The organism is Lewinella sp. W8 (assembly GCF_004375085.3).
Classification (GTDB): domain Bacteria; phylum Bacteroidota; class Bacteroidia; order Chitinophagales; family Saprospiraceae; genus Neolewinella.
Genome location: NZ_SNAQ03000006.1, coordinates 57,672 through 115,342 on the forward strand (window position 1 = coordinate 57,672; position 57,671 = coordinate 115,342).

Here is a 57,671-nt window from a genome sequence, read left to right on the forward strand (position 1 = left end):
CGGATGTTGTTGGCCATCACGGCCAGGATGCCGTGGGAAAGCAGCAGTCCGGCCAGGGCGCCGATGGCCGCGACGAAGAGCCCCTCCAGCACGATCAAACCGAATAGGCCACCCCGACCAGAGCCCATCACCCGGAGCATCGCCAGCTCGTAGCGACGGTCGCGGAGGGAGGAAAATAGGGAAATGAAAATGCTGAGGGCAGATACGATGATGATCGCAATGACCAGGATGCGCAGAATCCGCTGCCCGTTGTCGAATTGTCGCCGGACTTCATTAATCTGGTAGGGTGGCTCGGCGGCCAACAGATCGGTATTGTCGTTGATGTTGCGGGCAAAACTCATCGTACGGGCGTTGATGCCCTTGTATCGTACCAGTATACTCGTCAACTCTTTATCCTCGGCGGCTTCCAGTAATTGTTGAATGCCTCCCACGTGGTTATGGTCCGCATGATCTGCGTGCTCGTGGTCATCATGGTCGTGGTCTGCATGGTCATCTTCCTGATGATCTTCCGCACCACCGCCGTGATCGTGCGTATGCCAGTAGGTAGGATTGGTGGTTAGGATGACGTCGTCCAGCACCGTGCCGCTTTCGGCCAGGATGCCAACTACTTTAAATTCCCCTTCGTGCTCCATCGCGTCTTCGCCCTCGTCCACGATGCCGTGGGCGGAGCGGAAGGTGTCCCCCATTTTCAGCCCCGTATTCGCTACGACGTTGGGCCCGACAACCACCTCGAAATCGTGCTGCCAGACTTCTCCCCGCCCGATCTCCGCACCGTACCAGTCGAGGATGTCCGGCACCGTACCCACAATCCGGTAGCCCCGGTAGCCATCCCCGAGCGAAAGCGGCAGGGCCGCTTCGATTAGGGGGTGCCTGGGGTTCAGGAAAGCCCGGACTTCCCCCAGGGAAACGTTGCCGTTGGGGTATCCGAGGTGATACATGCTGTTCAGGACCAGGTTCAGCGGACTACCCTTCGCCCCCACCACCAGGTTCACCCCGGCCAGGTTGGCGTCAAATTGTTCGTCGGCCTGTTTTCTCAGGGAGAGCAACAGGGAGACCAGTCCCACACTCAGCGCAAAGAGCAAAATACCCAACAGGGCATTCAGTGGTTTATAGGTCAGGTTTTTCCAGGCGAGGCGTATTAGGTTCATAGCCGTATCTGTTGGTCGATGATCCGGGTCAGGCGGTTGTCGTGGGTTACAATGAGGAGAGTGGCGTTCACGGCGGCGGCCTGTTCGCGCAGCAGGTCAATCACCCGGTGGGTATTGGCGTCGTCCAGAGCGGAAGTAGGCTCATCGGCCAGAATAACCGAGGGCTGATTGATGATGGCCCGAGCGATGGCCGCCCGCTGCTGTTGGCCCACCGAAAGTGCAGCGGGTGCCGCATCCGCCTTGTTTCCGATGGAGAGCTGATCGAGTAACTGCTGGATCCGGTCATGATCCACGGCGTTACCCGCCAGGCGCTGGGCCAGGGCCAGGTTTTCGGCCACCGAAACGGAACGCACGAAGTGGGCCGTCTGAAAAATGATGCCCAGTTGCTTTCCCCGGAAACGATCCAGGTCGCTTCCGCTGAGCTGGCCAAGGACCTGATTGTCCACTACGACCTCGCCACTGCCGGGCGTTCGCAGTCCCGCCAGCAGTTGGAGCAGGGTGGTTTTTCCGCTTCCGGAATCGCCCAGTAACAACCACGTTTCTCCGCGGGCGCAGGAGATGTCGGGAAAGGTCAGTTGTTCCCCGCCGGGATACTGATACGTTAAAGCGCGGGTAGCTAACATGAATTGGGGTTCTTGGATTAATCGACGGCCGGTGCCCGGAAGACAAACATACTAAATAAGGTTTCGGCTCCGGGAATGATGGTTTAACGCACAAACCGGATTTTGGATGCACCCGGGGCGAGATCAGAGTAGCGGTGGACGTGAGGATTGCAATATTTTACTCCCCTTGCCCACTAAAATCGGCCCCCATCCGGTGCCATCAGCTTGCTCCTAGGTTGCGTCTGAATAATCCTAGTACTCATCGAAATAATGTGGTGGCGGAGCTCCAAAGGCACAATTTAGCGGCATGAACGGGGTTTAGAGCTTATCTGGATTTTACCCATCGGCCGCGATGCGACCATTTTCTGGCTCAGGCCCCCGTTACCTTTTTTCTACTGCGTCCAAGCTACTCCATTGTTCAACTTGCAAAATTTTACCCCATGCAAAACCTCAAAGACTTTTTTCTCTTCTGTTCCGGTGTGGATCGCAGTATTCTTGATCGGGTTCCCTCCGACGAAAACAAATACGTCGGCATCGGGGGTACCATCTTTTTTACCGGAGTGCTGGCCTTTTTCTCGGCTGCTTACGCCCTGTTTACCATTTTTGACAGCTACTTCATGGCCATCATTTTTGGGGTGATCTGGGGACTCATGATCTTCAACCTCGACCGATATATCGTGTCCAGCATGAAAAGCAAGGGGGGCTTTTTCGGCAATTTTGCTACGGCCCTGCCCCGGCTGGCGATGGCCGTTTTGCTGGCCCTCGTCATTTCCAAGCCGTTGGAGCTGAAGATTTTTGAGAAGGAGATCAACGCGGAGCTGATCGTCATGGAGCAGGAAACCTTCAAGGTCCAGGAAGACCGCATCAGTGCCCGCTTTAACGACCAAATCGCCGCGGCCGAAGCGGAGGCTAACCGCCTTCAGGGAGAAATTGACGCCAAAACGGCGGTACGGGACGAGAAAGTAGCCGCCGCCCTGGCCGAAGCCGACGGTAGCGGAGGCTCCGGCGTGCGCAACATGGGTCCCATCTACCGGGCCAAAAAACTGGAAGCTGATCAGGCCCAGGCGGAACTGGAGTCCCTCGTAGCCGTCAACCAACCCCAGATCATCGAAAACCGGCAGCAGGCCGCCGATCTACGCGGCCAGATCAAGGAGGAAATTTCCAGCCTGGAACGCAGTGCCTTCGGCGGCATGGCGGCACGCATCGAAGCGCTCGAAAGACTGGGCCACAAGAGCGACGCCATCTACTACGCCAGCATCTTCATCATGCTGCTCTTCATCGCCATCGAAACGGCGCCCATCTTCACCAAACTCATTTCTCCCCGGAGTCCGTACGATCATCTGCTCCACGAGCATGAGCACGTTTTCGAAATGGCCACCAAACAAAGCACCGGAGAGCGGGGCAACGACGTCAGGAACCGCCTGAGGGTGCACACCGAGGTGGGCGTACATCAGGCCACCGCCGAGATTGCCAGGAAGAAGGCCGAAATCGACGCCGAGCTGGACCGCACCTTCAAGGGCCTCCGCAACCGCGGTTACGAGATCGGATAAACAGCCGGGGCTTGTCGGGAGATTTAGGATAAGGCTGTTCCGTGAATTAATCAATGGGCAATCAAGGCCTTGAATTCCTCAATAGCGGCAGGTAATTACCTGCCGCTACCGTTTGTCCCACTGAACTGCCGCGATTCTACAGGAATCGCTGATGAGATCTCAGGGAACCGTCTAGATTTAAAACAATAAATCGACCGACAAGGCCCCTCCCTGCTTATCTTCGCCGCAGAACATCCATTCCGCAAGTGCGCCTGCCTACTATTTGCCTGATTCTCCTGTTGCCCCTATTCGCTTCCGCTCAGGAAGGCGTCTTTCCCACTACCGACATCCGCTCCCGCCTGATGGGCGGCACGGGACTTACGGCAACGGGGATCGACGGCATCTGGACCAACCCCGCCGGCCTGGCCGGCACCCCGGATCAGCTGCAGGCCTCCGCGACCGCCGAACAACGGTTCGGCATCAGCGAACTCAGCTTTGCCAACGTCGCGGCCGCCTACGGAACGAAGAACGGTGGCTTCGGCCTGCAACTGGCAAGCTTTGGCTTTGCCACCTACCGGGAGAACCGCATTGGGCTGGCCTACGGCCGGCAACTCACGGACAACTTCAGCATCGGCGGCGACCTGGCCGGCTTCAGCACCACCACTGACGGCTATGCCGCCACCTTCGACATCACCTTCGGATTGGGCATGCAACTGCAAATCCTCGAAGAACTGGCCATCGGCGCTCGGATCTTTTCTCCCGTCAGAACGGAAGTCCGGCCCGATGAATACCTCACCCAGATTATTGCCGTGGGGCTCAGCTACCGCCCCAGTGATAAAATCACCCTGAACGCCGAGCTGCATCAGGATGCGGATTTCCCCGCCCGCTTTCGGGCGGGTCTGGAGTACCTGCCCGCCGAAGAACTGAGCGTACGGCTCGGGGTGGCCACCGAAGTGGCGGAACTCTCCTTCGGCCTCGGCTACGAAGTCATTGAGCGGCTCGACATCAGCGCCGGTGCCGTGTGGCACGAGGTGCTCGGATTGTGGCCCTCGGTGGGTGTGCGGTGGCGGTAGAGATCCCCCACCCTTTTCGCAGCCTGGAGACTTGACTACCCAACGGTCCAGTAAGACACTGGTCGGAATCAGGGGCGTTGAGTTTTCAGCCAGGCACGAGGGGTCATGCCCTCCTGCTTCTTGAAGAAATTATTGAATACCGTCTTGGAGTTGAACCCACTTTCGTAAGCCAATCCAAGCAAGGTCAGATGGCTGTTTTCCGGCAACAATGCCTTTTCTTTAAAGGTCGCCAGGCGATAGGCGTTGATGTATTCATTGAAGTTTTTACCCACCGCCTGATTCAATAACCAGGAAAGCTTATTGGGATGCACCTCGAGGGCGGCAGCCAGCGTACGCAGGGAGAGTTCGGCGTTTAGGTAAGCCCGCTCCTCCTGCACGAGATGCGTTAGGGTACGCAAATAATGCTCCCGTTCTTCGGCGTTCAGTAGGGCCTTTTGTGGCTTGACTTTACCCAGATGCCATTCCGGGCTTGATGGAAAATCGTTTCGGTCAAGCCCAAAATTCATGCGTTGGTACAGGCGCTCAAAGCGGGGATGTTCCCGCAGGTCATCCCACACCCAATAATGCTTGAGACCTACCATCATGGTCGACCGTTGCGTGAAAGCCAGTTCCAGGCAGTCTATCGCTTCTTCCTGCATGCCCAGTAGGGCATACAACTCTGCGGGGTCACAGGCATCGAGGTATTCGGTTTCGGCCATCGCGGCCAGGACCGTTTCCCGCTCCCCCATCAGCGCACGCACCTGTAATAAATTGTAGGCTGCGGGGCCCTTCCCCTGGCTCAGCTGTAAAGCATGTTGTACGCTGGCGATGGCTTCGGCAAACTGTCCGGTTTGGGCCAGTGCCAGGCCCCGCCAGCGGTGGGCCTCGGCGAAATGCTCGTCCAGAAGGATGGCTCTTTCAAAGGTTTTTATCGCCGCGGTGAACTGAGCGGCAAAATAGTGGCAAAGGCCCAGTTGCCAGTGAGAAATACTGTGCAGGGGGTCCTGCTCCACGACCTGTTCGGCAATGGCCAGTGCACGCTCGTAGTCCTTTTCCAGGAAAACGTAGTAGTAGGTAATGAATTCATTTTCACCGGTCAGACCGGCCGCCACCGCGGCCTCGTAAGCTTTGCGGGCGGCATTCCAGTCCCAATCGTAAAAAAAATGGATGTAGGCCATGACTTTATGGGCCCGGGCCGTCTTCGGCTGGAGACGAATGGATTTCAATGCAGTATTTCGGGCCAGTTCGTGGGCCTCCCGGGATTCCATCAAGCCAAAACCGGCCAGGTGCAGGTAGGTTTCGGCCAGGTAGGCATAAGCCTCCGCGTACTGGTCGTCTGCCGCAATCGCCGCCTTGAAGTACCGTTCCGCCAGCTGGATGTCCGCAAAGTCTTTGCGCTTGAAGTGAAAACTTCCCTTCAGGTAGCGTTCGTAGGCATCAATCCGCCTGGTCGGCGGAGAGGAAGCCGGTTCGGGGATCTCAAAGTGCCCGAATTGCTGGCGAATTTGGTCCGCAATGAGCACACTCAACTCGTCCTGTAGTCTGAAGATATCCTCCAACTCACGGTCAAAATTTTTGGACCACAGCTGACTACCCGACTCGGTTTCGATCAGTTGAGCGGAAATACGCACCCGCCGGCCAGCTTTGCGTACGCTTCCTTCCAGGAGAGTACTGACGCCCAATCGGCGACCGACTTCCCGCGCATCAACCTGCTTATTCTTATAGGTAAAGACCGAAGAGCGCGCGATGACTTTGATGGCACCATCCTTCGCGAGTGCGTGAATGATTTCTTCCGTGATTCCATCACTGAAATACTCGTTGTCCGGGTCCGCACTACGATTAACGAAGGGAAGTACCGCGATGGAAAACTGGGGCTTCGGAGGGGTGGAACTCAAAATCATGAAAATCGGAGGGGGCTACTAAGTCCTAAAGATAAGGGCAATCGACCAGGGAATGCCCTCTATCGCGATCAAACCTCCCCCCGAAAACCCTTTATTCAGGTAGGTCCCCCCGCGAGGTAACGGGAACGTTAATTAACGATACCTCCGAAAGGTGTTCTGGATTTGATCGACCATTATCGAGTATGCGCTGCTTGACGGCAGATAACCGGACCTGGGAAGTGCTACGCTGAATTTCAGTGAGGGGATGTCCGGGAGGGAAGTACGGGAGAAGAAGGGATCTTCACTTCCGATGAACAGGTGAAGGGGAACGGATAATTCCTTCAGATCAGTCGATGCTATGGGGAGAGGGCACGCCAGATGGGGACGGTAACCGGGCAAGGTATTTTTCCAGAAACGGAGCAGCGCTTCGTCAGGAAGGTGCCAGGTATTGCGCGTCAGTTGGCCCAGCGTTTGCGCGTTGGGTGTTCGGTGGAATCGGGCAAGCGGCCTTTGCCGAAACCAGTAGTATTGCCACCGGCAGGCAGGGTGCAACCCGAGGGGCGTAGCCAGGTAAGCCGCCCCTACTCTCCGGGCATCAAAAGTGAGACTTTTCAGGGCTACGTAGGCCCCCAATTCTACCCCCACCAGGTTGGCATGCCAGATGCTCAGTTTGGAAAGCACTTCATGCATCCATTGTCCACAGGCGTCGGTTTCGAGTGGCCAGCGGACTTCAGCGCTCAGATTCGGGTGGCCCGGCAGGTCGATGGCATAAAGCCGCATAAATGGAAGTAAATCCAGAAAATGACGGAGGAACAGGGGGGCACAGGCATTACTCCCATGCAGGAGCACCAGGGCCGGGGCCCCGGGGGTGCCCATCGTCAATACATTGGTGGTGCCAAAACTGGTTTCAACGTTGAGGAATTCTACGCCGGGAGGTAGATTTTCCACTAAAGCATGATACTCCTCCTCCATACTTGCGCGCGCGGCGGGAGAAGTGAAGAAGGATGGTGGAGACAGGTGGGGCGCCATGGCTGAGGTTTATTCCGTACAAAGGTGACCACCGTCCGCAGGCGAATCGTCCGAAATTGTAATCGTGAACATTTTTCTTCCCGAATTACGCGGCACCTGCGGTCACGCCCCAAAAATTTGGCGCAAGCGCAGGTGCAAGGAAAATTGGTAAAAGCAAGAAGTCCGGGATTTCATTTTGGAACGACGGCCAAACCTCCACGGCGCACTTTTGTCGGGTCAATAAGACAAGACAAAAACCTTCCGCAACATGAAACTCACCCTCAGTACGCTAGACCAGACCATTACTACCTACATGGAGAGATGGGGCATTGTACTGGTCAGGCTCTCCTTTGCGATCATCTTCATTTGGTTTGGCGTCCTCAAGCCCCTGGGCTATTCCACGGCGATCCCGTTGGTGGAATCTACGGTGGCCTGGCTCCCGCTACTGGAACCAGCCACCTGGGTTAAAGTCATCGGCTGGTGGGAAGTAGCCATTGGCGTACTCTTCCTGTTCGGGAAGACAATCAGACTGGCCATCGCCCTCCTTTTCCTGCAAATGGTCGGCACTTTCATGCCACTCGTAGTTTTACCGGAAGTAGTTTACCAGGGCGGCCATATTTTTCTGCCCACCATGGAGGGGCAATACATAATCAAAAACATCATGATCATTTCTGCGGCGGTGGTTACCGGGGGTAGCATCCACCGCAAAAAATCCGATCTTTAGCTTTATCAGCAGCCACGCTACCCCCACCCCACCAACCCATCACCCATGTCAAAGACCAGGAAAGAGCGCCGCCTTGCCGCCATCATGTTTACGGACATTGTGGGCTACACGGCCCTGATGCAACGGGATGAACGGCAGGCCGCCGCACAGCGGGCAAAGCACCGGCAGGTGTTCACGGAGACCCACCAACGGCACGGCGGCACCATCCTTCAGTACTTTGGCGACGGTACCCTGAGCACCTTCCCCAGCGGGGTGGAGGCGGTGGCCTGCGCCGTCGCCATCCAGCAAGTCCTGAACGCCCCCGACGGTATTCCGCTGCGGATCGGCATCCACATTGGCGACATTGTGTTTGACGGTACGGAAGTGTACGGTGACGGCGTAAACGTGGCGGCCAGAATTGAGAGCATGGGGGTTCCCGGAGGGGTACTGATCTCCGGAAAGCTGAACGATGAGCTGACCAATCAACAACACCTGACCACTACTTCCCTCGGTCATTTTCAGCTAAAGAATATCACCCAACCACTTTCGGTGTTTGCGGTCGTCAGCTCCGGCCTGGTGGTTCCCCAACGAAACGACCTGAAGGGTAAGCGTTCGGTTGCCCGGCAAACCGTCGCCGTACTCCCCTTCAGCAACCGAAGCCGCCAGGAAGAGGATGAGTACCTCAGCGACGGGATGACCGAAGAGATCATCAACGCCCTGTCGAAGATCAAACCCCTGAAGGTCACCTCTCGCACCTCCTCCTTTTACTATAAAAACAAACAGGTCACCCTTCCCGAAATCGGTCGCCAGCTGGAGGTGGCCTATATTCTGGAAGGGAGCGTTCAGGTGGCGGGTAACAAGATGCGCATTGCCGTAACGCTGGTCGATGCCCAGGAGGACGTTCCGCTATGGTCCCATTCACTGGACCGCAGCCTCGACGACATTTTTGCCGTCCAGGATGAGGTCAGTTTGCTGGTCGCCGACCGCCTGCGGGAGCACATCGGCCACTTTGACATTGACGAGCAGCTGGTCCCCCAACTACCCGTCACGGTTGACAATTACAAGCGCTACCTCCGGGCCAGGTATCATTTGCTCAAAATGAGTGCTCCGGAAATCGAACGGGGCATGGAAATGCTGCGGGAAATCGTCGCCGACCAACCAGACTTCCCGTTAGCGCACCTCGGCCTCCACCTGGGGTATACTCTGATGGGTACCCTGGGCATCATGCCGGCCCCCGCCGCCTTTGCGGCGGGCGGGCCCTTTCTGGAACGGGCCATGACCCTGGACGATAGTCTTCCGGAAATACAACTTCACCGCTCCTACCAAAGCTTTCTTCAGGATTGGGATCTTCCCCAGGCCTACGAGCACCTTCAGCGCTCCTTCGAGCGCCGCCCGACGGTTGAATACTACCAATCGATGACTTCCTACCTGGTTGCGGAAGGCAAGCTGCGGGCCGCCCATCACTACATCGATACGGCCCTGCAAATTGATCCTTTTTCGGACATCAACCACCACCTCAAGGGTTTCCTCTTCTACGTCCAGGAGCAGTATCCCGCAGCCATCCAGTATTTCGAGAAAAGCCTGGCCCTGAAGCCAGACGCTCACGTATCCCTGCCCGAACTGGGGCGGTCCTTGCTCCTGGCCGGTCACACCCAACGCGCCCGGGAGTTTTTCCGGGAATTACCCCTACCTGACGATGACCTCCTGAAGGTCAGTGGTGAAACGATGTTTTACGCCCTGACCGCACCCGAGCAAGCGCTTGAGGGACTGGAAAAACTAACGGCGGCCCTCGACGGAGCACTCATCGATCAGGCGCTGAACTACCTCACCCTCTGCCACGCCCTGCTGGGCAATACGGAAAAAACCCTCCAGCTGCTGGAGCAAGGCATCAACGCCAGGCTACCGATGGTGGTGTACACTCAGATTGACCCCATCCTCAAACCCATTCGTGCCCTCCCCGAATTTCAGGGGTTAAGTGCGCGGATTTTCGGAAGTGATCCGGTACTGGACACCCCCCAAAACAAGTACAAAAAAAACCTCCTTTCCTCCGAAGAGATTGATCGTTACAAGCAGCAGTTGACCAAACTAATGGAGCGTGATGCCCCCTACCTGGATGCCGAACTGAGTTTGCGGAACCTGGCCGACCGGATGGAGCTCCCCCCGAATTATCTCTCCCAGTTACTCAACGCGGGCTTCGGGCAAAACTTTGCGGAATACGTAAATACCTACCGCCTCGAGTACTTCAAAAGTAGGTTAGGCGACCCCGCTTTTCAGCACCTGACCCTGCTTGGGCTGGCCTATGAGAGTGGCTTCAACTCCAAAACTTCCTTCAATACCTTCTTCAAAAAAGCGACCGGAACCACGCCGGCCGCCTACCGCAAGCAGCAACTGAACGAATAGGTTCGGGTTTCAAAACCCGGACGATGTGCGCACCCCGGCGGGCTTCCTTTGTGGCACACAAAAACCACAAATCATGTCCGCAACTACCATGCAAGCCGCCGTACTCACCCGCTACGGAGCTCCCCAAAACATCAAGATCGCCACCGTTTCCCGCCCCACCCCGAAGCCCAACGAAGTGCTGGTCAGGGTACACGCAACACCGGTTACGACCGCCGACACGATGATGCGGCGCGCACAACCGGCCATCTCGCGCCTCTTCCTGGGTTTCAGCCGCCCGCGCAATAACATTATGGGAACGGGATTCGCCGGTAAAGTCGTTGCGGTGGGTGCGGAAGTCGAGGATTTTGCCGTCGGTGACCGCGTCTACGGTGAAAGTGGCCTCGGTTTTTCCGCAAACGCGGAATACGTCAGCGTAGCCGCCAACGGCGTAATCGACTGGATTCCGATGACCCTATCCTACGTGGAAGCGGCCACCCTCTGTGACGGACCGCTCACCTCCTACCACTTCCTCAAAACCCTGGCGGAATTGCGGGCGGGCCAGTCGGTGCTCATCATCGGTGCTTCCGGAAGTCTGGGTACCGCGGCGGTCCAACTGGCCCGCGCCGTTGGCGCAGAAGTCACCGGGGTATGCAGCACCCGTAATGTGGAACTGGTGACCTCCCTCGGGGCCAACAAGGTGATCGATTACAAAAAGGACGATTTCCTGAACGCGACCGACCGCTACGACGTGATCTTCGATACGATCGGAAACACCTCTTTTCGCAAGAGCAAGCATCTGCTGAAGCCAGCGGGCACCTACCTCTCTCCGGTCTTGGGTTTTTCGCTCTTGCTGGAAGTGCTTTACACCCGTGTCTTTGGAGATCAAAAGGCCAAATTTGACGCCGCCGGCATGCTACCGCCCGCCACCCTACGCGGCTACCTGCAGGAATTGACCCGGTTGATGAGCGAAGGAAAATTTCGGGTGGTCATTGACCAGCGCTATGGCCTGGAAGAAGCGGTAAGCGCTCATCAGTACGTGGATAGTGGACGCAAACGGGGCAATGTCGTTTTGGAGGTAGTATAAAGTTGGCGACACTACGTGATGCGGAACGACGGAAGCTCGGCAAACTTTCGCCAATCCGGGGTAGCTTCTTTCCTGATGAATTCCCCCTAACTTGGGCAGCCTAACCACCCTCCGTTTCCGATCTCTTTCCCCAATGAGCCAAGACAAAGGAGCCCCCTTCTCCGGCTACCAAAAAATTGTTGTCGCCGCCCTGGCGGGCATATTGTTCACCGTCGTAGTAGATTACATGACCCTGTCGGCCCTGTCGGCCATCTTGCTCCCCGAGCTGCAATTGTCGACCGGTAAATTCGGTTGGATTGTCTCCGCCTACGCCTTCAGTGCAGGCATCTCCGGCTTCCTGGCCACCAGTTTTGCGGACAGTTTTGACCGCAAGAAACTACTTCTGTTTTATTACGGTGGCTTTCTGTTGGGGATGTTGCTTTGTGCCGTGGCGAATTCCTTTATCGCACTGTTGCTGGCCAGGATGCTTAGTGGAATGTTTGGTGGAGTGGTCGCCGCGATTTGCTACGCCACGGTTGCCGATCTTTTCACGAAAGACCAACGGGGCCGGGTCATGGGATACCTGCAGCTGGCATTTGCCATGGGACTGGTGGCGGGGTTACCCTTGGCATTATTCCTCGCCAACAAAGTAGACTGGCACTTACCCTATCTGGTGATATTCCTCCTGGGACTGATACTGCTCCTTACGGTTTCCACCTACCTACGGCCCGTGGACGAACAAGGTCGGACGAAAAGGACACCTCCCTCATCGCAACACTCTCTGACGGTCATAACCAACAGTAAGTACTGGCCCCTGTTTGCCAACAACATATTCCTCGTACTGGGCGACGTCATGTTTATGACCTTTGGTTCCGCCTATTTGACCAACAACCTCGGTGTCAAAGTCGATAAACTCCCCCTGATCTTTGGTCTTGGGGGCCTGGCTACCATTATTTTCAGTCCCATTATCGGACGAGCTACGGACCGTTACGGTAAATGGCGGGTTTTCGGTGTAGCCACCCTGCTTACGATGGTTGCCGTCGGGATATTCAGCCAACTTGGCAGCGTTACCCTTTGGGTTATCATCACCGTTCACACACTACTTTTTGTGGGGATCAGCGCCCGGATGATTACCGCAACGGCCATGACGACGATGGTTCCCGAAAGTGAAGACCGCGGTGCCTTCATGGCCCTCGATGCGGCGCTGCAACAACTCGCGGGCGGGATTGCGGCGGTAGCCGTGGGGTGGATCGTTTACCAAACGGCAGACGGTATCGTTCGGAGATACCCGCTGCTGGGCGGAGTGGTCATCGGGGTTATGGCACTGACGCTCTGGCTCATGAAGAAGGTGCATACCATGGTCAGGGGGCAATCTTCTTCGGCGGAATAGCCACTGAGCTCCGGTGGAGGTAGCCATTGAAGGCTACAGTAAAAAAGTCCGCAATTTCATTTCGGAACGATTGGCCCCGCCCATCAGTCCATCTTTGTATTGTCAATTCGATAAAGGGAATTCACCCGTAACCACAACGGCAATGAGCTTCTCTCCGGCAGGTGAATACCCCGCCCGGAACGGAGCCGTATTGCCCCAATTTTCACCCTCTAAAAAAACACACGAATGAAAAGCGGACTTATCATTATTCTGACCTTCTGTGCTCTCAGCATTTTTGCACAGGGCCGCCCCGGTAGCGAAAAAGCAAACGAGGTATCCGACAAGTACCGGATCAGCACTCCCGTGATCGCCATACCCCAGATGTTCACCAAATCCTGGGACCACCGAAAGCACACCCAGCATCTGGAACTGCACGTAAAACGGAACCTCGACAACCAGAACATCATCGGGCTTAAGCTGGTCACCTGGCGCCTGTTCCAACCCATGGGCATCCTCTGGTGGGATGGACTTCTGGACAAACTCGACACCGAAAGCGAATTCTACCCCGGCCACGTCCGTGCGTCTGGAGTTGGAGTATCCTACCAGCGGATGCTGTGGAAGGGGCTGTTCGCCAGCGTGGAGGTGGTCCCCCAGTTTCAAACCTACCTCGACCTGGATAAAAATAAGGCAGGAGACGGCTTTCAGGTCTACAATTCCTATCACCTGGGCTACCACCTTGCTTTCGGAAAGCGTAAACGGTTTTTCATCGAACCCCAGGTACACTGCCAGCACTGGCTATTCGATAACGATGCCCCCGAAGGCTTCAAAGCCCTGGATGAGAAGTGGCGGGACTATTTCCTCTTCGAACCCAACCTGTATTTCGGCATCAAATTCTAGGGGGCAGGCCGACAGCCCCAAGCTGCCGCAGCGCGGCAGGCGACGCCCCATAATTCACTGTTCTCCTGCTGCTTGGGTGGAACAACGATCCGGCAAGCCCGGGAGATCAGTGAATTACCCCCTTCACTTTCTCGATTAAGCATCCTGGCAATATGAAAAACATCTTAATCGCCGGCGCAACGGGCTACCTCGGTAGTCACCTCGTAAAAGAACTACAAAACCGCCATTACCCGTTCCGGGCGCTCGGCAGGAACGAAGGCAAACTCAAAACCCTCGGTCTCACGGCCGACCAACGTACCGTCGCGGAGGTAACCCACCCTGAGAGTCTGAAAAATGCGCTAACGGGGATTCAGGTGGTCATTTCCACCGTAGGCATCACCCGGCAAAAAGACGGTCTTTCCTACCTGGATGTCGATTATCGGGGCAACAGGAATTTGTTGGAAGCCGCCAGGAAAGCCGGAGTAAAGAAATTCATTTACGTTTCGGCCATCAGCGGAGACCGTTTGCGGCACCTCAAAATCATGGAAGCCAAGGAAAAGTTCGTCGATGAGCTGAAGACTTCGGGGATGGATTACGCCATCATTCGTCCCAACGGTTTCTTCTCTGACATGAACGACTTTCTCTCCATGGCCCAAAGGGGAAAAGTATATCTCTTCGGCTCGGGAGAGTATAAGTTCAATCCCATCCACGGAGCCGATCTGGCGGAGGCAATCGTTGATGCTGTCCCCACAAACGAACGGGAGATCATCATTGGTGGCCCCGACGTACTAACCCAAAACGAGGTGGCCGAAATGGCCCTCATCGCCTGGAAACGCCCGCATAACGTCCTTCATTTTCCGGATTGGAGCAGGAAGCTGCTGCTGGCCGTACTGCACACCTTCACCTCCCCAAAGTTTTACGGCCCCTACGAGTTTTTCCTCACCATGATGGCGCAGGATAACATTGCTCCCAGATTCGGGAGCAGGCGGCTGGCCAGCTATTTCCTCCAGGAGGTCAACCGCCTACCGCCAGAAAACTGACCCCCTTTGCGCTCCCCGGCATTTGCTGGCACCTGCGGTAACGCCCAAAGAACGGCCCTGCATTTCCGGGGCGTTACCGCAGGTGCCAGGCGTCCGGCGAAGCAACCGCGAATCCTTACCCCATTATCTTAAAACGCCCGGGATTTCCATCTCCGGCATCGGCATGGGTTCCCCAAATTATCACCGACGGATTTCTCCCAATCACTCAGCCTACTGCAGGCTGCGAGGGAGAAGTCTCGTCTCAACCTTATCAATTATCATGAGAAATCTGTTTCTGTTTCCCGTATTCCTCCTGGTCGCCCTGCTGTGCCTCACCAGCTGCGATGACGATAACATCACCACCCCGGCGGAGCCGCCCATCCGGACCTCCGCTGACTTAAGTGCTGCCCTGACAAAAATCCAAAGTAATGCGGACGCTCCGGGCTTTGGTGTCTCGGTGGTCAAAGATGATGTACTGCTCTACCAGCAGTCTTTCGGTATGGCCGACATCGATGCTAATCGGCCCTACACCAACCAGACCATTCAGCCCATCGGTTCGATCAGTAAGACCTTCGTGGCCGCTGCCGTTGTCAAGGCAATCGAACAAGGTTACTTCACGCTGGACACCGACATCAACGACGTACTCCCGCTGCCCATCATCAACCCCAAGCGCCCCGACGATATCATCCGCGTCCGGCACCTGGTCACCCATACGTCCGGTTTACTTGACGAGGAGGACACCTACACCCAGGCCTACCACATTCTGCCCGGTGAGGATACCTCCAGCCCCGGTGCTCAACTCCTGCAAGGTGCCCTGGGGATTGAGCAACGTGCCACCTTACCCCTGGAGGATTTTCTGGCCGATTATTACCTGCCCGAAGGCGGGTTATACAGTCCGGACAACTTCGCAAACACCGCTCCCGGCACCACCTGGAGCTATTCCAATATTGCCACCTCACTCATGGCTTACCTGGTGGAGATCGCCACGGAAACCTCCTTCGAGCAGTACGTCACCGAAAACATTCTGACCCCGCTGGCGATGGAGCAAAGCGGTTATCAGGTGGCGCCCTTTGCTCCGGGTCAGTTGGCCCAATTATACTGGGACCCCGGTACTCCCCTGCCCCGATACGCCAACGAATCTTACCCCGACGGGAGCCTCCTGACCAGTAACGAACAGCTTGCCGCCTTTCTGACGGACATGATGCGCGGCGCCCGCGGGGAGTCCGGCATCTTATTTAACCCCTCCGGCTACCAGATGCTCTTTAGTGCGCTGCTACCCCCAGGCATGGTTCCCACCGACCTGGGAGAAAACCAGGGTATATTCTGGTTCCACAGCGGCAATATCATCAGACACGACGGCAGTGACCCCGGTACGACCTGCAACCTTGAGTTCCGTACCGACGGAACTGCTGGCTACCTCCTGCTGACCAATATGGACGCCTCCACCTCCGACCATGCGGCCGCCTATTTTGATCTGGCCCAACGGGTGGATGATGCGGTCTCCGAATTCCTCGCAGCCAATTAATCCTCCATCAGCATCAATAGTTGACAATAGTTGGCGTTCAATGACGCCGCAGGAAAGTATTTTCTCGCCGGCTGGGGGCTCAAAACGGTATCGTTTTGCGCTAGGTTCCGAGCCGAAATTCCGTAAAGCTATCCCCCAGCCGAATTCTGCCGCGCTCATCCCGCCGCAGTTTACCGCCGGCGAGGTGAAAATCGTGTTCGAAGAGGAGGGTCCAATCACCATCAACGGCTTCGGTCAGCAGTCGTTCTTTTTCGGCCAGCGTGCGCAGGGGGCGCACGTCATAGGCCATGACCCAGGGCACCGACATGTGGGCGCTGCTGGGAATCAGGTCGGCGCCGTAGGCGAGTCGCTGGCCGTCGGGCAGGTCGAGCAGCAGCAATTGCATGGCTTCGGTGTGGCCGTAGACGGTCCGGAGTTGAATGCCCGGCAACCAGGTAAAATCGTCCCGTTCGGCGGGCAGGAATTTCAGCCGTCCGCTGTCCTGCAGGGGGTCCAGGTTCCGGGGGAGGAAGCTGGCGGCTTCGCGGGGATTGGGGTCGCGGGCCCACCGCCACTGCGCGTCGCACACCCAGTGGGTGGCGTTGGGAAAGCGAAGCTGCGTCTGCCCCCGCTCGTCGAGGTAGCTGGCGCCGCCCACGTGGTCAAAGTGCAGGTGGGTGAAGAAAACGTCGGTAATTTCTTCCGCCCAGAGAATGGGGTTAGTAGCAGCAGTTTCACCGGGACTTTCCGTCGGAAAGTTGGGCCCGGCGGGCAGGTGCAATGCCAATTCCAGCGGCAGCGAGGGTTGGAAGTGTTCCCGAAATTTGGCGTCGTCCTTATCCCCGATTCCCGTATCTACGAGGATGTTGCGGCCGTCGTCGGTGCGGATGAGCAGGCAGCGCATCGCCCATCGACAGCGATTGCTGTCGGGCTGCGGCGGATACTTGCGCTCCCAGACGGATTTGGGGACCACGCCGAACATGGCGCCGCCGTCCAGTTCCAGGCTGCCCGCCATGACGGTTTGCAGAGAAGTGATCATCGGGAGAGGTTGTGGGGTTCGAAAATGGTTTGGGTGTAATCAGCCTAGCGGAGCGCGCGCTTACCCCCCAAAACCGATGGAACGCTTACCCTCCGGCTTATTGCGGTAAAGTTCGGCCATCCGCAGGGCCGTTACGGCGGCCTCCACGCCCTTGTTGCCGTGCTTACCGCCGGCACGATCCACCGCCTGCTCGTGAGTATTCGGGGTCAAGACCCCGAAGATGCAGGGCTTGCCGGTGGCGATACTGAGGTTCACCAGTCCCTGGGCCACCGCATTGTTGATGTATTCATCGTGCTTGGTTTCGCCCTTGATCACGCAGCCGATGCAGATGATGGCGTCCAGCTTTTCCCGGCCCGCCAGGATGCGGGCACCCGACGGCAGCTCAAAGCTGCCGGGCACCTGAACGACGTGGAGATTCTCTTCTTTTACCCCGTGCTTGGTCAGGGTATCGTAGCAGCCTTCGTAGAGGGCATGGGTGATGTCCTCATTCCAGTCGGCCACCACTACACCGATGGTGTATTCGGTAGCATCCGGAAGGTTGCTTTCGTCGTAGGTGCTCAGGTTCTTGCGGGCGGAGGCCATGGTCTTGCTTTTGGGGTACAATACGCCATAAGGGGTGCCAAGGTTGCATCCCCGGAGTAATCTTGCGGCCAAAACACTGCTCCGTCCGGACCCCGGGGCATCTGCACCGGCTGAGCCGAGTATTTCGTTGCGCTTCACGCCCCGGCGCCCCCATAGATTCTTCATCCCTGTCGGTTCTCTACGGCTGGCCACTCCGAAATTTATCACTCCGAAAATCACCGCATTGTTGTGGCCCTGTGCGGAGAAGTAAAATACGTTTTTGGGCCGCGAGAACGGGAAAACATTCGCCGTAGATCGCTCGCCTCAGAAAGGCAATTTTTCCTTTCCGTTCCTGCCCCCGACGCCTTACCTTTACCCGTCCGTTAAATTCCTCCCCAAGTAGATGGATAAGCCAAACAAGCAGATTAAACACGTGGCCATTGCCGGCAATATCGGTGCCGGAAAAACAACGCTTTGTACCAAATTGGGCCAGCATTTTGGCTGGGATGTGCACTACGAAAGTGCCGACGACAATCCCTACTTGAGCGATTTCTACAACGACATGCAACGCTGGAGCTTCAACCTCCAGGTATACTTTCTGCATAACCGCTACGGACAGATCCTCGGTATCCAGGAGGGTGACCGGACGGTGATTCAGGACCGGACGATCTACGAAGACGCCCACATATTCGCCCCCAACCTGCACGGGATGGGCCTGATGACCCAGCGCGACTTTGATAACTACATGGCGCTGTTCAACACCATGACCCGCCGCATCTCTCCCCCGGATCTGCTGATCTACCTCCGGGCGGGCATCGGCACTTTGGTGGCCCACATCGAAAGCCGCGGCCGTGATTACGAGGGCAGCATGAGCCTCGACTACCTCAAGCAGCTCAATCAGCGCTACGAAGACTGGATTTCTACCTACAAAGACGGAAACATCCTCATCATCGACGTTGACAAGGTGGACTTCGCCAATAAAGCAGAAGATCTCGGGGAAGTAATCAATAAGGTCCAGGCCAAGCTGCACGGTTTGTTTGAAGAGGTGTAGGTGGATTGTTAGTCTGTTAGTCTGTTAGTCTGTTAGTCTGTTAGTCTGTTAGTCTGTTAGTCTGTTAGTCTGTTAGTCTGTTAGTCTGTTAGTCTGTTAGTCTGTTAGTGGAATTATTAAGGGTGGTAAAAGATTACTGTCTTTGAACTAAAATTACCAACAGACTAAAATTACCAACAGTCTAAAATTACCAACAGACTAAAATACCAACAGTCTATATTACTAACGAACCAAATTACCAATAGACCAATCATGGATCTCAACGCCGATTTAGGGGAAAGCTGGTACGATCAGAAAGTTGGTAACGATGCTGCCCTGATGCCCCTGATAAATAGCTGCAACCTCGCTTGTGGGTTTCACGGCGGAGACGCAAGCACCATGGATCGGACGATTCGCCTGGCCCAGGAACACAACGTCAGGATTGGTGCCCACCCTAGTTTTCCAGACCGGAAGCACTTTGGCAGAAAAATGATGGACGTTCCGGCGGAGCAACTCCTCCATCTTCTCCGGTATCAGGTATTTGCCCTCGTAGGTATGGCCCGGGCCCAAGGAGCAACCGTACATCACCTGAAACCGCACGGTGCGCTCTACCATTACGTCAGTTACCGGGACATACGCGCCGCGGAGGTTATCGTTCAGGTATGTCGGGAAGCGGAAATCGGTGTGCTGTATGGACCACCGGGGAGTTTCCTATCCGATGCCGCCCGGGAAAATGATCTCGAATTTTGGCCCGAAGGTTTCGCCGATCGTGCCTACGAACCGGACCTTAAACTGGCCAACCGCAACCTACCTAATGCAACCCTGGACGACCCCCAAGTAGCGGCGGCCCAGGCCCGTATGATCGCCCGTGACGGGGAGGTACGGTGTACAGACGGCGGCGTCCGGCCGCTTCAGGTTCGCACCATCTGCCTGCACGGTGATCACGCCGGGGCGGTGAAACGGGCGGTGGCCATCCGGAAGGTTATTGAGGAACTGGGGGGAATTTCCTGACTTGCGTTCGTTCGGGAGCAACCAGCGCTTTTTCTTCCCATTTAGAATTCCCTTCCGAGGTATTCCATCAAACCCCGCAGGATTTCATCTTCCTCGTCGAGGAGGTGGTCCCGGATGAGGATATCAGGGATCACGCCCTCTTCCTTCTTACTACCGTTAACTCTCACCATATAGCCCTTGGCTACGTTCACCGTAATGTTCGTGTTGGGTAGCGCGTACTGAAAGATGGAAGCCGTCAGGGAGGGGTAATCTCCCGTTTCTTCCCCGACGATGGTCCCGAAGTTGTAGTCCTGAATTTGTGCGGCCGTAACGGCCGCCTGGGAGTGGGATTGCCGGTTCACCAGTACGAAAACTTGCCCCCGGAAACGCTTTTCTTCGGGCTGAGGCGGATACTCCGCAAAGCTGTAGGAATAGACGGCTCCATCTTCACGGTCTAGCGCTTCCCGCCAGAAAGTCTCCGTGGTATCCCGGTGTTCGCGGATGTGTTGCTTCAAAAAAGCACTGGTTTTGAGGGTAAAGCTCGAGTTCCAGCGAAAAGCGCGGTCGGCGAAGTAGGACACCAGGTAGTCGCTGAAACTGTTGTCTCCGCCGAGGTTATTGCGCAGGTCCACCACCAACACGTCAGTCTCCCGGGAGCGTATGTCCTGAAAGGCGCTGTCGATGAAGCGTCGGTAGGCCATTTCGTCCCCCGAGAAGTTGCCCGGGTTTAGGATGGCTAGTTTTTCCCTGAATTCAAGGTGCATCCGGGCATTAAAGACTTCGCTTCGCCTTCCTTCGTAGCCTTCGACCAAAGAAATGGCGGGAACATTGTGGGTAAGTTCGGTCCCCTTTCGGACGGTGGTTATCGTAAACCGCGGTTGCTCTCCATAAGCCTGCCAGTAGTAGCGGGGGAAGGAATACAGCTCAATTTTGGCGTTTTTCAGGTAAGTTCTTTCGGCAGAGATGTGGGGATAGATTTTTTGCAAAATTCCTTCAATCGACTCGCCATTGGTCGTACGGACTTCATCGCCTACCCTTATGGAGGGGTCATTAGAAAAATTCTTGCGGACCAGTGCACGACCATCTTCAAACGCAATTTCCAACGGAAATACCGTACCGCCACCCTCGGCGTAGCGTACGTAGGCCGCGATGGGGAAATCAATATTGGTGTGCCCGACGTCCAGATAGGACACCAGGGGTTGCAGGAGGTTGGTGGCTTCCAGCAAAGTGAAGGAGTCTTTCCGGATCGAAGCCCGCAGCGTACGGTATCGCTCCCTGAAGCCCATTTCGTCTAGCTTACCGGTGGAGTCAAAATGGGCGTCTTGCAGGGAATGGTAGAGATATTCCAGATCTTCAAGAACTTCCGATCGCGAAAATTCGGGGCTGCTCTGAGCGATGGTCGAAAAGGAGAAGAAAAAGGTAAAAAGGAATAAAAAGCCTGGTTTCATGGGTATCTGGGAGGGTAAATGAAAAAGTCTTGGCGGGATCAATAAACCACCGGCCCACTGGGGTCACTTACCCCACGTTATCCACCTTCCATTTGTTACACCCCTGCGGTAGTTATGGCCTCCTTTCTTTCCCATAAATAAAAATCGGCGACCGACGTTTCCGTCGGGTGGGCGGGATCGTAGGGATAGGGGTTCTTGATTGTTTTTACCAAGCGCCACTCCGGTCGGTTTTTGGTAATCCAGCCGGAAAATTTCCGGTTGCGGAAGTGCGGGGCGTTTTCCGCATTTTCGTCGGTATCGGAGGAATACACTAAGACATACCGATCGGCGGAGGCAAACAAGCGATTCATGTAGTCCTCGAACACGTCGTCTTCGGTGAGGTGAAAGATGACGTCGAGGGAGAGGGCCAGATCGGCGGGAATATCGGTCGCGTCGGTGAGCAGGCTAAAGGTCAGGTGATCATGGCCGGCAAACCGCCGCCGGCAGGCGGCGATGGCGGTGGGGCTGACGTCCAGTCCCCGGTAGTCCACAACGGGTCGGTGGTCTTTACGGCTGAAGGCGAACTGAGCCAGTTGGTGCCCGTCGCCGCACCCCAGCTCCACTATGGAGGATGGATTGAATTCCTTTACCAGCCGATCCACCACCCTGGCTTTGAAGGCCGCCAGGCGCCCACCGGACCCGCTCCCGGAGGTTCCCCCTACCCGGTAGTGGTCTTCCCAATATTGCTGGCTGCCCGGAAAGCCACCCGTGCGCCAACGGTTGATGCGCTTGCGCAGGCGGTACAGTAGTGTGGAAAGCATTTATTTACCTTTGAACCAAAGGTATGCAAGTCCCCTACTTTTCCATCATCCTCCCAACCTTTAACCGCGCGCCGCTCCTGCCGCGGGCCATCGACAGTGTGCTGCGGCAGGACTTTCCCGACTGGGAGCTCCTCGTCATCGATGACGGCTCCACGGACGATACCCAACGGTTACTTAAGGAATATGCATCGGAAGGACGTCTCCGCGTAATCCAGCAGGAAAACCGGCAACTCAACGGAGCGAGGAACCGCGGCATCACCGAAATGCGGGGCGAATACGGCTGCTTCCTGGACGACGACGACGAATTCCTCGACGGCCACCTGGCCAAATTGCGGCGCGGCATCGACGATGATGGCCGGGCGCATGACCTATATCGGTCGGGGGAAATCCTGCAACGCGGAGCGCAACGGATCTTCGGCCATAACTACCAAAACGGTACCGACATACTCCCCCAGTACTGGAAACACAGCACGGGGCTCTTCGGGACGGCCATCCCGCGCCACATCCTGCGGGAAAATCCCTTCAATGAGCGTCACCTGCTCCTCGACGATTTCGTGTGGCTCAACCGGGTGTTAAGCAAACATTCCCTTTATCAGCTACCGGGACACAGCGTTCTCGTACACCAGCACCCCCGGCAGCGGAGTAACACCTACCTGGATGAGTCGCTACTCCATAAAAACCTCGACCAGCTTCGCCGGGCCTACGGCCAGCCGGGGGTAGCCAACCGTGTGCCAAAAGCACATTACCAAAGTCAGGTCGTCCACCAATACCTGCACTTTTGCCGCAAGTTGATCCGGGAACGTAAGCTGTCGCTCGCCGGAAAGATGTGGTGGCAGGGTGTGAGGCGTGCGGGCAGGAACGACCTGAAGGACGTCGTGAAGACCGGAATCAAACTGCTGATCAGAGGATAACTCCTGTTTACCGTTTCACGAATTTGGCCCGGAAAAGTTGTCCCTCCGTTTCTCCAACCAGGAAGTACACCCCCGGGGGAAGCTCCGCCAGTCCGGACACGGTAATTACGGAACCGCCGGCGTCTTGCGAAAACCGGCGGATTACCCGTCCTTTCGCATCGACCACCCTCAGCGCAAGCCTGCCCGCCCCCATTCCTTCGGGAAGGTCCAGCCTTAATTCGTCCCCGACCGGATTGGGATAGGCCCGCAGGTTCCCCACGAACTCGGTTTCCTCCGTGGAGGTCGGGCAGCTTTCGTAGACCCGTACATAATCGACCTCCAGTGCACTACGCACAAAGGAGTTGGTGACGTTGGGCAACATGGCCACGTTAAACAGTAAATATTGCGGGGCATCGAAGGGCCAGGTACTGGCATCCTTGATTGGTGGGTTGTAGGTATAGTGCACGATGCCATCCACGCTGAACTCAATTTTCTCTTCGGTCCAGATCATGGTGTAGACGTGAAAGTCCATGGAGGCGGTGGGGATGATGGTGCCGCCCACGTTTACGGTGCCCCCGAAACTGGAGGGGGTATGCATGGCACTGGAAACGTAATTCTGGTTGTCTCCCCAGTGCTCCATGATGTCGATTTCCCCGCAGGCCGGCCAGGGCGTGGTGCCAAAGCCCTGGTTATCCCAGTATCCGCCATCTTCGTCGATGTTGCGGCCCAGCATCCAGAGCGCTGGCCAGGTCCCCACCCCGGTGGGGAGTTTCGCCCGGATGTCTACCCTTCCGTAGGTAAAGGCGAACTTGGAATTGAGGCGGGCCGAAGTGAAGTTTTTCGTTACGCCCTGGTCCGTGAACTGTTCCCGCTGGGCTACGATCTTCAGGGTACCATTGTCCACGTAGCTGTTTTCCTGCCGGTTGGTGTAATGCTGGATTTCGCCGTTGAACCAACCGCCGGGCAGGGGTAATTGGGTCTGATGGAACCATTTGTCACCGTCGATTGCTCCCTCACCGCTGAATTCGTCCGCCCAGACGAGGCAATCAAAGGAGGGGGTATCCGGAAGTGCGGCTTCGTAACTAAAGTCGTCAATGTAGGCCAGTACCCGGTCGTTGTTGTTCTCGCCGTTCAGTTGCAGGAGCATACGGTTAAAATCCGTGCGCGAGGTGGGCGGTGGCGAGTTAGGGTCGAGGTTGATGAAGTCGTCGGTCGCGAAGTTGAAGGTGACGGTCTGCCAGACGTCTACCTCCAGGGGCTTGATGATTTCGCTTTGGCTAGACCAGGGCGCGGGCAGATTACCATTCTGAAGTTTGAGGGAAATCTGATTGGGCTGATTGCCCGTCAGTCCGGAAGAGGGCACGAAAATCTTCAGGGAGAAAGAATGCACGCCGGAGAGGACGAAATTGGTTTGCGCATCAAAGCGGACATTGGCAAAAGCCCCCCCGGTATCGTGGTACTCCAGCACGGTAGCGGAAGGATTGGCGGTATCTACGAAGGGGTTGCTCCGGTTAGGGTTGAGCTGGCAGTCGTCGCCCACCCATTCGGGGACGGTTCCGCCCCCCTCGAAATCATCAGTAATGGAGATAGTCTGGCCATGGAGGCTCAGGAGGCTACCGAAAAAGAAGAGAAGGATCAGATAGTTTTTCACGTGGAGAAGTTTACGGCACTCAAAATAAGCGATACACAAGGTAGGCTTTTCTCGGAGAGGCGATGACCGGCCAATTGTGAATATTCCTATCTTAAATTCCTAATCCGAGCGGTCAACGCTATTCAGGGAAGGGCAGCCCCTAAATCCTTAAGCCTAAATCCTTAATCCTGATTCATGGCACCTGCGCCCCGTCGCCATAATGACTCTTTCCTACTTCAAATGCGGCCACGTGGAGGGATATTTGCCACACTTACCGTTATCCCGTGGAAATCTGAACAAAAGCATCCTCCATATCGTATATCCGTCAGGTATTAATCCAGAATCCGTGGCAGAAGACAACACCTTTGAATTTGAGAGCGCCGAAGATATTTTGAACGACGGCGCGATGCAGTTGGTAGACCCTAGTCTCCCCCAACTGCTGACCGTTCTCCCCCTTAAACAACGCCCCATTTTTCCCGGTATGGCCCTGCCGATGGCCTTCTCGGGCCAGGACAAACTGGAGGCCCTGAAAATTGCCGTCGAACAGCACGATGGTTTTTTCGGTGCCGTGCTCGTGCAGGAGGACCATTCCGACGACTACCGCCAGAACGATTACTACGAAGTCGGCACCATTTACCAGGTTATGAAGGTGGTGCAGATGGACCCCAACGCCGTCCAGGTCATCGGCCGGGCCGTGAAGCGGTTCCGCCGCGAACGGGTGGTGCAAACGGAACCCAGCCTGCGCTGGCGGGTGACCTACGACCACCAGCCGGTCGTCAAGCCCGACCAGGAGCTCAAGGCCTACATGCTGGCCATCAGCTCCGAAATCCGCAGCCTCCTCCAACTGAACCCCATGTTTCAGGAGCAGGTCAACATGGTCGTCAGTCAGCTCAACTACGACCAACCCGGTCAGACGATGGACGTCATCAGTAACCTCATCAGTGCCGAACGCGAAAAGATGCAGGAACTCCTGGAAACCTGGGACATCGCCGAACGCGCCAAGAAGCTACTGGCCATCATCAAGGACGAGCTGGAGGTGGCCAAAATTCAGGCCCGCATTAACGAGTCTATTCAGGAGGGCGTCAACGAACAACAGAAAGAATACTTCCTGCGCGAACAGCTTAAGGCCATCCGCCGGGAACTGGGCGAAGAGAAAGAAGACGGGGAGTCCATCACCGAGCGCATCCTCCAGCAACTGGAGGGAAAAACCGTGCCCGAGGAGGCCCGGGCCGCCTTCGACCGGGAGATGAACAAGCTCAAGACCCTCAACACCCAGTCGCCGGAATTCAACGTCACCCGGAACTATCTGGAGACCTTCGCCGACCTCCCCTGGGGCGTTTTCACCCCCGACGCCAACAACGTTTCCGAAGCCCGCGATATCCTCAACGAGGACCACTACGGGCTCGGCGACGTCAAGGACAACATCCTCGAATTCCTGGCCACCATCCTCAAGCGGGATAGCGTGGCCGGCTCCATCATCTGCATGGTGGGCCCTCCGGGGGTGGGCAAAACGAGCATCGGCCAGAGTATCGCCCGGGCCCTCGGCCGGGAGTTCTACCGCTTCAGCGTGGGCGGGATGCGGGATGAGGCCGAAATCAAGGGCCACCGCCGTACCTACATCGGCGCGCTACCCGGCAAGTTGATCCAGGCCATGCAGCGGACCAAGACCAGCAACCCGGTCATCATGCTCGACGAGATCGACAAAATCGGCAAGGGTGTACAGGGAGACCCCGCCAGCGCCCTGCTGGAAGTACTGGACCCGGAGCAGAACGCCACCTTCGTAGACCACTATCTCGACGTGCCCTTCGATCTCTCCAACGTACTTTTCGTCTGCACGGCCAACCAACTGGACACCATCCCTGGTCCGCTGCTGGACCGGATGGAAGTCATCCGACTGAGCGGCTACGTGCTGGAGGAAAAGGTCCAGATCGCCAAGCAGTATCTGGTGCCCAAGCAGCTGAAGGAACATGGTTTTGCTGCCGACGAGGTGACCTTCGAGGAGGAAGCCCTCGGCTTCCTGGCCGACCGTTACGCCCGCGAGGCCGGCGTCCGTAACCTGGAAAAGCAGATCCGGAAAATCATCCGCAAACTGGTCCTGAAGCAGGCCGAGACGGAGGAAGTACAATTCACCGTCACCAAAGACACCGTGAGTGAGATGCTGGGCAAGCCCCGCTTCACCACCGAAAAGCTTTACGATAAACCCCTACCCGGCGTGGTGCTGGGGCTGGCCTACACCAGCATGGGCGGCGCTACGCTTTACGTGGAGGCTCGGGGAATCCCTGCCGAACGCGCCGGCTTCCGACTGACCGGCCAGCTTGGCGACGTCATGAAGGAATCCGCCCAGATTGCACTCAGCTACGTGAAATCTCTGCTGAGCGAGGAGGGAGAAGACTTCTTTGACAAACACGAGGTGCACCTTCACGTACCGGCGGGAGCCACCCCCAAGGACGGTCCCAGTGCCGGCATCACGATGGCCCTGGCCCTGTACACCCTGGCCGTCGGAAAGGCACCCATTGACAACCTGGCCATGACCGGAGAGTTGACCCTGACCGGACGGGTACTCCCCATCGGTGGCGTCAAGGAGAAAACCATCGGAGCCCGGCGGGTCGGCATTACCAACCTGATCTTCCCGGAGGAAAACCGCCGGGATTTCGAGGACCTGGAAGACTACATCAAGGAGGGCATCACGGCCCATTTTGCCAGCTACTTCGATGACGTGCTTAAGGTCGCATTGAAGGCTACGCGCAAGAAAAAATCCCGGGCCAAGAAGTAGCCGCTACTTGTTCAGTTCCACGTCTCCGTCCCGCAGCCGGGCCTGGAGGGGCCCGGGTCGAATCTCCCCGACGGAGGTGATCAATTTACCGTCCTGACTGAGGATGCTGAAGCCCCGGGCCAGCGTCGTTTCGGGGTTCAGCACGGCCAGGAGTTTGGCGTACTGATCCAGTTGTTGCTTCGCTTGCCGCAGGTTTTGGTCGGCCAGTCGTTTAAGCGCGGTGTTGGCCTGATCCAGGCGGACGGATTCACGTTCCAGGGCCGTCCGGGCCTGCACGTTTATCCGGACTTCCATCTCCTCTAGCGACTGCGTGTGTCCCAACAACTGCAGACCGGCGGCGCGGCCGATACCGCGCCCCAGTTGCAGCAGCCGGACTTCGGCCTGCATCATGCGTTGGATGAGGAAAACGGCGGTGGCCGTCGGGGTTTTCAGACTGGTGTTGGCGACCCGATCGGCGATCGATTCGTCCGTTTCGTGGCCAATGCCCACGATGACGGGCAACTGGCTGCCGGCGATTTCCCGGGCCAGGTCTTCATCGTCAAAGGCCGCCAGATCCATCCGCCCGCCGCCGCCGCGGATGATGACGATGGCGTCAAAGGTTTCGCTTACCCGGTTGATTTGCCGGATGCGGCGGCTGACCTCCGGCCCCGTTTGCACTCCCTGCATGGCCGCCGAAAAGAGCCGGAGGGAGAACCGGTAGCCGTAGGCATTGTCCCGTAACTGCTCCTGAAAATCCGCCCAGCCCGCGGCCGTTTCGCTGGAAATAACGGCCAGCCGCTGGGGCGTCACGGAGAGCGGTTGTCGGGCGTTCAAGTCCAGCAGCCCCTCTTCCTGCAGTTTAACCAGAATGCGTTGCTTTTCCTGCTCCAGCTTGCCGAGGGTGTAGGTGGCGTCCAAATCTTCCACGATCAGTTTCAGGCCGTAGCGTTGGTGGAAGTCGGCCCGGACCCGCAGTCTCACCGACATGCCTTCCTGAAGCACTTCCCTAACTAATTTGGTGCCGTGATCCGCACGGATTTTATGCAGGGAGGTGGCCCAACAAACGGCTTCCAGCTGTGCAGAAATCTGGTCGCTCTCCTCCCCCTTTTCCACGAGGGTCAGCCAGCAGTGACCACGGGAGATACTGGCCTGAGCAATCTCGGCCTGTACCCAAACCGCCTCCGGCAGGTTAAGGGCGAAGACGCGGCGGACGAAGGCCGCCAGTTCGACCAGCGTATACGTTTTAGGACTCACGGGGCCAAAGATACCCTTTGGGATGACGTAGGGGCAAAAAAAGAGAGAGTTCAGCCTAAGGCTGAACCCTCCTAGAAAAACACCTAAAACCCATATTCATATCATGAAAAACCTGTCTCTTGTTTCCCGGGCCGGAGGAGTGAACTCCTTCGCTCTCCGAGTTACACCCTTCTGACGCCAGAAACGCCAATAGGTAACATCAGGACCATAGTTATAAATTTGTTAAGAGCCTTAACCCGCTGGAAAACAGGGATTAAGCAGTCAAAAATTTTGATTTTTTGCTATTTCTACCCCGCATTTTTTGCTGTATCACCCCGCAAACCCGCATAAATTTTTTTTGAATAATTTCATTTTCTTGCTGGATTGTGACCGCTTTTCAGTCAGTTACGGGCCGGTTACCGTACATTTTCCGCTCATGAATACCACTTTTCGCACACCAGAGGAGTTGTGGCGGGCCTGCTGGAAGCTGCTCAACCGCGCCCGGGCGGACAAAAAGCATCCCTACGCCACGCCGGTGGTCAGTTCCGTTGACGCCGAAGGCCTCCCCAGTTCCCGGGTACTGGTGCTGAGAACGTGTGAGGAGTCGGCGGGGTGGCTGGAAGGCTACACCGACCGGCGTTCGGCGAAGGCCGGACACCTGCACCATCCCGAAGCCCAGTTTAGCTGGTTGTTCTGGGACCCAAAAAAGCAATTACAGTTACGCGCCCGGGGCCGAACGGAATTTCTACCCGCGGAGATCAGCTCGGCAACATTTGATCAGCTACCGAAGCATTCCCGCAAAGCCTACGCTACGCCCGAAGCGCCGGGAACTCCCCTTGCGGAAGCCGGCGACGGTCTTCCCGATGATTGGGATAGCCGGGACCTGTCCGCTACCGATTACGCCCGGGATAATTTTGGCATTTTCCGGACCACCATTGAGACGGCGGACATCCTGTACCTGAACCGGGACGGGCACCGGCGCGTATCGGCGCAACGAGCGCCGGAGGGTTGGGACTTCCGGTGGGTCGTTCCCTAGCACTCCGCAGACGATCCTGGTTGGGAGATCATCAGCTTTGGCGAAGCAGAGCGGGCCAATCTTTGCCCATCAGGTCATCCGGAGCGGGCATTCGACCGGCCACCATCAGTTCCGCGATGGCCGCCGTATCCGTATCCCGCTTGACCCCCAAAACGGCCTGTACGTGATCGCCCTTCAGGTAGAAAGCCAAGAAGGGCCCCTCTCCGGGCGTGCCGTCAAGGAGAATATTGTCGTAATCACTGCCGTGACCTATGTAGCGGAAATTCACGCCCTGCTGGTTGGACCAGAAGTAGGGAATCATGGTATAGGGAACGTTTGCTCCGGCCATGTTACGCCCCGCAACGCGGCCCTGCTGGGCTGCCACCTTCCAGTGTTCAATCCGCTGGGCTCCTTCCCGGTCCGGGTATCGCGCAATATCGCCCGCGACGTAAGTATCGGCCACGTTGGCCCGCAGGTGACCATCGACCGTCACGCCGCCGTCGGCGTCTGCCGCCAAACCCTGAAGGTAATCGGTGGCCGGAGTAACACCGATGCCGATGATCACCGCCCGAGCGGATAGGGTTTCTCCACTCTCCAGGACCACCTGTTCTACCGCACCATTGCCGAGGAGGGAATTAACCTGCTGGCCCAGGTGAAACTTTACGCCCGCCTCTTCGTGCAGTTGGCGCACGTACTGCCCTACCTGTTTGCCGAAGATTTTTTCAAAGGGAATGGATTCCGGAGCGACCACGCTGACCCTGGCGCCACGTTTGCTGAAGCTCATCGCGGCCTCGAGTCCGATGAAGCTGCCGCCAATGATCACCACTTCCGTTTCTTCCCCGACCACCGATTTGGCCGCTTCGGCGTCGGTAGCCCGGCGAAGGAGAAACACATTATCCAGTTCAGCCCCCGGCACGGGAAGTTCCCGCGGCGTTCCGCCCGTGGCGAGCAGGACCTTATCGTAAGTCAATTTGTCGCCTCCCCTTAAGTTGATGACTTTCTCCTGCACGTCAAGCGTTTGCACGACACTGTTGAGACGGAGTTCCACTCCCCGGGAAGCATAAAATTCCTCCGTTTGCAGCGGAAGGTCCGCGGCCGATTTACCTCCTTCCAGCTGCGCTTTGCTTACGTGCGTCCGGTCGTAGGGCGGCAGGGCTTCCGCACTGATCAAGGTGATGGACCCCTTAGCGTCGTTTTCCCGAATTCCCAGCACGGCGTTGAGTGCCGCAATTCCTCCACCGACGATGGCGTAGGTTACGTGATTCGTATTTTCTGGCGAGGCCGCAGGTGCAGCGTGCTCGGGTTCGGCCGTGGGCGTGGTGGAAACCTGGATGGCGTCTCCCTCAATCCTCACCGGGTAGGTCTTGAGGCCATCCCTACCGGGCGCCTCCAGCTGGGTACCGTGACGAACGTCAAAACAGGCGTGGTGAAAGGGGCAACGCAAGCGGTGCCCCGACAGGGCTCCATTGTGCAAGGGTAACCCGAAGTGGCTACAGGAATTCTCCACCGCGTACACTTCACCGTCAACGTTGGTCAGTAAGATCGACTTTTCGTCGATTTCCACCTGATGCATGTGGCCGGGTGGTAACTGGGAAAGCTTGAATACGGGGGTAAAAGAATCCATTTGGAGAAATTGTTTTCTTCCTAATTGATTCCGGGGCAAAGGTGTTCACTTCATGCGCATGATTACGTTGAAGGTATCGATTCCATTTACCCCTGGCTGCGGCCAGCCTCAGCTTAGCGGGGTATTTCGATAGACCAGGTGTAGACGCTGCCCCAAGTCCCATGAACGGAATAGCAAGGGATCCGGTGGGGAATTCAAATTACATTTAAGAATATGTCTTTCCGGCAAATGTTGCTTCCGTGAGGGGGCGTTGAAGCCCGAGCTTTGTGTCACACGACAAACAGCATGAAGCCTTTCCTCCTACTATTCGTTCTTTTAAGTTTTCTCGGACTGTCCGCCAGTCTCTACTCCCAAAGAACTGTAATGCCGACACCATCGACCTTTCGGGGAGCCTCCGTCAATGGTCCGATTAGCGGATATTTTCATCACCTTGACTCCACGGGGTTATACTACGCTCAGACTCAGGATGACCTGAGAAAAGTCTCTTCTCTCCGGCGGGTACCCCTTCATGAAGTCCAGTCGCTTGGACTGAGAAAACGCGGCAGCGTTGGTAAGGGTATCGGCATAGGAATTTTGGCGGGGATCGGCACCGCCATCGTGGCGGGGCAGCTGACGGGTAAGCCATCCCGAGAATGCGGATCCAGCTTTTTGAGCCTGGGGCCCTGCAGTCGTGGAGATATGACCACCCTGTATATTCTTCCTTCGACCCTTTTGGGCACGCTGATTGGTGGCAGTATTGGTGGAGGGCGAAGAACCATCACCTTCGGAGGGCACAGCAACCGCCTGAAAGACCAGGAAGCCATCCTCCAGAAATTCGCCTACCCACATTAATTAACTGTCATGCTATTTTTTGGGCGCGGGCGCAGGTTGCCACTTTTGCCCTTTACTCGGGCCGTGCGTTGCCCGTTACCTTCTCTCTCTGCACCTGCGCACCGCCGCCCTTTTGCTTAGCGTGACACCCACAATTGCTCGTAGGTGTTTCCTTTCCCCGAAAGGAAACCGAATCAGACTGAGATAACTAAAGGACCTTCCGCTAAAGAATGTGACAAATCGATCTTGTTCAATCTTACTTTCTTTGATGGTGTGGTCGCCTTTCGGGGAAAGGCGACACCAAGCACTTATCCATAGGGTGGGTGATTTGGACCTTCAGGTGATCATTACTATTAATACGCCCGAAACCTAAACATTTAGACTTCAATATTACTGGACACAATTTAGCCTCTAAAAGGGGTATAACGCTAAAGCCATCCCACACATCATTAACTTACAACCCTAGTGTTTTTTTATCTTGTGGGGGTTCGATGAAGTGGCGGCAAACCGGGGAATTATTTCGGCAGTAGCAGTCATTAAAGGACTGCCACTATGCCCCCAGTGAATTTTCAAGATTCCTTCTTTCACCAACTCCGGAACCGCTTTAAAGACAAAAAATCTTTGGCGGAGGCCGTCCGGGAGGCCCTGGACATCAGCATTGACGGAGCCTACCGACGGATTTCGGGACGCTCCAATCTCCAAATCGACGAACTACTTACGTTGGCGCGTGCCTTCAACGTGCACCTGCCGGGCGGTAGTGACGGTGAAGTACGCTTCCGGTTCAACAACCGCAACCGGTCCATCGGCAGTCCCGCCGATTACATTGATCAGCTGGAGGAGCAACTTAAATTGGTGCACAGTTGGCCGGATAAGCAACTCTACTACGCAACCCCCGATCTCCCCTTCCTCTACGAATTGATGTCGCCCAACCTGATGGCCTTTAAGCTCTACATCTTCGGGGTTACTAGCTGGGGATTCCAAGAGTGGAAGAATAAGCCCTTCAGCCTCCGGTTGATCGACCCGGCCGTGCTGGACAAGGCCAGAGCGATCAGCAATTACGCCTACCGGGTTCCCAGTAAAGAAATATGGTCTTCCGGCCTCCTGAACGCCACCCTCAGTCAGCTGGAATACATGGCGATGGTCAGCAAATTTTCGGAGAAAGAACTGCCCTTTACCATCCTTGATGAGGTCTCCAGTATCGTGGACCATCTCGAGCAAATGGCCCAGCACGGCGTAAAATTTGTTCCGGGCGAAGATCCAGGAAATTCTACGGTTCCCTTTTCCATCCACTATAATGAGCTGCTGTACATCAGCACGACCATTTCAATCAACTCTCCCCAGGCTTCCCTACTGTTTCTTTCCTTCATTACGCCCAATTACCTCGTGACCACGGATCGCGAACTCGGCGAGGAGGTCCGAAACTGGTTTGAGGAACTGTTGGGAGAGGCCACCGAACTGGGCCAAAACACCAAAAAACTTCGTGACTGGTACTTTAACCGCCTACGCGCCCAGATTGACAATACCCGACGGCGGCTGGAACTCCACCTGAATGTTTCCGATTCGTTGCTTTGATGGGACCAAGTCTGCCCTCAGCGAACGGAATTTCCGGTAACCTTAGCCCTATTCATTCACCACCACCAAAGTCTCCTTCTCCGCAACCTCCATCCGTCCCAGGGCCGTGACGGGGTGCCCCTCACGGGCACAGATGGCGATGAACTCCTCGGCGTGCTCGGGAGCTACGGCCGTCAGCAGGCCACCACTGGTTTGGGGATCCGCCAACAGCCACTTCTGGCGATCATTTTGTACGCTGACGGCGTGGCCGTAACTGGCCCAGTTTCGCTTGGTTCCACCGGGGATGCAGCCTTCATCCAGGTAGTAATCCAGGGTGGGTAAATCAATGAAGGGCACCTTATGCAGGTTTACGCTTGCCCGGGTATTGCTGGCCCGGCACATTTCGGTCAGGTGCCCCAGGAGGCCGAAGCCCGTTACGTCCGTCATGGCGTGAACGTAGGGTAAGCCGGCCAGGGTAACGCCGATCCGGTTGAGCCGGGTCATCTGCTCGGTGGCCAGGTGAGCGTCCGCTTCCCGGAGTTTCTTTTTCTTCTGGGCCGTGCTCAAAATGCCCACGCCCAGTGGCTTGGTCAGGAACAACAGGTCCCCCACCCGAGCGCCGCCGTTTTTTTTCAACTGGTCAATCTTTACCCGGCCGTTTACGGCCAGACCAAAGATGGGTTCCGGACTATCAATGCTGTGCCCTCCGGCCAGTGGAATGCCGGCATCGGCACAAGCTTGCCGGCCTCCCTCTACTACCTGGCCCGCGATTTCCGGGGGCAACTGGTTAATGGGCCAGCCCAGAATGGCGATGGCCATCATCGGCGTTCCTCCCATGGCGTAGACGTCGCTGATGGCGTTGGTGGCCGCAATGCGGCCAAAGGTCAGGGGATCATCCACGATGGGCATAAAGAAATCCGTCGTGCTGATCACGGCCGTTCCGTCCCCCAGGTCGTAGACCGCGGCATCGTCCCGCTCGCCGTTCCCGACCAGCAAACTGGGAAAAAACGGGCCGGAGGCCGTTTGTCCAAGGATGGTATCGAGTACGGCCGGGGCGATCTTACAGCCGCAGCCCGCGCCGTGAGAATATTCAGTCAATTTTACGTTCATGGTACGTCGTTGAGCCAGTTTGGCTGTCGGTTGAGTAATGGATTCGGCCTAACCCAGCAGGGCGTAAATGATGTACACCCCGAAAAAAACCCGCCAGGTTCCCTGATAAAAGCGTGCAATGGAGCTTTGGTTCTCCAGGTCCGCGCCCCGGGCGTAAAAAAGGAAGAGGGCAATCATGGGCAGGTGGGCTAGCCCCAGACCGGTCTTCCCCAGCCAGAAACAGTAGCCGGTAACCCCCACCAGGGTGGCAAAAAGCAGCCGCGTGCCCCACCGGAACACCCAAGTACGGTTCTTGATCAGACTCAGGGTACGGATGCCGTGGGCGGCATCTCCTTCCGTATCGGGCAAATCCTTGAACCAGGCGATCACCAGTCCGAAAATGAAGATGATGATCGTCAGCAATACCAGGGTGGTTTGCACCTGCGCTCCGCCGCCCAAAGCGGTCCGAAAGTGCAGGTACAGCAGTATGTTCACGATCAGCCCCCGCACCGCAATAATGCAAAAGGCGGCCCAGAAATGAAAGCGTTTCAGGCGAATTGGCGGCAGGCTGTAGGCCGTCCCCAGGGCCAGACTCAGGTAGACGGTGAGCGTCAGCCAGGGCCAATAAAGGAGTGCGGTTACCAGGGCTAAGGCCAGGGAAACCAACACAATAAGCCTGCCCGTTTGCACCGAATAGGCACCACTGGCCAGGGGTAAGTAGGGTTTATTGATCCGGTCAATGTCAATGTCCGTGAGCTGATTCAGTCCGGTGATGTACACGTTGGCCGCCAGGCAGCTTAACAGGCTCCAGCCCAGCAGCAGCCAGTCATGTTCGCCGACGGATCGAGCCGCCATCAGGTACAGCGCCAACAGCGACAGCGAGGTACCCACGACGGTATGCGCCCGGGCAAAACGGAGGAAGGTGATCATTCCGCGGACTTTTCGGCCCGCAAGACTCCGTAACGGATCGCTCCCGACCGGAAACCAGCCTTCATGTATTTCATCGCCCAGGCTCCGCGGATGGTGCCGATGCCCGCCCGGGCCAGCCCGGGCCAGTTGCGGGGGTCCAGTCCCGAACGGATCACGGCGCCCCAGAAGGGTTCCACGGCCGCGGACCAGTCGTCGGTTTCAATATTCGTGAGTCCCCCGTTCCGGGCCGCCTTCGCCAGGGTGGGAATACTGACGAGGGGAGGCAGGTGGTAAAGTTGGCAAATCTTGGCCAGGGTCCGCCGGTCGTCGGTCGTCAGGCGAGGAGGCTCGGGCCGGTGGCACCAGGTGGCCATCAGCAGCTTTCCTCCGGGTTTTAACAGCCGGTAAAACAGTCGGAACAGCTCCTCTTTATCCTCCATGTGTTCGGCGGACTCCATGCTCCAGATGAGGTCAAACTGCCCGTCCTCGCTGGCGTTGAGGGTGTATACATCCTGAGCCCGGATGTCCAGGCGATCCTCCAGTCCGGCATCCGCGTTGAAGTGGCGGCCGTTTTCCGCCTGCACGGGACTCAGCGTGACGCCAAGTCCGCTCGACCCAGGATAGCGAATGGCCAGCACGCGGCTGCTGCCCCCTACCCCACAGCCGGCGTCGAGGAAACGGTCTACGGCCTCCGGGGCCTGCCCCCACCGCAGCAATTCGTCGATCATGTCGATCTGTGCCCGCCGGTGATCCACCTTGCGCTCTCCCCGCGGACCGTAGTAGCCGTGGTGCATTTGTTCGCCCCAGGTGTTGAGCCACAGGGGGGTGGAATCGTCGTAGAAGGTGGAAATCCGTTGATTAAGGGAAGCCAAAAAAAGAGAATAATGCTCCGCCCGACGCCTAGCGCCGGCTGAGCCGGTTTACGATGAATACGGCGGCCAGTACGCCCACGGCGGCCAGGGCAACTTTCTGGTGCTTGTTGAGCGGCTCGGGCTCGGCGTCGATGCCCCGCAGCGGAGCCGTAACGGAGGCCAGTAGGGCCATGGGAATGAACAGGAAACCAGCGGCGGAGCCAACCAGCACCCTTCCGGCCAGCAGTGCACCCCGACCGAGGGTCATCCCCTCGGGGTTAGCGTCGACCAGACTGTGTTCCGGAGCTACCGGCACGTAATGGTTAGGGCTCTTACCCGGAGCGGGTTTGCGGCCGATGATGGCGATACCGTAGCGTTCGTTCCGCTGCCAGTGCGGCGCGACGTAGGTCCATTCCACATTCTTAAAGCCCGCCCGGTGGAAGTAATTGTGGTAATCATCTTCGGGTGGAAAGAGCATCCAGGTATTGGCCACGAACTTGCTAAAGGCATTACGGGGTTCGATGGGCCCGATGAGCATGGCCCAGCCCCCCGGTTTGATCACCCGGTAGGCTTCGTTGACGCCCCGCTGGGGATCGGGCCAGTATTCAATGGAGCCCGCCGAAACGTAACGGTCAAACTGATCGTCGGGGAAGGGTAGATTTTCCGCGTCTCCGAGGCGGAAGGAACAATTGGCCAGGGCCGCCTTTTCCCGGGCGTGGGACATCTGGTGAGGACTCTGATCCACGCAGGTCACGTTGCGGGCCGGGACCCTTCGCACGATGCCTTCGGTAGTAAATCCCGTCCCACTACCAACGTCAATGACGGTCAGATCTTCTTCATCCTCGGGGTCCCAGTAGCCCAAATCCAGCGCCTTTTCCCGCATGGACTCCGTCCAGAACAGGGGATTTACGAGCTTGTCATAGAACACCGACAAGTAGCGGTAGAACCAGTATGCTTCTCGTTTGTGTTGCATCAATCGCATGGGAGGAGGTAATTTTTGGTATCGCGTAGAATAGCTGGGTTAAACAAATTGCTGAGAATCGGAAAGGATACCCAGCCTGGGGGCGTTTGGGTTAATGAATAAACGGTTGTTGTGGAGACAACGGTAAGATAATGCGGCATATGATTTGGGAGGAAGCAAAAACGAAAAACTCCGGAAAAAAGTCCTTCCCCCTGGGCAAACCTATGGGGGCTTAATGTACTTTACAGCGTAGATAGGAAACGGAGGTCACTTCACCGCCTCCACTCCGAACCAAAAAAAACTTCCCACCTTGTCTACTCCACTGATTAAGCGCGATACGTCCTGGCTCCAATTTAACGCCCGGGTGTTGCAGGAGGCCGCTGATGATCGGGTTCCCCTCTACGAGCGGATAAAGTTCCTGGCGATTTACAGCTCAAATCTGGACGAATTTTTTCGGGTTCGCGTGGCGTCGTTGCGGCAGTTTAAGTCCATCCCGAAGGAAGAGAGAAGAGAACTGTTTGACTTCAAGCCCAAGAAGGAACTCAAGGCCATCCGCCGGATCGTGAGGAAGCAGCAGGAAGAATTCGGCAGAATTTTCCGCAACGAAATCCTGCCTAGTCTGAAGGAAGAAAATATCCACCTGCTCCACAGTGACGAGCTTGATGAGGTGCAGCGGACATTCGTGGAGGAGTATTTTGACGAGCAGGTCAAGTCGCACCTCAAACTTCACTGGCTGCCCGGACAGGACGATGAAGACCATCTGTTGCCCTTCGTAGAGAACGGGCAGCTTTGTCTGGCCGTGGTGCTGGATACGGAAGACGCCGTGGACGAGGAAGGAACCGCCGAGGTGGGGCTGGTGCCCATTCCGCAAAAGGGACTTCCCCGCTTCGTGGTGCTGCCAAAGCCGCAGGGCGTTGAAGAAGGTTACTACGTCATCTTCCTCGATTCCATCATCCGGGCCAACCTGAGCCGATGGATGGGCACCAAGGTCGATTTCGGCTACAGTTTCAAGCTCAGTCGCGACGCCGAACTCTACATTGAAAACGAGTTTGACGGTGATCTGCGGGAAAAGATTGAACGTAGTCTGGGCCGGAGAGAAGAGGGGCTACCCACGAGATTTCTCTACGATGGGGCCATGCCCGACTGGTTGAGAAAACGCCTGAAGCATACCCTGGGCGTATCCAAGTACGATATGATTCCCGGAGCGCGGTACCATAAATTCACCGACTTCTTCAGTTTCCCCCTTCCGGAAGGCCGCGACGACCTCATATATCCGCCCCTGCCTCCGCTCCCCCACCCCCGGCTGGAGAACGCCGAGAGCGTGATGGGCCTGATGGAAGCTTCCGACATTTTGCTCAGCTTCCCCTATCAGCAATACGATTACGTCCCCCAGCTCATCCGGGAGGCCGCAGAGCATCCGGAGGTGGAAAAACTCTCCATCACGCTGTATCGGGTGGCGGGGAAAAGTGCGGTGATGAACAACCTGCTGTATGCCCTGGATCAGGGCAAGGAAGTGGAGGCCTTCGTGGAGGCCAAAGCGCGTTTTGACGAGGCCAGCAATCTGTATTGGGGAAAGGAACTCCAGAATGCGGGAGCCACCGTCCACTACAGTTATCCCGCCGTCAAGGTACACACCAAACTGCTCCACATCTCCCGCCGGCAGACCGGCGGTGAACGCATCCACTACACCTACATCGGCACCGGTAACTTCAACGAAAAGACCGCCAAACTCTACACCGATCACGCCCTGCTCACCACCCGCCCCGTCCTGGGGGCTGACGTCGAGCGGGTTTTCCAACTGCTTCGCGGCCGATTGATCCTGCCGAACTGCCAGAAGCTCCTCGTGGCGCCCTTCTCCCTGGCCAGCGGTATTGAGGAAATGATCGACGCCGAAATTGCCAACGCCAGGGAGGGCGGCAACGCCTACCTATTCCTGAAAATGAACAGTCTGGAGGAGCCGGGGATGATCGAAAAGATTCGCGAAGCCGCCGCGGCGGGCGTGGAAGTACGCCTCATCGTGCGAGGGATCTGCTGCCTGATTCCCAAACCCGACGAAAACATCAAGATCATCTCCATCATTGATCGCTTTCTGGAACACGCCAGGATTTACATCTTCGGCAACAATGGGCAGGAAAAGATCTACATCGGCTCGGCCGACCTCATGGAGCGCAACCTGTTCCGGCGGGTTGAAGTCGTTACGCCGGTGGAAGATCAGTTGTTACGCCTGGAACTTCGCCGAATTATGGATATGCAGTGGCGGGACAACCAGAAGGCCCGGATTATTGTAGAAGGAGGAGTCAATAAATACCGGAAGGCCAAAGCAGGAGAGGGTAAGTTCCGCGCGCAAACGGACATCTACGCTTATTACTCCCGTCGCCTGGACGCCGTGAGCAGTTGAATGCTCTCCGCTCCACCGCTCCACCATCCATGAATTTTCTCGCTCACCTCACGCTATCCCACTTCGACGCCGACCTGCAGGTCGGCAACTACCTGGGGGATTTCGTCAAGGGCAGGGCCGTCAAAAAACTACCGGAAGGCATCCAGCGGGGCATCGCCATGCACCGTGCCATTGACCGCCTGACGGATGAAGACCGGGACGTTTACGCCCTTAACCGTCTGGTGGCCACCCGCCACGGACGCTACGCCAGTGTGGTGACCGACATTGGCTTCGATTACTTCCTGTGGCAGCACTGGCCCCACTTTGGCGCGGGAAATTTTCACGAGTTCCGCCAGCGGACCTACCAACACCTGGGCAACGCCACCGAGCACATGGACGAGCGGGTGACGGATTTCGTTCACCGTATGACGGCCGATGACTGGCTACAGTTGTACACCAGCCGCGAGGGCATGAAAACCGTTTTCCGCCGTCTGGCCCCACGGCTCAGTAAGCCCGAACTGATCACGGACGTCCACCTCATTCTGGAGGATTTCGAAGCTGAATTCAACCACACCTTCCAGCGGTTGTTCCCCCGCTTGCAAGACCTCGCCAATGAATTCCGCACCCCCTGAACCAATCGATTTTCGCCTCCAGCGTTTCAGTCCTCAGCTCAACGTCAAGCAGGAGGGGAACCGGAGAATGATCATGGGCCATATCCGTAAGAAATGGCTGGTCCTGCAGCCCGAAGAATTCGTCCGTCAGCTCCTGTTGCTCTTCTTCATCCACGACATGCGCTACAACCGGAACCGAATCACCGTGGAGCGGGGCGTAGACGTCCGGAAGGAAAAAAAGCGCACCGACATTTTAATTTTTGACCCCCTCATGCGCCCCTTCCTCCTCGTGGAATGCAAGGCTCCGCAGGTGAAGTTGACGACCGACGTGTTCCGTCAGGCCGCCAATTATAACGGCCCCCTCAAGGTGCCTTTCCTGATGATCAGCAACGGCCGGGAGAGCTACGTGGCGGAGATCAATTATCAGGAAGATTCGTACCGCTTTCTCGATGCCGTTCCGGAGTACCCGCGTGGATAATTTGGGCGATCACCGCAGGTGCAATGAAATGGAATCCGCGTGCTCAGCCGGGATGCCGACCAGTTTTCGCATTCTTCGTTCTACATTTGGGTTATGCCCGCTACCCCACTTCTTCGCGTTGAGCTCCTGACCATCGCCTTCGGCGATGCTCCTCCGGTCGTAGATGACCTGAGTTTCGTCCTGGCGGCGGGAGAAAGCCTGGGCCTCATCGGCGTTTCCGGATCCGGCAAAAGCATCACCGCCCTGGCCCTGCTGGGACTGCTACCGAGCGGTGCCCGGATTCTGCGGGGTCACGCCTGGTGGCTCGGGGGCTCCGCCCCCGTCGACCTGCTCACCCTCTCGGAGCGCGAGTGGCGCGCCTACCGCGGCGGCGAACTCAGCCTCGTTTTTCAGGAACCCCTAACGGCCCTCAATCCCGTGCAACGCATTGACCAGCAGCTCCGGGAAGCCATTCCACGGACGAAAAGGGCGGATTGGCAGTCCGCGTTACCAGCGGCCCTGGAGGAAGTCGAACTCGGAACGGAAGGGACGCGCATTCTGAGGGCCTACCCCCACCAATTAAGCGGCGGGCAACGGCAGCGTATCCTCATCGCCCTGGCCCTCCTGCGGTCTCCCCGTCTCCTGATCGCCGACGAACCCACCACGGCCCTGGACAGCATCACCGAACGGGAGATCATCGCCCTACTGGCCCGCATCCGAGATCGCCACGGCATGACCATGATTTTCATCACCCACGACCTGCGGGTGCTCGGGCAGATCACCGAACGACTACTGGTCTTACGGGACGGGAAGACCGTCACCGTCGGTCCCACCAAAGCACTTCTCCGCGCACCAGATGCCCCTTATCTGGCGAATCTTTTGGCCGCTACTTTCCTGCGGCCCCATCAAACCGCTGCCCCGGCGGAGACTTCCCCTCCGCTACTGTCCGTCAAGGAGCTTAGCGTAGAATACGTCGGCAGCAAACCCTGGCCCTGGGCTACTCCTCCGCGTAAAGTCGCCGTAAGGAACGCCAGTCTTACTTTATTTCCCGGCGAGTGGGTCGCCATCGTGGGGCCGAGCGGCTGCGGCAAAACGACCCTGGCCCGCACTTTGGCGGGCCTTCACCACGCCAGCACCGGAACCATCATGGGGAATCTGGGTCCGCAGGCCATCCAACTCGTCTTTCAGGATCCCTTCGGAAGCCTGAATCCCAGCCACAAGATTACCACCATCCTTGGCGAGGTGCTCCGGGTGCATCAGCCGAAACTCAAAAAAGCAGCCTTACTCACCAGGATTCATGAACTCCTGGAGGCCGTAGAATTGTCCCCCGGGGAATACGCCGATCGTCTTCCGGATGCCCTCAGCGGTGGGCAACGGCAGCGCGTGGCCATCGCCCGGGCGCTGGCCGCCAACCCCAGCATCCTCATTTGTGACGAGGCCGTCTCGGCCCTCGACGCTCCCCTGCAACGGGGCGTCCTGGACCTCCTGGCCCGTCTACAAACGGAGCGAGGACTCAGCATCCTCTTCATCACCCACGATCTCTACCTGGCCGAAAACCGGGCCGACCGCGTCATCATCATGGACAACGGTGAAATCGTTGAACAAGGCCCGACGAAGGAAATCGTTGCCGCACCGGAGAGTGAGATGGGAAGGAGATTGTTGGCGGCTAGGGGGCGCTGATTAAGCTGCCGATGAGGGTTTCTCTTAATTGAGAATTTAAAATTCAACATTGGGAATTTGGGGAAGCGTAACGATTGCCCCGCCGATGAGAGTCGTCAACCTCTCCCAAAAGTCCCTCTCCGTATCGCTCCTAATGTCGCTGGAGAGGGACGAGCGGAGCGTTTTCCGCAAGCGGTGGCAAGGTCTTTATAAGCCTATATTTTATTGAGAATTGAGAATTGAAAATTTAACATTGGGAATTTGGGGAAGCGTAAAGGTTGGCACGCTAATGGAAGATGGCAACCTCTCCCAAAACTTCCTCTCCGTACCGCTCCTAATGTCGCTGGAGAGGGACGAGCGGAGCGTTTTCCGCAAGCGGTGGCAAGGTCTTTATAAGCCTATATTTTATTGAGAATTGAGAATTGAAAATTTAGTATTGGGAATTTGGGGAAGCGTAAGGGTTGGCACGCTAATGGAAGATGGCAACCTCTCCCAAAACTTCCTCTCCGTACCGCTCCTGATGTCGCTGGAGAGGGACGAGCGGAGCGTTTTCCGCAAGCGGTGGCAAGGAAGTAATGAGCCTATATTTAATTGAGAATTTAGAATTGAAAATTTAACATTGGGAATTTTTCCGAAGCGGATGGCCAATCTGCCGATGAGGGTCTTCAACCTCTCCCAAAGGTCCCTCTCCGTACCGCTCCTAATGTCGCTGGAGAGGGACGGAGTGAACACAATCCGTCAGCGGCAGCAAGTCCGCGCGAGTTGGAAACCGAGGAACGAGCGACCAACGGGAGCAAAGACGACGTTTTCGACCCGCTTTCCGGCGGACGAGCTGGTGCTGACAGATTCAGTCGTGCTCGTGCGTACCACGCATGGCTCCTACAATTATTTTTTCGTTAATACGATTTCTTTTACCTCAGTGAAGTCAACCACCTTCTGAAATCCTCTGGACCGTAAGCCCTTTATGAGTTGTTGATCACCTGTCCAAAGGAGTTCATCCAAGTATTCAGTGAGCGCCACAAAGACCAGGTCATCCATATCGATTCCTCTGACGTATTGAACAGATTTACGATAGAATTCGAAGGGAATCTGATCATCGGAAACAAATTCCAGTTTTTTATAGGCTAGGTTCAGTACCGTTCTCACATCTGTTTCAGATTGCCCAGACAGCTCAACTATTTTTTAGAAATGTCTTTCAATTTCTGTCTTCAAAAATTCAGGTGCACAAAACTTAATTTCTGCTGGGTTGGCGGCCAAGACAAATTGCCCGATCTCACTTTTGGCGTTGTAAACTGTAGACCAGATGACATTCGTATCAAGGATAAAAACTACCATCAGGCTAAATCTTCAAAACCATCCTTGCCTAAAAACCGGCCTTTGTTTTTCTCCCACCAACCGGACTTCGCCTCTTTAGCCAATGCCGCAATCTGGTCATCTGTAACCTTGCTCGCTCCACCAATACTTACGTACTTGAAATAATTCAGCATGTTCTGAATTTCTAGAGCAGTGGACTCCAACGGAAGCTTATACCCTTCACGAATTGGTTTGGGCGTAAACGGAGGTTCCACCTACTGTCCTAAAATTTAAGGTCAATAGCGCTCGTATTTCCTCCTTGTATGCTTTGGCATTATCCAAGAAACCTATGATGCCTTGTCGGAAGTCAGCATATGCTTCATAATAGATCGAGTTGATCGCTTCTTTTCTCAACAATCGCCACAAGCGTTCGATCAGGTTAAGGTTCGGTGAATAAGCCGGCAGGAAAATGAATTCGATTCGCTGATCCCGTGCCCACTCTTGCAACCATTTACAACGATTATAGCGCGCATTATCGCAGATGTAATAAATCTTCTTTCCTGGATGCTTTTTCAGCAGCTGCCGGCAGACGCGCTGTGTCGATTGTGCATTGATTGAATCGGTGACATCATAAACCAGGTGCTCCGGTTTTGTAGCACGTACTGCGCCATTGATGTTGACCCTTTTGCGGCCACTATTGCAGTCGATCTCGAAGTCCTGACCTTTGCGAATCCATCCCCGGCCCGTCTTAGTGTTATGGGTAGGATGAACGCCGTCACCGTAGTAAACCTCAGCTGCTCCGGCACTTACTTCATCTAGTAAGCCTGGTAGCTGGTCTTCGAGAAAAGCGTGCTGAGCTTCCTCGTCGGCCTTGCTCGGCACGGCCTTAGCCTGCTTGTAAGTGAAGCCCAGACGATGCAACAGGTCGCGCATGCCTGAGATGGTGTAGACTATATTAAAATTGTCCTCGACCCAAGCGATGATGGGCTTAACATCCAGGTAGAGATTCTCATCGAGGTGATTTGCTAAGGTAACTTCCTGCTCCGAGGACAGCTTGCCCGAATACGGTACATAGTGATCGGCCAAGTAAGTCTCGATGCCCTGTTCTTTGTACCCTTCCCAATAGCGCCGGATGGTATTATCGTCCAACCCCAGCGCCGCTTCAACTACTTCGATACTATGACCCTGGTGCAGCATCACCAAAACCGTAACTTTACGATAGCGGCGACGACTCAACTTGACGTTGTTCTGTAACTCACGGAGCTTTTTGTAATCTTGGGGCGAAAGTTGGTAGTCCACGGTTCAAACATACAGATTTTTCCCAAACCTCTTCGCTAAGGGTATAATTACGATGGCATCATCAGTTCTTTCAATGATCAGGTCTTGCATGTTAGTGAAGATGGCTTGTTGTGAAAACGAATTTAAGGCTCATCAAGTTGCGGTGCGTAAATCTACCACCAGAATCAAGTTTCCGGCTCGCCGACTTCCTAGAATTGTCGCCAAGCAATTTCTGAGGCAAATAAGAAAAAATCGTGAATTATATGCCTATGGAAGATTTTCACCTCTCCCAAAAGTCCCTCTCCGTACCGCTCCTGACGTCGCTGGAGAGGGACGTGGTGAACACAATCTGTCAACGGCAGCAAGTCCGCGCGAGTGGAAAACAGAGGAACGAGCGACCGAAGGGATCAAGTAGCGAGCTATCGTGCAAGGGAACGACTGAAGTTACCTGACTGGCCTGATCTGCTTCCGTCAAAGTTGATCAGTTTAACTTACTTGGCAAACATATGAGGGACGGAGTGAGCGTATCTGCCCGATTGATCTTGTACAATTTCTCCCAATTCAATGCAATGGTCACCTCTCAGGCTTGCCCGGCCGAATGGACGGGAAAAGGCGACCCCAACCATCCCTTTCTGGAACCCCTCACTCCCCATGCCAAATCTCCAACCTATCCGCCTGCTCGGCCATCGCGGCGCGCATTTCGGCGCCGAGGCGGGCGATGAGTGTGGCGACGGGAGGGTTATCGTGGATGGTGGCCACGCCGTGGCCGGCGCTCCAGAGGTTCTTCCAGGCCTTGGCTTCGTGTTCGGCGCCGAAGTCCGCTTTTCCTTTCTGGTCCCACTGTTCTTTGGTGATGCCGGCGGCTTCGAGGCTGCCCACCAGCCAGTTGGCCGGAATGCCGGAGACGGAAGCCGTGTAGACGATTTCGCGGGTACCGGAATCGATGATCATCTGCTTGTAGCCCTCGTCGGCAATCGCTTCTTTGGTGCTGATGAAGCGGGTGCCCATGTAGGCCAGGTCCGCGCCCATCTGGAGGGCACTGGCCACGTCCTGTCCGGTGCTCATGGCGCCAGAGAGCAGGATTACACCGTCAAACATGGACCGGATCTCCCGCACGAAGGGCATGGGGTTCAGGGTGCCGGCGTGTCCGCCGGCCCCGGCGGACACCAGGATGAGGCCGTCAACCCCCGCGTCAATGGCCTTCTGGGCGTGGTAGGTGTTGGTGACGTCGTGAAAGACGAGTCCGCCGTAGCTGTGCACGGCATCGACGACTTCCCTGACCGCACCGAGAGAAGTGATGATGACGGGTACTTGCTGGCGGACGATGACTTCGAGGTCCGCCTGCACCCGGGGATTGGTCTTGTGCACAATCAGGTTTACCCCGTAGGCGGGCATCGGCTTACCCCGGCGTTCGGACTCGGCGGCCAGTTCCTGCTTAATCTCCACCAGCCAGGATTCGAAGCCCTCGGTGGTCCGGTTGTTGAGGGCGGGAAAGGTCCCCAGAATACCATTCTTGCAACATTCCAGTACCAACTGCTGCTGGGAAACGATGAACATGGGGGCCGCCACAATGGGCAGGGAAAGGTGCAGGCTGTCCAGGATTTCCTGACGGGATTTCATACGATCAACTTTTGGGTAATTGCTGAGGAGCAGGTGCTGCGAATGTAAGGGATAAATGGCGGAAATCGGCGGTTTAAAGCTTGTCGCCTCAGCTCCTTCCCTCTCCCCGATTATGGCATACCATTTCGGTCTGTTTCCCCTTCACGGCCAGCTCCGGTATTCGCCCGGCACCTGCGCCTTGTCGCCTGATGCTGAGCATCCTTAATCCAGAGGAAGTAGACCAACACCCCGCCAAAATAACTTCTGTACCTGTTTAAAATTTGGGCGATCACCGCAGGTGCAATAGAATCCTCGTACTCAGCCGGGGTGTCAGGTGGATGATGCGAGGCGGAGCGAATTGTCGTCCGGCCAACCTCCGGGTCAAATAGGACAGTTTAGGATCGTTCATATGTCCGCCCGGCGTCCAAGCAATGATCTCCGTCATTTATCCTATGCCGGGAATGGGACGTTTATATCTTTGCTGCGCTTTTTAAAAATCAGGAATGCGAAATACTCTTTTTCTACTGGCCCTCTGTGCCTCCTTTACCGTCAACGCTCAGTTCAACACAACCCTCCGCTCGAATCTTCCGTACAATACCGGAGTCAATGATATCTGGGGTTACGTTGCTCCCGACGGCACCGAATACGCCATCGTCGGCCTGGAAACCGGCGTCTCCTTCGTGAGCCTCGCCGACCCCGATAATCCCGTGGAAGTTGATCGCATTCCGGGTGACTTTTCCCCCTGGCGGGACATGAAGACCTTCGGTGAATACGCCTACGTGGTCGCCGACCGCGGCGATGAGGGCCTTACGGTCATCGACCTTTCCGCACTCCCCGATTCTGTGTCCTTCACCCACAACCAGTACGACGTTCCCGGCTTCAACCGCACCTTCGTGCGGGCGCACAACATCTACATCGACGTGCCCAGTGGCCGGGCTTTCGTATCCGGTGGCGACCGCAACCTGAACGACGGGGGCATCCTGATTTTTGATCTCGTGGCCAATCCCGCCCAGCCGCCGCTGATCGGTGTCGGCCCCGAAACCTACTCCCACGACGTTTTCGTGCAGGACAGCTTCATGTACTGCTCCGAGATTTATGATGGGGAACTGGCCATTTACAACATTAGTGACCTGGACAATATCACCGAAGCCGGTACGACCCTGACGCCGTTTACCTTTACGCACAACGCCTGGACCACCGCTGACGGCCTGTCGGTCTTCACGACCGACGAAGAGCCCAACGCCCCCGTGGCGGCCTACGATATTTCCGACCCCAGCGACATCAAGCTGATCGACGAATACCGTCCCCTGGCGACCCTCAACCGGGGCGTGATTCCCCACAACGTGCACGTTCTCGACGAGTACCTCGTCATCAGCTACTACACCGACGGGGTGATCATCGTGGACGCCAGTGAGCCCGATAATTTGATCGAAGTGGGGCAGTACGACACCTGGGACGGACCCGACGGTGATTTCAATGGGTGCTGGGGCGCTTACCCCTTTCTGCCCAGTGGACTGGTGCTAGGATCGGATCGTCAGACGGGACTTTACGTACTGGATGCCGTGTACCAGCGGGCGGCCCGTCTGGCGGGCACCATCATCGACCGCGACCTACGGACGCCGCTAAACAACGTGCAGGTAGACATCCAGGCCAGCCAACTCAATACGGGTGCCACCGACCCGCTGGGTCGGTACAAAACCGGACTGGCCGAGGGAGGAACTTATGACGTCATCTTCACCGCCGATAACTACCTCCCCCTCACCGTCAGCGTGGACCTGACCAACGGCATGACCACCACCCTCGATACCAGCTTGCAAACGACAGTTCCCCGCTTTAACGTCAACGTAACCGTGGTGGACGACGAAACGGGGGAGCCCATTCCCAACGCCAACCTCCTATACTTCAATGAGGAAGAGCGCTATGACGTGCTGACCAATGAGGAAGGACAAGCCGCAATTAACAACGTATTCGAGGGAGACTACGAACTGTTCATCACCGAATGGGGCTACCGTACCATCGGCGTGGAAAATGCCGCTCCCTCCGCACTGGGCAATCAGGTGTATCGCCTCAGTCGGGGATACATGGACGACTTCGTCACCGATGAGGGGTGGACGGAGACGGCTACGGCCAGAACCGGCCTCTGGGAGCGGGGCGTTCCCGTTGGAACCTCCTTCGATTCGCGTGCCTTCCAACCCGGCGTCGACGCCCCCAGAGATTTCGGACGCCAGGCTTACCTCACCGGAAACGGTGCGGCGGACGCCAGTACGGATGACATTGACGGCGGTACCGTGACCCTGACGTCTCCCCTGTTCGACCTCACCCGAGTACGCGAGCCGAGCATCTCTTACCAATACTGGTTTGCCGTTGCCGGCGGTACTCCTCCCCTGGACGACACCATGCGCGTGTTACTGGATAACGGCACCGACCGGGCGGAATTGGCGTTCTACACCGAGTGGAGTACGGAATGGGCGGCCGACACCTTCGTAGTGAGCGACTACCTGGAGCCTACCGCCACCATGCAACTCATCGTCATCGCCGGGGATACCGGTGAAGGCCACCTGGTGGAGGCCGGATTTGACAATTTTGCCGTTAACGGCTCCGTGATTCCGGTCAGTACCGAAGCGGTGTTCGCACCGGAGGTTGCGGTTGCGGTATTCCCGAACCCCAGTCCGGGAGCCTTTTCCCTGCAATACGATCTCCCCTTCTCAACGGCGGAAAGCACCCTGCGGCTGACCAACGTCTCCGGGCAGATCGTTCAGGAGCGGGAGCTGTCCGGAAAGAACGGAAGCCTGGAAGTAGGCCTGGACCTGCCCGCCGGATTGTACTTCGCGGAAATCCTCGACGGCAACCGCCGCTTGTGGGTGGGGAAAGTGGTGAAGCAGTAGGCTGGTTGCTGGTTGCTGGTTGCTCGATATAAAGTAGAAAGCCTAAAGTGCTTGCCTTCTCTTTCCGTTTGCGGTCGTCCGACAAATTCTTTATTTCTGACGTAGTCAATATAAAGCTTGTCTGACGAATCGCGGTATTACGAATAGTAAAGTGTTCCGTGAATTAACCAATTGGCAATCAAACCTTGAATGTTCTTGTAGCGGCAGATAATTATCTGCCGCTACTGTACGCCCCGCTGAACCGCCGCGATTCCGCAGGAATCGCTGATGAAACCTCACGAACGGCAAGCGCCTGCCAATCGGTTATGTTGAGCAATCTTTTCCGGGAAGATGTCTGGTTTCAGGAACGTCTCAACCGGTTTGGGGTGCGTTTCCCTGAGACCCAGCAACGTACAGTTATTACCCTCAACCTCGGCCTAACTTCAAAATAGCCTGGGCGATCCGTACCGGATCGGGAGCGGGAGCGTCAATGACGGCAACCACCTTCGCCCCACGACGCTCACCATAATATTGGTAGGCCTTGTCGTAATACACCAAAGCGATTTCGGCGGCGGTGGCGTAATCCTGCTGGTCTAGTGCCTCCAGGGCAGCCTTCAGGTGCTGCCCGCCAAGTTTTTTTCGTAATCGGGTGAAGGCCGATACCAGATCCGTCATGGGGTATTTGGCATACTGACTGACCAACCGCTCAATTCGCCAGGACCGGGGTTGCTCGATGGTGTAAACGGGGGCAGCCGTGAGGCGATCGTAAAACTCATCCGGTTGGTAGACCGTGCCGATCATGCGGCTCTCGTCTTCCAGCCACACCACCGCACCCCGCGGAATTTCCAGCAACCGACCGAAAAGCATATTCTCGAAGGCCTCCGTAGTGGGTTGCGGGGCCTCCCCCAGAGCCCCGAAAGAGGACCCCTTGTGGTTGGCCAGCCCTTCGAGGTCAACAATGTGCTGCCCGAGTTGCTTCAAGGCCGTGAGGACTTCCGTTTTCCCAGATCCGGTGGGGCCGCTCAGCACCCGAAAGGTGTGGTGATCTTGGGCCAGCCAACTGCGCAGGTATTTGCGGGCGGCCTTGTACCCTCCGCTGAGGCGTAGCACCTGCATCCCCGCCTGCTCCAGAAGCCAGCCGACGCTTCCACTCCGCTGACCTCCCCGCCAGCAGTGCACCACGATCTTTCCGTTCGGGGAAAAGGCTCGGGCGCGCTCCACGAGTGGTCGCATTTTGGGTCCGACAATTTCCAGGCCGGTCAGAAGGGCGGCATCGGGGCTGTCCTGCTTGTAGAGGGTACCGACGCGGGCCCGTTCTTCGTCGGAGAACAAGGGCAGCGACCGTGCTCCCGGCAGGCAGCCTTCCCGATACTCCGCCGGTGATCGTACGTCCAGCAGGGCGTAGTCGGCAAATTCGGGTCTACCAAAAAACTGTTCGGGGGTGACGTTTTGCATCGCGCCGCAAGTTACGGCTACCGGGCATCATTTCTCCAGACGTGGACAAAGCGGTGCTGGTCCCAGCCGATGCTGACCAGGTCGAGGTCGCCGTCGTTGTCCAGGTCATAGGCCTGGGTACCCAGGTGGGATTCCTTGCCGCGATCGACCTCCTTCATCCGGAAGTTGGCCTTCCCGTCGTTCAGCCAAAGTTGGGTGGTCAGCGCCTCCCCCTTGTGCTCACCGGTTACGAGGTCAAGGTCGCCGTCCTGATCGAAGTCGGCCACATCCAGGTTATTCATGCTGAACTGGGTGACGATGGCCCGGCGGACAAAGCCCGTATCCACCCGCAGGTAGGCCCATAGGGTCGCATCCGGTTCCAGGCCGGGATAGCGTTCTTCGGCCACCACCACGTCGGTGCGGCCGTCACCGTTCAGGTCGCCGGCCTCCACCCGGTCGGTAGCGAACTGGGTATGGCCCACCGGATGGGCCGCCCAGGGGGCGGTGCCGTCTCCGGGATTTTCCCACCAGACCACCACCGTGGGCACTTCGGCATCCCTACCCGGCACCCGGTAGCCACTGACCAGATCAAGGTCGCCGTCGCCGTCCATGTCCCCAACGGCGAAACCTTCGTCGCTGGCGTCGGGCGTCAGTAGGGTAGCTTCCCAGGGAGCCGGGCCGTCCGGTACCAGCTGGTAAATGCCTCCCTGACTGGCGTAGAGAATTTCGTCCACACCGTTCCCTGATAGGACGTCGGCCATCCGGTAGCCCTGTCCGTTGTGGTGCCCCGTCGGGGGCACGGCCGCCATGACTTCTCCGGGACCGAAAGTGCGGTTGGCCAACACCGGAAACCGCAGCACATCAGGAAGTGCCTCGGCCAGGACGTATTGTGTCTCTCCGTCTACATAGACCAGGTTGGCGTCTACGTTCTGGCCCAGGTCCACCTTCTGCCAGTTGCCGGTCATGCCGGCTCCGGGATTGAAATAAACGTTGCGGCCACTGACCACGTCCTGATATCCATCTCCGTCAAGATCCGCCACCGCCAGGCCGAAGTAGCGAAGCCAGTCGGGGTCGTCAAAGGTGCCCCACATGTCCTTGGTTGAATCCACCTCAATGTAGGTCCAGGCATCAGTGAGGAGGGTATCCGCAGGAATTTCGGGGTCTGGATTTTGGGGTGTATTCCCGGATTCACAGCCCCACGGTAAGGTCATGGCACCTGCGACCGCCAAAAAAAGCAGGCATTCCCGGAAACGAGCGTAGTTAATCATAGCATTTTTGGTGGTGATCGTTAAGTACGTCGGAGCCTATTTCGTTTGGTTAACCAGAAGGAATAACTCCTTCGCCTCGTGGTTGGGATAGCGAAAGATGTCGTAGTCGCCATCCCCCTCGAAATCTGCCACCCGGCCGTTGTAGATGCCTTCTTCTTCAATGACCTTCTGGGTCCAGTTGCCATCGCCCTCGTTGACCATGATCATCACTTCAAAGTGGTCCACGTCCAGGTTCACCGCCCGGGCGTAGTTGATGCCGGTCACTACGTCCAGGTCACCGTCGAGGTCCATGTCAAAAACCTGAAGGGTGTGGGCGGCCGGAATTTCTTTCAGGATAACCGTTTCGACGTAGGAGCCGTCCGCCTGGCGGGTGTAGTAACTCAGCGGGTAGCCCGCCCGTTCGCTGTGGGTAATGAAAATTTCGGGCGTACCGTCATCGTTCAGATCCGCCAAAAAATGCTTCGTCCCGTTGGCACTCCAGTCGCCTTCCTGGTTGTTCCACTTGGCGTCCACCAGGCTCATGGTCCATTCTCCCGTAAGATCGCCTCCCGGGTTGGCGAAGATGAATCCGTTGGCCACGATGTCGTTGTCGCCATCGCCGTCCACGTCGCCGATGTCCATGCCTTCGTGGAGTCCTTTTTGGGTGATGTCCGCCACCATCTTGAAGCTGCCATCCGCCCGTTGGTGATGAATCCGCAGGTTTTCTTCGTCGAAGGTGAGCACGGCGAGGTCCGCCAGACCGTCGCCGTCAAAATCTCCGATGGACAGGTCCTTGACGGCATCTTTGGCCATTCCGATGAGGTGAGGCTCCCAACTGGGGTTTTCGTACCAGTAGACTTCGGCACTTTCGCCGGCGTCGTCCCACTCCCCGGTATGCTTCACGCCCAGGATATCAATATCCCCGTCGCCGTCCATGTCGCCGGCCTCCAGATCGCCGGCCGCAAAGGTGCCGCCGCTGGGCGGTGCTTCGGCCACGATGGTTTCCTCCCAGATGCCCGGTGCCTGCTTACCCGCCCGGTAGGCCAGGTAGCCCCCCTGGGCGTTGTTGTGGATGTAGACGATGTCCTGGATCTTATCGTTATTGACGTCGGCAATCGTCAGGGCCCACCACCAGGTGGCCGAATCCACTACCCGGTGGGCGCTGAATTCCATGGAGTTCAGGGCTTCCGTCATGGTTTCCTCCCCTTCCGTGACGGCAGCATCGGGTTCTGACCCACAGGCCATGAGTAGGATCAAAAGGAGCAGAGACAGAAAGAGGGGGAATCTCATAAGGGAGCGTTCGGTTAATGAAAAAACTGGAGCGCGGCCGTTCATTGTCGCATCACCGGTTATCGTAAGGTAATGCGCCAAAAAGGATTATCGGATTTCGACAATCATTTTCATCGGCTCGGGTAATAAGGACGTCCAATTCCATTGACGATCCTGAATTGGTGCTTACGGGAAAGTTATCCAAAGGACCAGCCCATTCCGCGGTAGGTTTTTAAGGACCTTATAGAATCCGGTTCCAACAAAAGGATTTCGTTGAATCGTTCGCACAGTTCTCCCGCCTTGGCGTGGCGGAAAAAGATCGGATCGTTCAGCGCCGGGAGTGGCCCCTGACTAAAGATTATTGGGGTCTGCACTTCCCCCACCCCTTCGTTGGCCACCAGTCTACCCCCTTCAGGAAGGTAAACCTGCGGTGCTTTCTCCTTTCCCGTGGCGCCGGAGGCGACGAATCCTCCGCCGTGCGCCACCACCGTATCCGGACGGGGACGGCGAACGACGGGGACCGCATAAAACAGGGCCGGATGCGCCCGGTACTGCCGATAATGGTCAAACAGGTGCGACTGGTAAAAGCCGGAGCCCACGGTAATTTCCGTGATCCAGGGTTCCTCCCGACTACTCTCCATGCTTCCGGTGCCGCCGGCATTAACGAAACGGAGGGAAAAGCCCATCGCCTCCATCAGTTCCACCGTTTGTTGTCTCCGGTCGGCGATTTCGGCAACCGATCGGCTTTTCAGCCACTGCACCACTTTATCCTTGAGCCAAAAACCAGTATCGGTGTCCCCGACTCCGGCAATCTGGGCTTCGTAGCCCATGAGCCCTTCGAGTTTCAGATGCCGGTAGGACCGTAACTGCTCCAGAAACCTTCGGACACCTTCCACGCCCTTTACCGAGGATCGGTGCACCCCGAAGTGAAGCCCCGGATAGACCGAGGAGCAGTCCAAGTCCAGGCAAACGGGAAAGCTGATGCCCAAATCCTTCCCCACGGCCTCCAGCATCTCCAGGTGTTCCGGGAGGTCGACCATCAGGCAGATTTGTGCGCCTCCCCGGATGGCCTCCCCGATTTTTCGCAGGAGCCCTGGATCGGCCACGGGATACCCCACCAGGATGTCACGAAACCCCGCCTCGTGGAGGGCGATGGCTTCGGCGCCGTGGTAGGCCATGATCCCGATGAATTTCTCGTCCGTGGTCATAATCATTTCCATGACCGCCACGGAGCGGATGGATTTAGAGGCCAGTCGAATGAATTTTGTCCCCGATCGTTGGAGGTGCGTGCGGATGTTTTGTCGCAGCAGCCTCGCGTCCAGGCAGGCGTAGGGGTAAGCCTGGCCCCGCAGACGATCGCGGTAGTAGTGGTAATCAGGGGTGTACTTGGCGGACATTTTGGAACAGGCTTCGGAGGTAGGGAGACAGGAACATACCCCGGGGATCGTGCAATTGCCTCAGCGAACAAAAGCGATCAAATTCGGGATAGGCATCGTGGAGGGCCGGATAGTCGAGGGTATGCAATTTACCCCAGTGGGGGCGGCCGTCGTGGTCCCGGAAGATGGCTTCCAGTTCACGGAAGTAGTCCTGGTGGGGCTTCTTGTGGTAGACGTGGGCGGCGACGTAGGCGGAATTCCGGCCGTAGGCCGGGCTTAGGTAGTTGTCGTCCGCCCGCACGAAGCGATTTTCCAGGGGGAAGAGAACGTCGTAATTGTACTTGTTGACCCAACGGGTCAGGGCCTCCATGACGGAGCGGTACGCCTCCATGGGCACACTGTATTCCATTTCGTTGAAGCGCACCAGACGGGGAGTGGAAAAGACGCGATGACTCCAATCCACCTTTCGTGACGACCCCGTAGTGGAGGCCGCGAAGGCCGACAGCTTGCGGTTCCAGGAGGGGAATCGGTACCCCAACTCACATACGGCCAGAAAGGCGTAGTTCTCTAGCATCATTTCTCGGGCATAGGTGAACACCGAATTACGGGTTACGGCTTCCCCGGTTTCCCGTAGTTCCTTCGTCATGACGAAGGGGGTATTGGGGAACCAGTAAAATTCGAAATTGCGGCACCCCCCTTCGTATTCCTCGAGCTTTTCCAGCACGTCATCCAGTCGGGCCTTCTCCACCTGAAGCGACAACTTATAGGAGGGCACGACCCGGAGGGTCAATTCAGTGATGATGCCCAACGCGCCCAGGCTCAGGCGGGCCGCCCGCAGCAGCTCCGGGTTTTCCCGGACGGAGCAACTGACCACATTTCCGTTGCCGTCCACGAACCGCAGGGCGGTGACCTGGGTGCTCAGGTTGCCAAAGGCCGTGCCCGTTCCGTGGGTACCCGTACTGACCGCTCCGGCAATACTCTGCACGTCAATATCGCCCAGGTTTTCCAGCGCCAGGCCGTGCTGGTGGAGTAACTGAGACAGATGGAATAGCTTGGTTCCCGACCGCACCGAGACCTCCATATTCTCCTTATCCACGGCGATTACCCCCTGATATTTATCGAGGCTCACCAGGATTTCTTCGGTGACGCAAAGGGCGGTGAAGGAATGTCCGCTGCCAATGGTGCGAACGGCCATCTTTTGCTCCCGGGCATCCCGGACCAACCGCACGATTGCTTCCTCCGAACCGGGATAAGCAATTTTTGTGGGCGTCCATTGTTGCAGACTTGACCAGTTTTTCATCCCCGGAAATATAGTACAATTGGAGGGTGAGGCGCTAAGGTGTGGAGCTTCAACCGAGCATAAGGGCGCGGAGCGCAGGTGCAGGGTGGTCAGGAGTTAGGATTCAGGATTTAGGATTTAGGCTCCAGGATTAAGGATTCAGGATTAGGTTGTTCCCTGAGTTAATCATTTGTCCATCAGATCCTTGAATTTTTCAGTTGCGGCAGGAAATTTTTGGGATGGCGTAGAATTATACCTCTCCGATGTCTGTAGTTAATCCAGGAATGTTTTCATCCAACTCTCTTAGGTTGTGGGATTTACGAAAATCTTGATCACCTTAAAGTAGAGATCATTCATCCAAGCGGTAAATATCTGGTGTCGCCTTTCGCCGAAAGGCGATATGTAAGGATTGAGATCGTGTTTGAAGTGGCAAGAACTTATCAACACGATTTATGGAATATTTAATGGGTCGGCGTCCCTAGGTCAGCGAATACCCTGACGAGCCCTGAATAGCTGAATTCCGGGAGGTTGAGGTTGTTCCCGCCGGATTACCTTTATCATTACAACTCAAGCCTCCGTACCATGCGCATTTTGATCCTTTTTTGCACCCTGTTCACCTCCGCACTCATGTCCGCACAGTCTCCTCCCGTTTACGCCGTTAAGGCGGAATCCGCCCAAACGCTTACCTACAGCATGGACCTGAAGGAGGGCATCATTATGGAAGACCTGAGTTGGGCGTGGAGTTCTCAGAATGCCTGCTTTGTGGAGCCGCGCGTGGAATACTTTCGGGGTAATCACGTACTGTTTACGACGGAGATTCCCGCCTACTCCACCATGGTCATCCGGGTAATTCCCGAAGACCCGTCGGATAATATGAGCCTCTACGCCTATTCCGGCGGCGGCGGTGCGTTGCCTCCGGAACTCTATAGCTGCGTGAGCTGTGAGGCGGACTTTCACCAGGAACGGCCCTCCCGGAGCCGGCCCAATCCGGATCACACCCGCAGCGTGGAGCTGCGGGCGGTCACCCGTCCCTACCCGGTCACCATCGGCGTGGCGGGAGCCACGGGCGTGCTGGAGGGCAAGTTCTCCCTGGAGATCAGCGTCAAGCGAAACCGATAGTCTCTGGGAATCTGATGACCGGCCTTCCCCGACGGCTTCCGCCGGACAGATGATTATCTTTCGGCAATGAAAGAAGTACTGCTTGTGGGCGGGGGCAACATGGCCTGGCATCTCGCCCCGCAACTTAGCGACCGTCAGCTGGAGGTTACCGTCCTCCGGGCCCGCTCCCGGGAAACCAGGGAGCTGTGGCCAGTGCGGCAAATCGTATGGGATCAGCTGGACGAGGTACGCCCGAATTTGCTGATCCTGGCCGTAGCGGATGATGCAATCGGCCCGATCTCGGAGCGACTCGCTACGGTATTCCCACCGGAGACCTTCGTCTTGCACACGAGCGGAGCCACCCCGGCGGGTAGCATCAATGAACACTTTCTGCACCGGGGGGTGCTGTGGCCCATTCGATCGTTGGTCAAGGGGGGAACGGTACACCCCTGGACCGAAACACCCCTGGTATACTTCGCCGAAACCGAAGACTTACGCGGGTCCCTGAAACGGTT

Annotated in this window: 47 protein-coding genes (2 of these 47 cut by a window edge); 23 read left to right on the forward strand and 24 right to left on the reverse strand. The window is 56.7% G+C overall.

Annotated elements, in window-relative coordinates; all coding sequences use genetic code 11:
* A protein-coding gene (locus tag E1J53_RS08530) for an ABC transporter permease (protein ID WP_134272514.1) crosses the window boundary here: on the reverse strand, nt 1-1,148 show its 5' portion. Its footprint begins 154 nt before the window's first position; the window shows 1,148 of its 1,302 coding nt (coding positions 1-1,148); the start codon lies at nt 1,146-1,148; its stop codon lies off the left edge, out of view.
* Nucleotides 1,145-1,771: an ABC transporter ATP-binding protein gene (locus E1J53_RS08535; RefSeq protein ID WP_134272515.1), complete on the reverse strand. Its 627-nt coding sequence runs from the start codon at nt 1,769-1,771 to the stop codon at nt 1,145-1,147. The genes E1J53_RS08530 and E1J53_RS08535 overlap by 4 nt, the downstream gene beginning before the upstream one ends.
* A 419-nt stretch (nt 1,772-2,190) precedes the next feature.
* Between E1J53_RS08535 and E1J53_RS08540 the strand changes: the two genes are divergently transcribed.
* Together E1J53_RS08540 and E1J53_RS08545 are read left to right on the forward strand one after the other, a co-directional pair.
* Nucleotides 2,191-3,300 (forward strand): DUF4407 domain-containing protein, encoded by a 1,110-nt coding sequence (locus tag E1J53_RS08540; RefSeq protein WP_134272516.1) that lies wholly within the window; start codon nt 2,191-2,193, stop codon nt 3,298-3,300.
* A 245-nt stretch (nt 3,301-3,545) separates the two neighbouring features.
* Nucleotides 3,546-4,352, forward strand: a complete 807-nt coding sequence (locus E1J53_RS08545) for a hypothetical protein (protein WP_134272517.1) — start codon at nt 3,546-3,548, stop codon at nt 4,350-4,352.
* Nucleotides 4,353-4,420: 68 nt separating this feature from the next.
* Here the strand turns inward: E1J53_RS08545 and E1J53_RS08550 are convergent, their stop codons facing one another.
* Together E1J53_RS08550 and E1J53_RS08555 are read right to left on the reverse strand one after the other, a co-directional pair.
* A complete protein-coding gene (locus tag E1J53_RS08550) occupies nt 4,421-6,226 on the reverse strand; it encodes a helix-turn-helix domain-containing protein (RefSeq protein WP_253931199.1) in 1,806 nt (601 codons plus the stop codon).
* 138 nt (nt 6,227-6,364) lie between these two features.
* Complete coding sequence (locus E1J53_RS08555) at nt 6,365-7,240, reverse strand: hypothetical protein (RefSeq protein WP_134272519.1); 876 nt, start codon at nt 7,238-7,240, stop codon at nt 6,365-6,367.
* 247 nt (nt 7,241-7,487) lie between these two features.
* On the opposite strand from E1J53_RS08555, the gene E1J53_RS08560 reads away from it, so the two are divergent.
* The 7 genes from E1J53_RS08560 to E1J53_RS08590 all read left to right on the forward strand — a co-directional run bounded on the left by E1J53_RS08560 (nt 7,488) and on the right by E1J53_RS08590 (nt 16,153).
* Nucleotides 7,488-7,943: a DoxX family membrane protein gene (locus E1J53_RS08560; protein WP_216650026.1), complete on the forward strand. Its 456-nt coding sequence runs from the start codon at nt 7,488-7,490 to the stop codon at nt 7,941-7,943.
* 45 nt (nt 7,944-7,988) lie between these two features.
* Nucleotides 7,989-10,322, forward strand: coding sequence for a helix-turn-helix domain-containing protein (locus E1J53_RS08565; RefSeq protein ID WP_134272520.1), 2,334 nt, complete (start codon nt 7,989-7,991; stop codon nt 10,320-10,322).
* 73 nt (nt 10,323-10,395) lie between these two features.
* On the forward strand, nt 10,396-11,385 hold the full coding sequence (locus E1J53_RS08570; RefSeq protein ID WP_134272521.1) for an NAD(P)-dependent alcohol dehydrogenase: 990 nt from the start codon (nt 10,396-10,398) through the stop codon (nt 11,383-11,385).
* A gap of 133 nt (nt 11,386-11,518) precedes the next feature.
* On the forward strand, nt 11,519-12,754 hold the full coding sequence (locus E1J53_RS08575; protein WP_134272522.1) for an MFS transporter: 1,236 nt from the start codon (nt 11,519-11,521) through the stop codon (nt 12,752-12,754).
* Nucleotides 12,755-12,979: 225 nt separating this feature from the next.
* Nucleotides 12,980-13,630, forward strand: coding sequence for a hypothetical protein (locus E1J53_RS08580; RefSeq protein WP_134272523.1), 651 nt, complete (start codon nt 12,980-12,982; stop codon nt 13,628-13,630).
* 152 nt (nt 13,631-13,782) lie between these two features.
* Entirely contained in the window at nt 13,783-14,649 is an 867-nt protein-coding gene (locus tag E1J53_RS08585) for an SDR family oxidoreductase (RefSeq protein WP_134272524.1), read from the forward strand.
* Nucleotides 14,650-14,908: 259 nt separating this feature from the next.
* Nucleotides 14,909-16,153: a serine hydrolase gene (locus tag E1J53_RS08590; RefSeq protein ID WP_173021409.1), complete on the forward strand. Its 1,245-nt coding sequence runs from the start codon at nt 14,909-14,911 to the stop codon at nt 16,151-16,153.
* 100 nt (nt 16,154-16,253) lie between these two features.
* On the opposite strand, the gene E1J53_RS08595 is transcribed toward E1J53_RS08590, so the two are convergent.
* Both E1J53_RS08595 and ribH read right to left on the reverse strand, forming a co-directional pair.
* Nucleotides 16,254-17,171 (reverse strand): MBL fold metallo-hydrolase, encoded by a 918-nt coding sequence (locus tag E1J53_RS08595; protein WP_134272526.1) that lies wholly within the window; start codon nt 17,169-17,171, stop codon nt 16,254-16,256.
* 60 nt (nt 17,172-17,231) lie between these two features.
* Nucleotides 17,232-17,753 (reverse strand): 6,7-dimethyl-8-ribityllumazine synthase, encoded by a 522-nt coding sequence (gene ribH, locus E1J53_RS08600; protein ID WP_134272678.1) that lies wholly within the window; start codon nt 17,751-17,753, stop codon nt 17,232-17,234.
* 382 nt (nt 17,754-18,135) lie between these two features.
* Here ribH and E1J53_RS08605 point away from each other — a divergent pair, with 382 nt between their 5' ends.
* Together E1J53_RS08605 and E1J53_RS08610 are read left to right on the forward strand one after the other, a co-directional pair.
* Nucleotides 18,136-18,783, forward strand: coding sequence for a deoxynucleoside kinase (locus tag E1J53_RS08605; RefSeq protein WP_134272527.1), 648 nt, complete (start codon nt 18,136-18,138; stop codon nt 18,781-18,783).
* 252 nt (nt 18,784-19,035) lie between these two features.
* Nucleotides 19,036-19,773, forward strand: a complete 738-nt coding sequence (locus E1J53_RS08610) for a 5-oxoprolinase subunit PxpA (protein ID WP_134272528.1) — start codon at nt 19,036-19,038, stop codon at nt 19,771-19,773.
* A 41-nt stretch (nt 19,774-19,814) separates the two neighbouring features.
* Here the strand turns inward: E1J53_RS08610 and E1J53_RS08615 are convergent, their stop codons facing one another.
* Both E1J53_RS08615 and E1J53_RS08620 read right to left on the reverse strand, forming a co-directional pair.
* Entirely contained in the window at nt 19,815-21,200 is a 1,386-nt protein-coding gene (locus E1J53_RS08615; protein WP_134272529.1) for a S41 family peptidase, read from the reverse strand.
* A 95-nt stretch (nt 21,201-21,295) separates the two neighbouring features.
* Nucleotides 21,296-22,000 carry a trans-aconitate 2-methyltransferase gene (locus E1J53_RS08620; RefSeq protein ID WP_134272530.1) on the reverse strand — a complete coding sequence of 235 codons (705 nt, stop codon included), beginning with the start codon at nt 21,998-22,000 and terminating at the stop codon, nt 21,296-21,298.
* Between the two features lie 23 nt (nt 22,001-22,023).
* Between E1J53_RS08620 and E1J53_RS08625 the strand changes: the two genes are divergently transcribed.
* Nucleotides 22,024-22,911 carry a glycosyltransferase family 2 protein gene (locus tag E1J53_RS08625; protein WP_134272531.1) on the forward strand — a complete coding sequence of 296 codons (888 nt, stop codon included), beginning with the start codon at nt 22,024-22,026 and terminating at the stop codon, nt 22,909-22,911.
* A 7-nt stretch (nt 22,912-22,918) separates the two neighbouring features.
* Here the strand turns inward: E1J53_RS08625 and E1J53_RS08630 are convergent, their stop codons facing one another.
* On the reverse strand, nt 22,919-24,541 hold the full coding sequence (locus tag E1J53_RS08630; RefSeq protein ID WP_134272532.1) for a family 16 glycosylhydrolase: 1,623 nt from the start codon (nt 24,539-24,541) through the stop codon (nt 22,919-22,921).
* Between the two features lie 325 nt (nt 24,542-24,866).
* Between E1J53_RS08630 and lon the strand changes: the two genes are divergently transcribed.
* Complete coding sequence (gene lon / locus E1J53_RS08635; RefSeq protein ID WP_216650028.1) at nt 24,867-27,293, forward strand: endopeptidase La; 2,427 nt, start codon at nt 24,867-24,869, stop codon at nt 27,291-27,293.
* A 3-nt stretch (nt 27,294-27,296) separates the two neighbouring features.
* Here the strand turns inward: lon and xseA are convergent, their stop codons facing one another.
* Nucleotides 27,297-28,526, reverse strand: a complete 1,230-nt coding sequence (gene xseA, locus E1J53_RS08640; RefSeq protein WP_173021410.1) for an exodeoxyribonuclease VII large subunit — start codon at nt 28,524-28,526, stop codon at nt 27,297-27,299.
* Between the two features lie 415 nt (nt 28,527-28,941).
* On the opposite strand from xseA, the gene E1J53_RS08645 reads away from it, so the two are divergent.
* The gene (locus E1J53_RS08645; RefSeq protein ID WP_134272534.1) at nt 28,942-29,541 is read left to right on the forward strand and encodes a hypothetical protein; all 600 of its coding nucleotides are present in this window, start codon (nt 28,942-28,944) and stop codon (nt 29,539-29,541) included.
* 31 nt (nt 29,542-29,572) lie between these two features.
* Here E1J53_RS08645 and E1J53_RS08650 read toward each other — a convergent pair whose 3' ends face one another.
* Nucleotides 29,573-31,144, reverse strand: coding sequence for an FAD-dependent oxidoreductase (locus tag E1J53_RS08650; protein ID WP_134272535.1), 1,572 nt, complete (start codon nt 31,142-31,144; stop codon nt 29,573-29,575).
* Between the two features lie 363 nt (nt 31,145-31,507).
* On the opposite strand from E1J53_RS08650, the gene E1J53_RS08655 reads away from it, so the two are divergent.
* Together E1J53_RS08655 and E1J53_RS08660 are read left to right on the forward strand one after the other, a co-directional pair.
* Nucleotides 31,508-31,975 (forward strand): hypothetical protein, encoded by a 468-nt coding sequence (locus E1J53_RS08655; protein ID WP_134272536.1) that lies wholly within the window; start codon nt 31,508-31,510, stop codon nt 31,973-31,975.
* A 540-nt stretch (nt 31,976-32,515) separates the two neighbouring features.
* Nucleotides 32,516-33,526, forward strand: coding sequence for a hypothetical protein (locus tag E1J53_RS08660; RefSeq protein ID WP_134272537.1), 1,011 nt, complete (start codon nt 32,516-32,518; stop codon nt 33,524-33,526).
* 48 nt (nt 33,527-33,574) lie between these two features.
* Here E1J53_RS08660 and selD read toward each other — a convergent pair whose 3' ends face one another.
* The 4 genes from selD to E1J53_RS08680 are packed head-to-tail and all read right to left on the reverse strand — an operon-like array spanning nt 33,575 to nt 37,336.
* A complete protein-coding gene (gene selD / locus E1J53_RS08665; RefSeq protein ID WP_134272538.1) occupies nt 33,575-34,615 on the reverse strand; it encodes a selenide, water dikinase SelD in 1,041 nt (346 codons plus the stop codon).
* 48 nt (nt 34,616-34,663) lie between these two features.
* The gene (locus E1J53_RS08670) at nt 34,664-35,524 is read right to left on the reverse strand and encodes a homogentisate phytyltransferase (protein ID WP_134272539.1); all 861 of its coding nucleotides are present in this window, start codon (nt 35,522-35,524) and stop codon (nt 34,664-34,666) included.
* Nucleotides 35,521-36,375, reverse strand: coding sequence for a methyltransferase domain-containing protein (locus tag E1J53_RS08675; RefSeq protein ID WP_134272540.1), 855 nt, complete (start codon nt 36,373-36,375; stop codon nt 35,521-35,523). Before E1J53_RS08675 ends, E1J53_RS08670 begins: the two co-directional genes overlap by 4 nt.
* A gap of 28 nt (nt 36,376-36,403) precedes the next feature.
* The gene (locus E1J53_RS08680) at nt 36,404-37,336 is read right to left on the reverse strand and encodes a methyltransferase domain-containing protein (protein ID WP_134272541.1); all 933 of its coding nucleotides are present in this window, start codon (nt 37,334-37,336) and stop codon (nt 36,404-36,406) included.
* 289 nt (nt 37,337-37,625) lie between these two features.
* Here E1J53_RS08680 and ppk1 point away from each other — a divergent pair, with 289 nt between their 5' ends.
* From ppk1 to E1J53_RS08700, 4 genes are all read left to right on the forward strand, one after another.
* Nucleotides 37,626-39,713 (forward strand): polyphosphate kinase 1, encoded by a 2,088-nt coding sequence (gene ppk1 / locus E1J53_RS08685; RefSeq protein ID WP_134272542.1) that lies wholly within the window; start codon nt 37,626-37,628, stop codon nt 39,711-39,713.
* Between the two features lie 29 nt (nt 39,714-39,742).
* A complete protein-coding gene (locus E1J53_RS08690; protein ID WP_134272543.1) occupies nt 39,743-40,324 on the forward strand; it encodes an ACP phosphodiesterase in 582 nt (193 codons plus the stop codon).
* Complete coding sequence (locus E1J53_RS08695; RefSeq protein WP_134272544.1) at nt 40,305-40,781, forward strand: type I restriction enzyme HsdR N-terminal domain-containing protein; 477 nt, start codon at nt 40,305-40,307, stop codon at nt 40,779-40,781. The genes E1J53_RS08690 and E1J53_RS08695 overlap by 20 nt, the downstream gene beginning before the upstream one ends.
* Before the next feature lie 93 nt (nt 40,782-40,874).
* Nucleotides 40,875-42,440 (forward strand): ABC transporter ATP-binding protein, encoded by a 1,566-nt coding sequence (locus E1J53_RS08700; protein WP_134272545.1) that lies wholly within the window; start codon nt 40,875-40,877, stop codon nt 42,438-42,440.
* 864 nt (nt 42,441-43,304) lie between these two features.
* Here E1J53_RS08700 and E1J53_RS08705 read toward each other — a convergent pair.
* The 4 genes from E1J53_RS08705 to E1J53_RS08720 all read right to left on the reverse strand — a co-directional run bounded on the left by E1J53_RS08705 (nt 43,305) and on the right by E1J53_RS08720 (nt 46,610).
* Nucleotides 43,305-43,598, reverse strand: coding sequence for a PIN domain-containing protein (locus E1J53_RS08705; protein WP_134272546.1), 294 nt, complete (start codon nt 43,596-43,598; stop codon nt 43,305-43,307).
* 155 nt (nt 43,599-43,753) lie between these two features.
* The gene (locus tag E1J53_RS08710) at nt 43,754-43,906 is read right to left on the reverse strand and encodes a hypothetical protein (RefSeq protein ID WP_154640167.1); all 153 of its coding nucleotides are present in this window, start codon (nt 43,904-43,906) and stop codon (nt 43,754-43,756) included.
* Nucleotides 43,907-43,952: 46 nt separating this feature from the next.
* Nucleotides 43,953-45,011 (reverse strand): IS630 family transposase, encoded by a 1,059-nt coding sequence (locus E1J53_RS08715; protein WP_134272547.1) that lies wholly within the window; start codon nt 45,009-45,011, stop codon nt 43,953-43,955.
* Nucleotides 45,012-45,632: 621 nt separating this feature from the next.
* Nucleotides 45,633-46,610 (reverse strand): nitronate monooxygenase family protein, encoded by a 978-nt coding sequence (locus E1J53_RS08720; protein WP_134272548.1) that lies wholly within the window; start codon nt 46,608-46,610, stop codon nt 45,633-45,635.
* A gap of 482 nt (nt 46,611-47,092) precedes the next feature.
* On the opposite strand from E1J53_RS08720, the gene E1J53_RS08725 reads away from it, so the two are divergent.
* Nucleotides 47,093-49,474: a choice-of-anchor B family protein gene (locus E1J53_RS08725; protein ID WP_134272549.1), complete on the forward strand. Its 2,382-nt coding sequence runs from the start codon at nt 47,093-47,095 to the stop codon at nt 49,472-49,474.
* Between the two features lie 405 nt (nt 49,475-49,879).
* On the opposite strand, the gene mnmH is transcribed toward E1J53_RS08725, so the two are convergent.
* From mnmH to E1J53_RS08750, 5 genes are all read right to left on the reverse strand, one after another.
* A complete protein-coding gene (gene mnmH / locus E1J53_RS08730; protein ID WP_134272550.1) occupies nt 49,880-50,908 on the reverse strand; it encodes a tRNA 2-selenouridine(34) synthase MnmH in 1,029 nt (342 codons plus the stop codon).
* A gap of 17 nt (nt 50,909-50,925) precedes the next feature.
* Nucleotides 50,926-52,155, reverse strand: coding sequence for a VCBS repeat-containing protein (locus E1J53_RS08735; protein ID WP_134272551.1), 1,230 nt, complete (start codon nt 52,153-52,155; stop codon nt 50,926-50,928).
* A gap of 36 nt (nt 52,156-52,191) precedes the next feature.
* A complete protein-coding gene (locus E1J53_RS08740) occupies nt 52,192-53,424 on the reverse strand; it encodes a VCBS repeat-containing protein (protein ID WP_173021412.1) in 1,233 nt (410 codons plus the stop codon).
* A gap of 176 nt (nt 53,425-53,600) precedes the next feature.
* On the reverse strand, nt 53,601-54,800 hold the full coding sequence (locus tag E1J53_RS08745; protein ID WP_134272553.1) for an alanine racemase: 1,200 nt from the start codon (nt 54,798-54,800) through the stop codon (nt 53,601-53,603).
* A complete protein-coding gene (locus E1J53_RS08750) occupies nt 54,778-56,079 on the reverse strand; it encodes a D-arabinono-1,4-lactone oxidase (protein ID WP_134272554.1) in 1,302 nt (433 codons plus the stop codon). Before E1J53_RS08750 ends, E1J53_RS08745 begins: the two co-directional genes overlap by 23 nt.
* 561 nt (nt 56,080-56,640) lie before the next feature.
* Here E1J53_RS08750 and E1J53_RS08755 point away from each other — a divergent pair.
* Both E1J53_RS08755 and E1J53_RS08760 read left to right on the forward strand, forming a co-directional pair.
* Nucleotides 56,641-57,177, forward strand: a complete 537-nt coding sequence (locus E1J53_RS08755) for a hypothetical protein (protein ID WP_134272555.1) — start codon at nt 56,641-56,643, stop codon at nt 57,175-57,177.
* Nucleotides 57,178-57,243: 66 nt separating this feature from the next.
* Nucleotides 57,244-57,671, forward strand: the 5' portion of a protein-coding gene (locus E1J53_RS08760; protein ID WP_134272556.1) for a DUF2520 domain-containing protein. It continues 334 nt past the right edge of the window; the window shows 428 of its 762 coding nt (coding positions 1-428); it begins with the start codon at nt 57,244-57,246; its stop codon lies off the right edge, out of view.

Bases quoted from the DNA above. Each gene is read 5' to 3' on its own strand.
- E1J53_RS08655 (WP_134272536.1), top strand. From the start codon at position 31,508: ATGCCGACACCATCGACCTTTCGGGGAGCCTCCGTCAATGGTCCGATT.
- E1J53_RS08695 (WP_134272544.1), top strand. From the start codon at position 40,305: ATGAATTCCGCACCCCCTGAACCAATCGATTTTCGCCTCCAGCGTTTC.
- selD (WP_134272538.1), bottom strand. From the start codon at position 34,615: ATGAACGTAAAATTGACTGAATATTCTCACGGCGCGGGCTGCGGCTGT.
- E1J53_RS08570 (WP_134272521.1), top strand. From the start codon at position 10,396: ATGTCCGCAACTACCATGCAAGCCGCCGTACTCACCCGCTACGGAGCT.
- E1J53_RS08565 (WP_134272520.1), top strand. From the start codon at position 7,989: ATGTCAAAGACCAGGAAAGAGCGCCGCCTTGCCGCCATCATGTTTACG.
- E1J53_RS08595 (WP_134272526.1), bottom strand. From the start codon at position 17,171: ATGATCACTTCTCTGCAAACCGTCATGGCGGGCAGCCTGGAACTGGAC.
- ribH (WP_134272678.1), bottom strand. From the start codon at position 17,753: ATGGCCTCCGCCCGCAAGAACCTGAGCACCTACGACGAAAGCAACCTT.
- E1J53_RS08690 (WP_134272543.1), top strand. From the start codon at position 39,743: ATGAATTTTCTCGCTCACCTCACGCTATCCCACTTCGACGCCGACCTG.
- E1J53_RS08560 (WP_216650026.1), top strand. From the start codon at position 7,488: ATGAAACTCACCCTCAGTACGCTAGACCAGACCATTACTACCTACATG.
- E1J53_RS08720 (WP_134272548.1), bottom strand. From the start codon at position 46,610: ATGAAATCCCGTCAGGAAATCCTGGACAGCCTGCACCTTTCCCTGCCC.
- E1J53_RS08680 (WP_134272541.1), bottom strand. From the start codon at position 37,336: ATGCGATTGATGCAACACAAACGAGAAGCATACTGGTTCTACCGCTAC.
- E1J53_RS08585 (WP_134272524.1), top strand. From the start codon at position 13,783: ATGAAAAACATCTTAATCGCCGGCGCAACGGGCTACCTCGGTAGTCAC.
- E1J53_RS08700 (WP_134272545.1), top strand. From the start codon at position 40,875: ATGCCCGCTACCCCACTTCTTCGCGTTGAGCTCCTGACCATCGCCTTC.
- E1J53_RS08750 (WP_134272554.1), bottom strand. From the start codon at position 56,079: ATGAAAAACTGGTCAAGTCTGCAACAATGGACGCCCACAAAAATTGCT.
- E1J53_RS08650 (WP_134272535.1), bottom strand. From the start codon at position 31,144: ATGGATTCTTTTACCCCCGTATTCAAGCTTTCCCAGTTACCACCCGGC.
- E1J53_RS08625 (WP_134272531.1), top strand. From the start codon at position 22,024: ATGCAAGTCCCCTACTTTTCCATCATCCTCCCAACCTTTAACCGCGCG.
- E1J53_RS08540 (WP_134272516.1), top strand. From the start codon at position 2,191: ATGCAAAACCTCAAAGACTTTTTTCTCTTCTGTTCCGGTGTGGATCGC.
- E1J53_RS08620 (WP_134272530.1), bottom strand. From the start codon at position 22,000: ATGCTTTCCACACTACTGTACCGCCTGCGCAAGCGCATCAACCGTTGG.
- E1J53_RS08645 (WP_134272534.1), top strand. From the start codon at position 28,942: ATGAATACCACTTTTCGCACACCAGAGGAGTTGTGGCGGGCCTGCTGG.
- E1J53_RS08710 (WP_154640167.1), bottom strand. From the start codon at position 43,906: ATGCTGAATTATTTCAAGTACGTAAGTATTGGTGGAGCGAGCAAGGTT.
- E1J53_RS08535 (WP_134272515.1), bottom strand. From the start codon at position 1,771: ATGTTAGCTACCCGCGCTTTAACGTATCAGTATCCCGGCGGGGAACAA.
- mnmH (WP_134272550.1), bottom strand. From the start codon at position 50,908: ATGCAAAACGTCACCCCCGAACAGTTTTTTGGTAGACCCGAATTTGCC.
- E1J53_RS08610 (WP_134272528.1), top strand. From the start codon at position 19,036: ATGGATCTCAACGCCGATTTAGGGGAAAGCTGGTACGATCAGAAAGTT.
- E1J53_RS08555 (WP_134272519.1), bottom strand. From the start codon at position 7,240: ATGGCGCCCCACCTGTCTCCACCATCCTTCTTCACTTCTCCCGCCGCG.
- E1J53_RS08735 (WP_134272551.1), bottom strand. From the start codon at position 52,155: ATGATTAACTACGCTCGTTTCCGGGAATGCCTGCTTTTTTTGGCGGTC.
- E1J53_RS08745 (WP_134272553.1), bottom strand. From the start codon at position 54,800: ATGTCCGCCAAGTACACCCCTGATTACCACTACTACCGCGATCGTCTG.
- E1J53_RS08755 (WP_134272555.1), top strand. From the start codon at position 56,641: ATGCGCATTTTGATCCTTTTTTGCACCCTGTTCACCTCCGCACTCATG.
- E1J53_RS08670 (WP_134272539.1), bottom strand. From the start codon at position 35,524: ATGATCACCTTCCTCCGTTTTGCCCGGGCGCATACCGTCGTGGGTACC.
- E1J53_RS08725 (WP_134272549.1), top strand. From the start codon at position 47,093: ATGCGAAATACTCTTTTTCTACTGGCCCTCTGTGCCTCCTTTACCGTC.
- E1J53_RS08580 (WP_134272523.1), top strand. From the start codon at position 12,980: ATGAAAAGCGGACTTATCATTATTCTGACCTTCTGTGCTCTCAGCATT.
- E1J53_RS08590 (WP_173021409.1), top strand. From the start codon at position 14,909: ATGAGAAATCTGTTTCTGTTTCCCGTATTCCTCCTGGTCGCCCTGCTG.
- E1J53_RS08605 (WP_134272527.1), top strand. From the start codon at position 18,136: ATGGATAAGCCAAACAAGCAGATTAAACACGTGGCCATTGCCGGCAAT.
- E1J53_RS08615 (WP_134272529.1), bottom strand. From the start codon at position 21,200: ATGAAACCAGGCTTTTTATTCCTTTTTACCTTTTTCTTCTCCTTTTCG.
- E1J53_RS08575 (WP_134272522.1), top strand. From the start codon at position 11,519: ATGAGCCAAGACAAAGGAGCCCCCTTCTCCGGCTACCAAAAAATTGTT.
- E1J53_RS08740 (WP_173021412.1), bottom strand. From the start codon at position 53,424: ATGAGATTCCCCCTCTTTCTGTCTCTGCTCCTTTTGATCCTACTCATG.